Source organism: Sulfitobacter sp. M85 (assembly GCF_029285915.1).
Classification (GTDB): domain Bacteria; phylum Pseudomonadota; class Alphaproteobacteria; order Rhodobacterales; family Rhodobacteraceae; genus Sulfitobacter; species Sulfitobacter faviae.
Map to the genome: position 1 here is coordinate 169,456 of NZ_JABECQ010000005.1, position 55,320 is coordinate 224,775.

General features: G+C 62.9%; 55 protein-coding genes and 4 tRNA genes (2 of these 59 cut by a window edge). 30 read left to right on the forward strand and 29 right to left on the reverse strand.

The genetic code is table 11. From position 1 onward, the window contains the following. Positions 1–56: the 3' portion of an acetolactate synthase small subunit gene (gene ilvN / locus HKX24_RS11575; RefSeq protein ID WP_067268661.1), read on the forward strand. It extends 505 nt beyond the left edge of the window; the window shows 56 of its 561 coding nt (coding positions 506–561); its start codon lies beyond the left edge, outside the window; its stop codon occupies positions 54–56. Positions 57–68: 12 nt separating this feature from the next. On the opposite strand, the gene HKX24_RS11580 is transcribed toward ilvN, so the two are convergent. Beyond that, positions 69–428: a hypothetical protein gene (locus HKX24_RS11580; protein ID WP_271693499.1), complete on the reverse strand. Its 360-nt coding sequence runs from the start codon at positions 426–428 to the stop codon at positions 69–71. A gap of 217 nt (positions 429–645) precedes the next feature. Here HKX24_RS11580 and HKX24_RS11585 point away from each other — a divergent pair, with 217 nt between their 5' ends. After that, the gene (locus HKX24_RS11585) at positions 646–1,443 is read left to right on the forward strand and encodes a helix-turn-helix transcriptional regulator (RefSeq protein WP_271693498.1); all 798 of its coding nucleotides are present in this window, start codon (positions 646–648) and stop codon (positions 1,441–1,443) included. 6 nt (positions 1,444–1,449) lie between these two features. Here HKX24_RS11585 and HKX24_RS11590 read toward each other — a convergent pair whose 3' ends face one another. The 5 genes from HKX24_RS11590 to HKX24_RS11610 all read right to left on the reverse strand — a co-directional run bounded on the left by HKX24_RS11590 (position 1,450) and on the right by HKX24_RS11610 (position 9,266). Continuing rightward, positions 1,450–2,859, reverse strand: a complete 1,410-nt coding sequence (locus tag HKX24_RS11590) for an amidase (RefSeq protein ID WP_271693497.1) — start codon at positions 2,857–2,859, stop codon at positions 1,450–1,452. Positions 2,860–2,908: 49 nt separating this feature from the next. Next, on the reverse strand, positions 2,909–4,033 hold the full coding sequence (gene prfB, locus HKX24_RS11595; protein ID WP_271693496.1) for a peptide chain release factor 2: 1,125 nt from the start codon (positions 4,031–4,033) through the stop codon (positions 2,909–2,911). Positions 4,034–4,159: 126 nt separating this feature from the next. Beyond that, on the reverse strand, positions 4,160–6,715 hold the full coding sequence (locus HKX24_RS11600; protein ID WP_271693495.1) for a penicillin-binding protein 1A: 2,556 nt from the start codon (positions 6,713–6,715) through the stop codon (positions 4,160–4,162). A 128-nt stretch (positions 6,716–6,843) separates the two neighbouring features. Further along, positions 6,844–8,064, reverse strand: coding sequence for an N-acetylmuramoyl-L-alanine amidase (locus HKX24_RS11605; RefSeq protein ID WP_271693494.1), 1,221 nt, complete (start codon positions 8,062–8,064; stop codon positions 6,844–6,846). A 59-nt stretch (positions 8,065–8,123) separates the two neighbouring features. Further along, positions 8,124–9,266, reverse strand: coding sequence for an aminotransferase class I/II-fold pyridoxal phosphate-dependent enzyme (locus tag HKX24_RS11610; RefSeq protein WP_271693493.1), 1,143 nt, complete (start codon positions 9,264–9,266; stop codon positions 8,124–8,126). A 96-nt stretch (positions 9,267–9,362) separates the two neighbouring features. Between HKX24_RS11610 and HKX24_RS11615 the strand changes: the two genes are divergently transcribed. Next, a complete protein-coding gene (locus HKX24_RS11615) occupies positions 9,363–10,112 on the forward strand; it encodes a DsbA family protein (RefSeq protein WP_271693492.1) in 750 nt (249 codons plus the stop codon). A 2-nt stretch (positions 10,113–10,114) separates the two neighbouring features. Further along, complete coding sequence (locus tag HKX24_RS11620) at positions 10,115–10,606, forward strand: disulfide bond formation protein DsbA (RefSeq protein WP_271693491.1); 492 nt, start codon at positions 10,115–10,117, stop codon at positions 10,604–10,606. Positions 10,607–10,735: 129 nt separating this feature from the next. On the opposite strand, the gene ispG is transcribed toward HKX24_RS11620, so the two are convergent. The 3 genes from ispG to hemA all read right to left on the reverse strand — a co-directional run bounded on the left by ispG (position 10,736) and on the right by hemA (position 14,594). Continuing rightward, positions 10,736–11,860, reverse strand: coding sequence for a flavodoxin-dependent (E)-4-hydroxy-3-methylbut-2-enyl-diphosphate synthase (gene ispG, locus HKX24_RS11625; protein WP_271693490.1), 1,125 nt, complete (start codon positions 11,858–11,860; stop codon positions 10,736–10,738). 88 nt (positions 11,861–11,948) lie between these two features. Further along, entirely contained in the window at positions 11,949–13,250 is a 1,302-nt protein-coding gene (locus HKX24_RS11630; RefSeq protein WP_271693489.1) for a RodZ domain-containing protein, read from the reverse strand. 120 nt (positions 13,251–13,370) lie between these two features. Next, positions 13,371–14,594 carry a 5-aminolevulinate synthase gene (gene hemA / locus HKX24_RS11635; RefSeq protein WP_276154019.1) on the reverse strand — a complete coding sequence of 408 codons (1,224 nt, stop codon included), beginning with the start codon at positions 14,592–14,594 and terminating at the stop codon, positions 13,371–13,373. Positions 14,595–14,816: 222 nt separating this feature from the next. Between hemA and HKX24_RS11640 the strand changes: the two genes are divergently transcribed. Next, positions 14,817–15,893, forward strand: coding sequence for a histidine kinase dimerization/phosphoacceptor domain -containing protein (locus tag HKX24_RS11640; RefSeq protein ID WP_271693488.1), 1,077 nt, complete (start codon positions 14,817–14,819; stop codon positions 15,891–15,893). Between the two features lie 81 nt (positions 15,894–15,974). Further along, positions 15,975–17,345, forward strand: a complete 1,371-nt coding sequence (locus HKX24_RS11645; protein WP_276154020.1) for a M20/M25/M40 family metallo-hydrolase — start codon at positions 15,975–15,977, stop codon at positions 17,343–17,345. Positions 17,346–17,470: 125 nt separating this feature from the next. On the opposite strand, the gene HKX24_RS11650 is transcribed toward HKX24_RS11645, so the two are convergent. The 9 genes from HKX24_RS11650 to tgt form a co-directional block, all read right to left on the reverse strand. Then, positions 17,471–17,547, reverse strand: a tRNA-Asp gene (locus HKX24_RS11650). 151 nt (positions 17,548–17,698) lie between these two features. Then, positions 17,699–17,775: transfer RNA gene (locus HKX24_RS11655), tRNA-Asp, on the reverse strand. 402 nt (positions 17,776–18,177) lie between these two features. Then, positions 18,178–18,253: transfer RNA gene (locus HKX24_RS11660), tRNA-Val, on the reverse strand. Between the two features lie 41 nt (positions 18,254–18,294). After that, entirely contained in the window at positions 18,295–18,864 is a 570-nt protein-coding gene (locus HKX24_RS11665; protein WP_271693486.1) for a histidine phosphatase family protein, read from the reverse strand. Continuing rightward, positions 18,861–19,442, reverse strand: coding sequence for a histidine phosphatase family protein (locus tag HKX24_RS11670; RefSeq protein WP_271693485.1), 582 nt, complete (start codon positions 19,440–19,442; stop codon positions 18,861–18,863). The genes HKX24_RS11665 and HKX24_RS11670 overlap by 4 nt, the downstream gene beginning before the upstream one ends. Positions 19,443–19,575: 133 nt before the next feature. After that, a tRNA-Val gene (locus HKX24_RS11675) sits at positions 19,576–19,650 on the reverse strand. A 152-nt stretch (positions 19,651–19,802) separates the two neighbouring features. Next, entirely contained in the window at positions 19,803–22,214 is a 2,412-nt protein-coding gene (gene lon, locus HKX24_RS11680) for an endopeptidase La (protein WP_271693484.1), read from the reverse strand. 232 nt (positions 22,215–22,446) lie between these two features. Continuing rightward, positions 22,447–23,541, reverse strand: a complete 1,095-nt coding sequence (locus HKX24_RS11685; protein ID WP_271693483.1) for an alkene reductase — start codon at positions 23,539–23,541, stop codon at positions 22,447–22,449. Between the two features lie 105 nt (positions 23,542–23,646). Next, complete coding sequence (tgt, locus tag HKX24_RS11690) at positions 23,647–24,774, reverse strand: tRNA guanosine(34) transglycosylase Tgt (RefSeq protein ID WP_067265027.1); 1,128 nt, start codon at positions 24,772–24,774, stop codon at positions 23,647–23,649. Positions 24,775–25,145: 371 nt separating this feature from the next. On the opposite strand from tgt, the gene HKX24_RS11695 reads away from it, so the two are divergent. From HKX24_RS11695 to tpiA, 8 genes are all read left to right on the forward strand, one after another. Further along, positions 25,146–26,771 carry a mechanosensitive ion channel domain-containing protein gene (locus HKX24_RS11695; RefSeq protein WP_276154021.1) on the forward strand — a complete coding sequence of 542 codons (1,626 nt, stop codon included), beginning with the start codon at positions 25,146–25,148 and terminating at the stop codon, positions 26,769–26,771. 68 nt (positions 26,772–26,839) lie between these two features. Further along, the gene (gene rimK, locus HKX24_RS11700; RefSeq protein ID WP_271693481.1) at positions 26,840–28,222 is read left to right on the forward strand and encodes a 30S ribosomal protein S6--L-glutamate ligase; all 1,383 of its coding nucleotides are present in this window, start codon (positions 26,840–26,842) and stop codon (positions 28,220–28,222) included. Positions 28,223–28,315: 93 nt separating this feature from the next. Further along, positions 28,316–28,678 (forward strand): SUF system Fe-S cluster assembly protein, encoded by a 363-nt coding sequence (locus tag HKX24_RS11705; protein WP_209218051.1) that lies wholly within the window; start codon positions 28,316–28,318, stop codon positions 28,676–28,678. A gap of 187 nt (positions 28,679–28,865) precedes the next feature. Next, on the forward strand, positions 28,866–30,077 hold the full coding sequence (locus HKX24_RS11710) for a glycerophosphodiester phosphodiesterase family protein (protein ID WP_271693480.1): 1,212 nt from the start codon (positions 28,866–28,868) through the stop codon (positions 30,075–30,077). A gap of 117 nt (positions 30,078–30,194) precedes the next feature. Then, a complete protein-coding gene (locus HKX24_RS11715; protein ID WP_271693479.1) occupies positions 30,195–30,812 on the forward strand; it encodes a hypothetical protein in 618 nt (205 codons plus the stop codon). 113 nt (positions 30,813–30,925) lie between these two features. Continuing rightward, positions 30,926–31,639 carry a DUF3307 domain-containing protein gene (locus tag HKX24_RS11720; RefSeq protein WP_271693478.1) on the forward strand — a complete coding sequence of 238 codons (714 nt, stop codon included), beginning with the start codon at positions 30,926–30,928 and terminating at the stop codon, positions 31,637–31,639. Positions 31,640–31,692: 53 nt separating this feature from the next. Continuing rightward, complete coding sequence (locus HKX24_RS11725; RefSeq protein WP_067265014.1) at positions 31,693–32,055, forward strand: iron-sulfur cluster assembly accessory protein; 363 nt, start codon at positions 31,693–31,695, stop codon at positions 32,053–32,055. Positions 32,056–32,138: 83 nt separating this feature from the next. Then, positions 32,139–32,888, forward strand: a complete 750-nt coding sequence (tpiA, locus tag HKX24_RS11730; RefSeq protein ID WP_271693477.1) for a triose-phosphate isomerase — start codon at positions 32,139–32,141, stop codon at positions 32,886–32,888. 40 nt (positions 32,889–32,928) lie between these two features. Here tpiA and HKX24_RS11735 read toward each other — a convergent pair whose 3' ends face one another. After that, on the reverse strand, positions 32,929–33,390 hold the full coding sequence (locus HKX24_RS11735; RefSeq protein ID WP_067265010.1) for an Lrp/AsnC family transcriptional regulator: 462 nt from the start codon (positions 33,388–33,390) through the stop codon (positions 32,929–32,931). A gap of 144 nt (positions 33,391–33,534) precedes the next feature. On the opposite strand from HKX24_RS11735, the gene cysG reads away from it, so the two are divergent. The 11 genes from cysG (at position 33,535) to HKX24_RS11790 (ending at position 43,012) form a co-directional block, all read left to right on the forward strand. Beyond that, the gene (gene cysG, locus HKX24_RS11740) at positions 33,535–34,929 is read left to right on the forward strand and encodes a siroheme synthase CysG (protein WP_271693476.1); all 1,395 of its coding nucleotides are present in this window, start codon (positions 33,535–33,537) and stop codon (positions 34,927–34,929) included. Between the two features lies 1 nt (position 34,930). After that, complete coding sequence (locus HKX24_RS11745) at positions 34,931–35,227, forward strand: DUF2849 domain-containing protein (protein ID WP_136720162.1); 297 nt, start codon at positions 34,931–34,933, stop codon at positions 35,225–35,227. After that, a complete protein-coding gene (locus HKX24_RS11750; protein WP_276154022.1) occupies positions 35,227–36,903 on the forward strand; it encodes a nitrite/sulfite reductase in 1,677 nt (558 codons plus the stop codon). Before HKX24_RS11745 ends, HKX24_RS11750 begins: the two co-directional genes overlap by 1 nt. Further along, on the forward strand, positions 36,893–37,684 hold the full coding sequence (locus tag HKX24_RS11755) for a phosphoadenylyl-sulfate reductase (RefSeq protein WP_271693474.1): 792 nt from the start codon (positions 36,893–36,895) through the stop codon (positions 37,682–37,684). The genes HKX24_RS11750 and HKX24_RS11755 overlap by 11 nt, the downstream gene beginning before the upstream one ends. Then, entirely contained in the window at positions 37,681–38,112 is a 432-nt protein-coding gene (locus tag HKX24_RS11760) for a DUF934 domain-containing protein (RefSeq protein WP_271693473.1), read from the forward strand. The genes HKX24_RS11755 and HKX24_RS11760 overlap by 4 nt, the downstream gene beginning before the upstream one ends. 68 nt (positions 38,113–38,180) lie before the next feature. Then, complete coding sequence (locus tag HKX24_RS11765; protein WP_276154023.1) at positions 38,181–39,029, forward strand: ferredoxin--NADP reductase; 849 nt, start codon at positions 38,181–38,183, stop codon at positions 39,027–39,029. Between the two features lie 190 nt (positions 39,030–39,219). Beyond that, the gene (locus tag HKX24_RS11770; protein ID WP_271693471.1) at positions 39,220–39,480 is read left to right on the forward strand and encodes a pilus assembly protein PilZ; all 261 of its coding nucleotides are present in this window, start codon (positions 39,220–39,222) and stop codon (positions 39,478–39,480) included. A 64-nt stretch (positions 39,481–39,544) separates the two neighbouring features. Continuing rightward, entirely contained in the window at positions 39,545–40,198 is a 654-nt protein-coding gene (locus HKX24_RS11775; RefSeq protein WP_271693470.1) for an SDR family NAD(P)-dependent oxidoreductase, read from the forward strand. 72 nt (positions 40,199–40,270) lie between these two features. Next, on the forward strand, positions 40,271–41,056 hold the full coding sequence (gene surE, locus HKX24_RS11780; protein ID WP_271693469.1) for a 5'/3'-nucleotidase SurE: 786 nt from the start codon (positions 40,271–40,273) through the stop codon (positions 41,054–41,056). Next, the gene (locus tag HKX24_RS11785) at positions 41,053–41,709 is read left to right on the forward strand and encodes a protein-L-isoaspartate(D-aspartate) O-methyltransferase (protein WP_067267929.1); all 657 of its coding nucleotides are present in this window, start codon (positions 41,053–41,055) and stop codon (positions 41,707–41,709) included. The genes surE and HKX24_RS11785 overlap by 4 nt, the downstream gene beginning before the upstream one ends. Positions 41,710–41,770: 61 nt before the next feature. Beyond that, complete coding sequence (locus HKX24_RS11790) at positions 41,771–43,012, forward strand: M23 family metallopeptidase (RefSeq protein WP_271693468.1); 1,242 nt, start codon at positions 41,771–41,773, stop codon at positions 43,010–43,012. 57 nt (positions 43,013–43,069) lie between these two features. On the opposite strand, the gene HKX24_RS11795 is transcribed toward HKX24_RS11790, so the two are convergent. Genes HKX24_RS11795 through HKX24_RS11810 form a run of 4 tightly spaced genes read right to left on the reverse strand, consistent with a single transcriptional unit; the run spans position 43,070 to position 45,615 of the window. Continuing rightward, positions 43,070–43,918, reverse strand: a complete 849-nt coding sequence (locus tag HKX24_RS11795) for an ATP-binding protein (RefSeq protein ID WP_271693467.1) — start codon at positions 43,916–43,918, stop codon at positions 43,070–43,072. Next, positions 43,915–44,772, reverse strand: coding sequence for a twin-arginine translocase subunit TatC (tatC, locus tag HKX24_RS11800; RefSeq protein WP_067267932.1), 858 nt, complete (start codon positions 44,770–44,772; stop codon positions 43,915–43,917). The genes HKX24_RS11795 and tatC overlap by 4 nt, the downstream gene beginning before the upstream one ends. A 5-nt stretch (positions 44,773–44,777) precedes the next feature. After that, positions 44,778–45,344, reverse strand: a complete 567-nt coding sequence (tatB, locus tag HKX24_RS11805) for a Sec-independent protein translocase protein TatB (protein ID WP_271693466.1) — start codon at positions 45,342–45,344, stop codon at positions 44,778–44,780. Positions 45,345–45,348: 4 nt separating this feature from the next. Beyond that, entirely contained in the window at positions 45,349–45,615 is a 267-nt protein-coding gene (locus HKX24_RS11810; protein WP_067268177.1) for a twin-arginine translocase TatA/TatE family subunit, read from the reverse strand. Between the two features lie 183 nt (positions 45,616–45,798). Here HKX24_RS11810 and HKX24_RS11815 point away from each other — a divergent pair, with 183 nt between their 5' ends. Then, complete coding sequence (locus HKX24_RS11815) at positions 45,799–46,461, forward strand: HTH domain-containing protein (protein WP_271693465.1); 663 nt, start codon at positions 45,799–45,801, stop codon at positions 46,459–46,461. A gap of 18 nt (positions 46,462–46,479) precedes the next feature. Here the strand turns inward: HKX24_RS11815 and HKX24_RS11820 are convergent, their stop codons facing one another. The 5 genes from HKX24_RS11820 to HKX24_RS11840 all read right to left on the reverse strand — a co-directional run bounded on the left by HKX24_RS11820 (position 46,480) and on the right by HKX24_RS11840 (position 50,588). Continuing rightward, the gene (locus tag HKX24_RS11820) at positions 46,480–46,836 is read right to left on the reverse strand and encodes a Lin0512 family protein (protein WP_271693464.1); all 357 of its coding nucleotides are present in this window, start codon (positions 46,834–46,836) and stop codon (positions 46,480–46,482) included. Continuing rightward, positions 46,829–47,179 (reverse strand): Lin0512 family protein, encoded by a 351-nt coding sequence (locus HKX24_RS11825; protein ID WP_271693463.1) that lies wholly within the window; start codon positions 47,177–47,179, stop codon positions 46,829–46,831. The genes HKX24_RS11820 and HKX24_RS11825 overlap by 8 nt, the downstream gene beginning before the upstream one ends. Then, complete coding sequence (locus tag HKX24_RS11830; RefSeq protein ID WP_271693462.1) at positions 47,176–48,264, reverse strand: ABC transporter ATP-binding protein; 1,089 nt, start codon at positions 48,262–48,264, stop codon at positions 47,176–47,178. Before HKX24_RS11830 ends, HKX24_RS11825 begins: the two co-directional genes overlap by 4 nt. A gap of 42 nt (positions 48,265–48,306) precedes the next feature. Beyond that, on the reverse strand, positions 48,307–49,665 hold the full coding sequence (locus tag HKX24_RS11835) for a sodium:proline symporter (protein WP_271693461.1): 1,359 nt from the start codon (positions 49,663–49,665) through the stop codon (positions 48,307–48,309). Between the two features lie 143 nt (positions 49,666–49,808). Beyond that, positions 49,809–50,588: an SDR family oxidoreductase gene (locus HKX24_RS11840; RefSeq protein WP_271693460.1), complete on the reverse strand. Its 780-nt coding sequence runs from the start codon at positions 50,586–50,588 to the stop codon at positions 49,809–49,811. A 136-nt stretch (positions 50,589–50,724) separates the two neighbouring features. Here HKX24_RS11840 and HKX24_RS11845 point away from each other — a divergent pair, with 136 nt between their 5' ends. Next, positions 50,725–51,738 (forward strand): Hint domain-containing protein, encoded by a 1,014-nt coding sequence (locus tag HKX24_RS11845; protein WP_271693459.1) that lies wholly within the window; start codon positions 50,725–50,727, stop codon positions 51,736–51,738. Here the strand turns inward: HKX24_RS11845 and HKX24_RS11850 are convergent. Beyond that, positions 51,735–52,118, reverse strand: coding sequence for a nuclear transport factor 2 family protein (locus tag HKX24_RS11850; RefSeq protein ID WP_271693458.1), 384 nt, complete (start codon positions 52,116–52,118; stop codon positions 51,735–51,737). The genes HKX24_RS11845 and HKX24_RS11850 overlap by 4 nt on opposite strands. A gap of 103 nt (positions 52,119–52,221) precedes the next feature. Here HKX24_RS11850 and HKX24_RS11855 point away from each other — a divergent pair, with 103 nt between their 5' ends. The 3 genes from HKX24_RS11855 to HKX24_RS11865 form a co-directional block, all read left to right on the forward strand. Next, positions 52,222–53,841: a peptide chain release factor 3 gene (locus HKX24_RS11855; RefSeq protein ID WP_067268179.1), complete on the forward strand. Its 1,620-nt coding sequence runs from the start codon at positions 52,222–52,224 to the stop codon at positions 53,839–53,841. Positions 53,842–53,919: 78 nt separating this feature from the next. After that, positions 53,920–54,855 carry a glycosyltransferase family 2 protein gene (locus HKX24_RS11860; protein ID WP_271693457.1) on the forward strand — a complete coding sequence of 312 codons (936 nt, stop codon included), beginning with the start codon at positions 53,920–53,922 and terminating at the stop codon, positions 54,853–54,855. A 149-nt stretch (positions 54,856–55,004) separates the two neighbouring features. Continuing rightward, positions 55,005–55,320, forward strand: partial view of a DEAD/DEAH box helicase gene (locus HKX24_RS11865; protein ID WP_271693456.1) — the beginning only. Its footprint extends 1,193 nt past the window's final position; the window shows 316 of its 1,509 coding nt (coding positions 1–316); its start codon is at positions 55,005–55,007; its stop codon lies off the right edge, out of view.

The following is a 55,320-nucleotide window of genomic DNA, read 5'->3' on the forward strand; positions in this document are numbered from 1 at the left end:
TGGGGTTGGCCGATGTCGCCCGCACGGGCGTGGCCGCGCTCGCCCGTGGTGTCTGACAAGCGGGGCGTTTAGGCTTTCAGTTGGGCCGCGCGGAATTGGCGCGGTCCGGGCTTGGCGGTAAAGGGGATGATCTGGGCGCCTCGCTGGCGCTTTCCCTCTGCCTCCGGCTCTGCCGCCACGGGGTTATCTTGCCGCAGCGCCTCGGGCAGATGCGAAGCCGCTTTCTCCTGCACCAGCCGGGGGTTGTCCGCGATACGCAGCTTGCGATGTACTGAGACGTCGAACTGCACCATATCGCCCGTGTCAAACCCCGCCCCCTGCCCGACACGGATCGCCGGCTCTTCGTAATAGGCAAGATCGCCTTGATCTTCGCACCAGAAAACCGCTTTTCCGGCGCTATTATCGCTCCACAGAACTACACCGATCATAGTTAACCCCGCTTTCGATGTTTGTTCTCCATTCTGCGACAATCGAAAGGGGTGCAACATAGATTAAAATGCAACGTCCGCTTGCATTTTGTGTCGGTTCCAGTAGGGTCAGCTACAAATCAGCGTCAGCTTTGACGCGCCTTCGCGTCAGTCTGTTAACCATCTGGCCATAACGGCTTTTATTCTAAGGCCGCGACGCAAATCAGAACGAGGCTGCATGTCCGCTCCCAACCGCTCCCCCTCTGAACTTCGTAGCATGTTCGGCGCCAATCTGCGCCAGTTGGCAGCGGATTACCCCTCGATCTCTGACCTTGCCCGGCAGCTTGGCATCAATCGCACGCAATTCAACCGCTACCTCTCGGGCGAAAGCTTCCCCCGGCCCGATGTACTGGCCCGGATCTGCCGCTTTTTCGAGATCGACGCGCGGGTGCTGCTGGAGCCGGTAACCGAGATTTCCCTGAACCAAGATCCGATCAACAACAGCTTCTTGCGCGACTTTCTGGGCACCGGGGTTCAGAACGTGCCCGAGGCGGATTTCCCAAGCGGTTTTTACCGTTTCGCGCGGCGGTCTTTTCTGGATCAGGACAGATTCGTGACCGGCGTGGTTTTTATCACGCGCCATGGCAGCAGCACCTTCCTGCGCGGCTATGAGAGTGCGCCATCGCTGCGCGCACAAGAGCTGCCGACCAACCCGATGGCGCGGGAATATCGCGGCATCGTCTCACGGCAGGAGAATGGGGTTTCCATCGTCGTTTCGCGGCGTCGCACGCTGACCGGGTCGTTCAACTACCTCAACCGCGTCGCCTCTTTCGAGAATAACTTTTGGGTGGGCTACGTCACCCGCACCGCCCCCGAAAGCGCCGCGGGCACGCGGGTGACCCGGCTGACCTATGAGTATATCGGCAGAGACCCCAAAACCGTTCTGCCCGCCGCGCGGCAGGCGGGGTTCACCGACATCGACGCGCTGATGCCCTACCACCGCCGCCTGCTTCAGCCCGACGCGCCCTTTAACTGAGCCCCGCTAGAGCTGGGGCGGCTGCGCCTGCGGATAGCCCGTCGCCTCATGCCAACCTTGGGCCAATTGGAGAAGACGCGCGTCGCTGCCGCGCCTGCCGATCAGTTGCAGCCCCAAGGGCAGACCGCGCGCATCAAAACCCGCGGGGATGTTGACCACCGGCAGGCCGATCAGGCTGGCCGGGACCACCACCTGCATCCAACGGTGATAGGTGTCCAACGGCTGGCCGTCGATCTCAGTCGGGTGCACCTGTTCGACTGCAAAGGGCCAGACCTGCGCCGAGGGCAGCACCAACACATCGACTTCCTCAAAGAGAGCATCCGCCGCGCGGAACCAATCAGATCGGATGCTACTGGCACGCTGGATGTCAGAGGCCGAGAACCCCTGCCCCCGCGCGACCTCCCATTGCGCGGCCGGTTTCAGCCCCTCGCGCCGAGCGGGGTCATCATAGAGCGCCCCGAGGGAGGCCGCCACGGCAAAGGACCGCAGGGTGATCCAGCTTTCCCACATGGTCTCCGCATCAAAGGGTGCCGCCAAGGGCGTGACCGTATGGCCAAGGTCGGCCAAGCGCTTCAGTGCAGCTTCGCTATGGTCGATGATCCCCGGCGCACAGGGGAAGGCACCGCACCAGTCGCCCAGCCAGCCGATCCGCTGGGGGGTCAGCGCCGCGTCGATCTGCGGTGCTGCATCGGGGGTGGTGCGGGTCAGCGGTTCGCGCGGGTCGTGGCCTGTCATCACGTCCAGCAGGGCGGCAAGGTCGCGCGGGCTGCGCGCCATCGGCCCCAAGGTCGAAAGCTGGTGCAGAAACAGATCGCCGTCATTGCCCGAAGGCACCGTGCCCCAGCTGGGCCGCATGCCGTAAACATTGTTCCACCCCGCCGGATTGCGCAGGGAGCCCATCATGTCGGAGCCATCGGCCACGGCCACCATCCGCGCCGCCAGCGCCGCCGCCGCCCCGCCAGAGGAGCCGCCAGCCGAGCGGCCAAGGTCATAGGGGTTGCAGGTCGCCCCATGCACCGGGTTGAAGGTATGGCTGCCAAGGCCGAATTCCGGGGTGTTGGTCTTGCCGATCACAATGGCCCCGGCGGCACGCAGACGGGCCACCGCCGGGTGATCCCGTTTGGCCGGTGCCGCCCCGAACAGCGGCGAGCCCTGCGAGGTGGGCAGTCCTTCCGCATCCGCCAAATCCTTGATCGCCATGGGAATGCCGTGCAGCCAGCCCTTGCGCGGGCCCGCGTCGGCGGCCTCAGCCTCGGCCAGCAAAGCGTCGCGATCGCGGAGGGAGACGACGGCATTCACCTTGCCGTTCACCGCCTCGATCCGGTCCAAGGTCGCCTGCATCAACTCGACCGCGGAAATCTTTCGCGCGGCCAGCGCCTCGGACAGTTCTGAGGCGTCCCAATTTAGCAATTCCATCATGTCCCCCTATTGGTCACTGTCATTCCAAGAAGGGGACGGCATGGGCTCAGTCGCCCTGCGCCTCGGCCCGGCTTTTGCCCGAGACCGCCAGCGCCAACGTCGCCCCCATCAACCCATCAAGATCGCCGTCGAGCACGCCTTTGGTGTCCGAGGTCTCGTAATTGGTGCGCAGGTCTTTGACCATCTGGTAGGGCTGCAGAACGTAGGAGCGGATCTGGTTGCCCCAGCCCGCGTCACCTGCGTTCTCATGCGCCTCGTTCACCAGTGCCGAGCGCTTGTCCAACTCCATTTGATAGAGCCGCGATTTCAGCGCTTTCATAGCGATGTCGCGGTTCTGGTGCTGAGACTTCTCCGAAGAGGTCACGACGATGCCCGTGGGGTGGTGGGTGATCCGCACCGCCGAGTCGGTGGTGTTTACGTGCTGACCGCCCGCGCCGGAGGACCGGTAGGTATCGATGCGGATATCGGAGGGGTTCACCTCGATCTCGATATTGTCGTCGACCACCGGGTAAACCTTCACGGAGGTGAAGGAGGTGTGCCGCTTGGCTGCCGAGTCGAAGGGCGAGATGCGCACCAGACGGTGCACGCCGCTTTCGGATTTCAGCCAGCCATAGGCGTTATGGCCTTCAATCTTATAGGTCGCGGATTTGATGCCCGCCTCGTCACCGGGGCTTTCGGCCTGAAGATCGACCTTATAGCCCTTCTTCTCGGCCCAGCGGACATACATCCGCGCCAGCATGCTGGCCCAATCGCAGCTTTCCGTGCCGCCCGCGCCTGCATTGATCTCAAGAAAAGTGTCATTGCTGTCGGCCTCACCGTTCAGCAGCGCTTCGAGTTCCTTCTGCGCGGCCTTTTCGGCCAGCGCCTTCAGCGCCGCCTCGGCGTCCGAGATGACCTCTTCGTCCTCTTCCATCTCGCCCAGTTCGATCAGTTCGAGATTGTCGGCCAACTCTTGTTTGATGCCCTCATAGGTGTCGATGGCATCGACCAGCGACTGACGCTCACGCATCAGCTTTTGCGCCGAATCGGGGTTGTCCCAAAGGTTCGGGTCTTCGACGCGGGCGTTGAATTCTTCCAGCCGGTAGGGCGCGGTCTCCACATCCAATCGCTGGGCCAGCAATTCCAGCGATTTGCTGATCTGGTCCGCGGTATTCTGTGCCTCTGCGCGCATGTGTGCCTGCCTTTGATAAGTAATGCGGCCCCGAAAACCGGAGCCGCACGAGAGATAGACCAGCCCGCCAGCGGCGGCAAGTGGGGGGCGGCAAAGCGCAGCTTTGCCCTGCCCCCTTTGGCCTGATTAGTAAAGACCGCCCGAGCTCAGCGTGCCAAAGCTCGCCTTGGGGCCGACGGTGGCTTTCTTGCCGGTCGATGTGGTGACCTCACGCGAGGAGGAGCCACCCAATTCTTCGACCAGCGGCAGGTCCGCCCCCATGGCAAAACCGCCATCGAAAGAGATGCCAAAGAGCGGCTCTTCGCCATCGCGGAAACATTCCGACACGACATTGGCGCCCGTGGCGCTGTCGCTTAGCCTCGCGCCGGTGAAACGGTCGATCTTGATAAAGCGGCACTGCTCGGGGACTGTGAAGTCACCGCCGCCGTATTTCTTGATCGCTTGGCTCATGAAGCGTTGGAACACGGGCGCGCAGAGCCGCCCGCCCCCCGCGCCCCGGCCCATCGGGCGCGGGGTGTCAAAACCGATGTAGCAGCCCGCCACGACGTTGGACGAAAAGCCTACGAACCACGCGTCTTTTTCATCGTTGGTGGTGCCTGTCTTGCCCGCGATGGGCACCGGCAGGTTCACCGCATTGCGCGCCGTGCCGCGCTCGACCACGCCGCGCATCATGGAGGTCAACTGATAGGCGGTCACCGGGTCCATCACCCGCTCGCGGTTGGAAATGATCCGCGGCGCCTCACCGGGGGCGAGGTTGATCTGCTCACAATCGTAGCATTTGCGCTCATCATGTTTGTAGACCGTGCGACCATAGCGGTCTTGCACCCGGTCGACCAAAGTGGGCTGCACCCGCTCACCGCCATTGGCGAACATCGCATAGGCCGAAACCATTTGGTACAGCGTGGTTTCCTGACTGCCGAGCGCGTTCGACAGCAAGGGCGCGAGGTCGTCGTAAACGCCGAAACGCTCCGCATAGCTGCCGACCACATCCATGCCGACTTCCTGAGCCAGACGGATGGTCATCAGGTTGCGCGACTGTTCGATCCCGGTGCGTAGGGGCGTCGGACCATAGAATTTATGCGAAGCGTTCTGCGGGCGCCAAACGCCCTGCGGCGTGTTGATCTCAATCGGAGCGTCGACCACGATGGTCGCGGGGCTATAGCCGCTGTCGAGCGCGGAGGCATAAACGAAGGGCTTGAAGCTCGACCCCGGCTGGCGCTTGGCCTGTGTGGCACGGTTGAACACGCTCGCCTGATAGGAAAAGCCGCCCTGCATCGCGATCACGCGGCCCGTGTGCACGTCCATCGCGACGAAACCGCCCTGCACCTCTGGCACCTGCCGCAAAGTCCAGCGGATGAAAGATCCGTCGCTGTCCGAGGTCATGCGCCGGACCAAGACGACCTCACCCACCTCAAGCAGGTCGCCCGCCACCTGAGCCTTGCGCCCGAGAGAACCGTCATCCAGCCGTTTGCGCGCCCATTGCACGTCTTTGGCCGGGATCCAGTGGCCGTCTTCGTCATCCTCGACGCCTTCGATCCCGATGCGGGCGTCATTGCTGCCGACCTCAAGCACCACCGCCGGATACCACTGGTTCTCCAGATCGATGTCACGCGGCACCCGCAGATCCGCTAGCGCTGCACGCCATTTCTCTTCGCTGTCCAGTTGATCGGCGGGGATCTCGAAGCGTGTCCCGCGCCAGATGCCCTGCCCGCGATCATATTGCTCTAGCTGACGGCGCAGGGCGTTGGCGGCGATGGGTTGCATCTCATTGTCGATGGTCGCGCGCACGGTCAGACCGCCGGTAAAGAACTCCCCCTCGCCGAAATCCTCGCTCAACTGGCGGCGAATTTCGTCGGTGAAGTAATCCCGCGGCGGCAGTTCGGCCTTGAAGCTCTCGAAATCACCGTTCTGGACCGAGCGCAGCGGCTGCGCCACTTCGGTTTCATAGACCGCTTCCGAGATATAGCCGTTCTCTTTCATCTCCCGCAGCACGAAGTTCCGCCGCGCCAGCAGCCGGTCCTTGCGGCGTACCGGGTGGTAATCTGAGGGCGCCTTGGGCAGCGAGGCGAGAAAGGCCGCCTCATGCGGGGCCAGTTCGCTCAGCGTTTTGTTGAAATAGGTCTGGCTGGCCGCGGCTACGCCATAGGAGTTCTGACCGAGGAAAATCTCGTTCAGATAGAGCTCAAGGATCTTCTCCTTGCTCAGGGTTTCTTCCAGACGCGAGGCAAGGATGATCTCCTTGATCTTGCGCTCGGCCCGCCGGTCACCCGACAAGAGGAAGTTCTTCATCACCTGCTGGGTGATCGTCGAAGCACCGCGCACGTCGCGCCCGCGCGATTTGACCGCATCCACCGCCGCCGCACCGATGCCGCGCAGGTCATAGCCCTCATGGGTGTAGAAGTTCTTGTCCTCTGCCGAGATGAAGGCCTGTTTCACCAGATCCGGAATGGTATTGGCCGGGGCGAAAAGACGACGCTCCTTGGCGAATTCGTCGATCAAACGGCCTTGGCCCGAGTAAATACGGCTGATCGTCGGCGGCGTGTATTGCGCCAGCGACTCGTGGCTGGGCAAATCTCGGCCATACATCCAGAACACCGCCCCGATGGTCAAAGCCACCATGCCGACGCTCAGGGTCAGGGTGGTAAAGATCCCCCCGAAAAAGGACAGAACAAATCGAAACACGCGCGCGGACCACCATTGGCTAGGGACAGTTCCGAGCCTATACAGGATGCGCTGGCGCGGGTCAAAACACATGGCCGCCAGCGGGGGCGAATCTTCGCCCATCGCGAAAGCAGCCAGATCTTTTCATTTTACTTTCGGATCAATGGTTTGAGCGCAGCATCCTGATCACGCCACGTCACGATCGCATCCGCCATCGCGCTCACCATCGACGCGCGCCACACCGGATCGCGCAGATTGGTCAGATCGCGCTTGGAACTCAGGAACCCCACTTCGACCAAAACCGAAGGAATATCGGCAGACTTCAAGACCGAGAAACCCGCCCGCCGCAGAGGCCGGCTGTTCAACGGCCCGCCCGCCGCGCGCATGCCATCGACCAAAATCTCGGCCAGCGCATCTGAGCGCGGCTCGGTCTCTTGCCGGGCAAGATCCAGCAGGATGCCCGCCACCTGATCATCCGAGCCGGTCAAATCCGCCCCCGCGATGATGTCCGACCGGTCATGCCGCGCCGCCAGATGTTCGGTCGCCACATCGCTGGCATCATCGGAAAGGGTATAGACCGTCGCCCCGCTCGCCCCGCCCTGCGACAGGCTGTCGGCATGGAGCGAGATGAAAAGGTCCGCTTCGGCCTGATGGGCGATGGCGACCCGGTGCTCCAAGGCGACGAAAATATCCTCGTTGCGGGTCAGCAAGACATCCACGCCCTTGCGCCGCAGCGCATCGCGCAGGTCGCGGGCGAAGTTGAGCATCAGGTCTTTCTCGTCCAACCCCTCGCGCTGCGCACCGGGGTCGATGCCGCCGTGACCAGGGTCCAGAACGACGGTGAAACTGTCCTTGTCAGCCACCGCAGGCTTTGGCGGCGCGGTGAGCGCGGTGGTCCAATCAGGGTCCACCGGCGCGCCCGCGGCCTTGGCAAAGATCGCAGGCTCGACCGTCTCCAAGGTAATCTCAAGCCGCGCCTTGCCGCTGCTTGCGTCCACCGGCATGCCAATCTCAGCGGGAACCATCGGCTCGGCCAAATCGGCCACCAGACGCGACCAACCGGGCTGAAACGCACCAAACCGCAGTGCCGAGATACGGCCCGGTTCTTCCAATAGATCTCCCCGGGCGACATTCGACCAATCCGCCTCGCGGAAATCGACGATCAGGCGGGCGGGATCATCCAGCAGAAAAACCCGGAAAGGCACGCCCTGGCTCAGCGTCACGGTCAAATCGGTCTTGCCGAACCAGCGATCACTCACTGTGCTCTCAACCGGATCGACCCGCGCCAGCGCCGTCAACTCCTGCGCCGCGACGGTGACCGGCCCCGCGCAGGCCAACAAGACTGCCAGTCCCCTAAAGATTGCCCGCATGATCGATCACCCTGCCCGTTTTCGCCCTTCTATCACCTGCCGCGCGGCCAAACCAGCATTCAGCGCGCCGCCATGAAGGCTTTGAGCCGGGCGATGCCCTCCTCCATATCCGCCGTGCTGCGCGCATAGGAAAAGCGCAGCGTCTTATGCCCCCGCGCCGGGTCGAAATCGAGTCCGGGGGTCACGGCGACCCCAGCCTTCTCCAGAATTTCCGCCGCAAAGGCGCGGCTGTCATCGGTAAAGCGCGAAACATCGGCATAGACGTAAAACGCCCCATCGGGCGGGGCGATGTCGGTAAACCCCGCCTCTTGCAAACCGGTGATCATGAGGTCGCGGTTGCGCCGATAAACCGCGAGATTGGCCTGCAATTCGTCGTCACAGTCCATCGCTGCTAGCGCCGCAATCTGGCTGGCATGGGGTGCGCAGATGAACATGTTCTGTGCGATCCGCTCGACCACGCGCACCTGATCCTCGGGCACCACCATCCAACCCACGCGCCAGCCAGTCATCGAGAAATACTTCGAGAAGGAGTTGATCACATAGCAGTCATCGGTAACCTCCAGCGCGGTCACGGCCTTCTTATCATATTCGATGCCATGGTAAATCTCATCCGAGATGAAGGACATGTCATTGGCCGCACAAGCCTCCGTCAGCGCCGTCAAGGCGGGTCGGTCGAGCATCGTGCCCGAAGGATTGGCAGGGGAGGCCACGAGCAAACCGCGCAGGTCTTGCCCCGCGAAATCCGCCGCGACCGGCTGATATCTGTTCTCGGGCGCGGCGGGCAGATCGACGGGCTGCATCCCCAAGGCGCGCAGGATCTGACGGTAGCTGGGATAGCCCGGCGCGCCGATGCCCACCCGATCCCCTGAATCGAAGAGCGCAGTGAAGGCGAGCAAAAACCCGCCGGAGGACCCGGGGGTGATCACCATCCGCGCCGGATCGAGATCGACGTTATACCATTCGCCATACATCTGCGCGATCCGCGCCCGCAAAGCAGGGAGGCCAAGCGCCACAGTATAGCCCAGGGCCCCCTCACCCATCGCCTTGGCCAGCGCGGCCGCCGCCCCTTTCGGCGCGCCCGTGCCGGGCTGGCCAACCTCCATATGAATGATGTGACGGCCCGCCTCTTCGGCGGCGCTGGCGGCCTGCATCACGTCCATCACGATAAAGGGATCAACGGCGGACCTGGTTGAATTGCGCATGGGCTTGCTCCTACTGTCGGCATGTGCTTTCACCGCGCCTGATGCCGGGCGTCAACCCTTGGCCCCTATTTCGCAGCTTTACCGAAAGGACCGCCCATGTTCGCCCGCCTCCTCGCCCCTGCCCTTGCCGGCGCAGTCACCCTTGCCGCCCCCGCCGGGGCGATGGACCTGACCGAGCTTACGGACGCCGAACGCGCGCAGTTCCGGGCCGAGGTCCGCGCCTATCTGATGGAAAACCCCGAAGTGATCCTGCAAGCGGTGGAGCAGATGCAAAACCGTCAGGCCCAAGCGCAGATGCAGGCGGATTTCGATCTGGTCTCGGCCAATGCCGATGAGATTTTCGACGATGGCTACTCTTGGGTCGGCGGCAACCCGGAGGGGGACATCACGCTGGTCGAATTCCTCGACTACCGCTGCGGCTACTGCAAACGCGCCCATGGCGAAGTGGCCAAACTGCTGGAAACAGACGGCAACATCAAACTGATCGTCAAAGAGTTCCCGATCCTTGGGGAGCAATCGCTGCTGGCGTCGCGCTTTGCCGTGGCAACCAAACAGGTCGCGGGCGATGACGCTTACAAACAACTGAACGATGCGCTTATGGCCTTCAACGGAGCGGTCACCCTCCCCGCCCTCCGCCGCTTGGGCGAAAGCTTCGATCTGGATGTCGCAGCAATCGAAGCCGAGATGGACAGCGACGCGGTCACGCAAGAGATCGCCCAAACCCGCGCGCTGGCCCAAAAGTTGCAGATCACCGGCACACCCACCTTCGTCATGCAAGACGAAATGCTGCGCGGCTACCTGCCCTATGATCAAATGATGGCACTGGTGGAAGAAAAGCGCGGCTAAAGATGCGCGCCCCGGCAGTCTTGGCCGCGCTCGCGCTGGCCCAGCCCGCCGGGGCCGATGAACCGACCGCGCGTGATGCGTTTGAAACCGAACTCCGCGCCGCGATCCTTGCCAATGGCGATGTCATCGCCAAAGCGCTGGCGGGCCAAACGCAAATGCAGCAGCATATCCAAAACGACCTGTCCCTGCTCGAACAGCTCGCTCCCGACCTTCTGGCAGGCCACCCCATCGCGCTTTTCCTCGCAGACGACTGCGAGACCTGCGCCACCGCCGTCCACGAATTGACCGCGGTCACAAAGCGTTACGGCATCACCTTCATCCAACACGATCTCAGCCACCCCCAGCCCGCCCGCTGGGCCGCCACCCTAGGGCTCACCGACGCCCCCTTCTACGTGCTGCCCGAAATGATCCTCAACGGCCACATGCCGCCCATAGTCCTCGAAAAACACCTCACCCCAAACAAGCTGAAGACCACTCCCCAACCCACTGATTAATAACCCATTCCAACAACAGACAAAGCGCGCCAACCTCCCGGCTCACGCGCTCCCCCTCATCTTCATCCTTTTAAAAATACCTCTGCGCAGCCCCTCAACCAACACAGCGCCAGCGGCCCAGCCCCCAACCTACTCAGCAGCCTTCACCGCCTCAGCCTCAATCTGCGCCGCACGTTCCTCGACCTGCTCGACGATATGGTCAATCATACCTTCATTGCCGAGCTTATGGCTCTGTTTGCCCGCCAGATAGACCATGCCAGACCCGGCTCCGCCACCGGTAAAGCCCACGTCGGTCATCAGCGCCTCGCCGGGGCCGTTCACCACGCAGCCGATGATCGACAGGCTCATCGGCGTCTTGATATGCTCCAGCCGTTTCTCCAAGGTCTCAACGGTTTTGATCACATCAAACCCCTGCCGCGCGCAGGAGGGGCAGGAGATGATGTTCACCCCTCGGTGCCGCAGCCCGAGGGATTTGAGAATTTCATAGCCAACCTTCACCTCTTCCACCGGATCGGCGGAGAGGGAGACGCGGATGGTATCACCGATACCGCTCCACAAAAGGTTGCCCAGACCGATGGCCGATTTGATCGTGCCCGACATAAGCCCGCCCGCCTCGGTGATGCCGAGGTGGATGGGCGCGTCGGTGGCATCGGCAAGCTGTTGGTAGGCCGCCGCGGCCATGAAAACGTCCGAGGCTTTGCAGGAAATCTTGAACTCGTGGAAATCGTTGTCTTGCAGGATCTTGATGTGATCCAGACCGCTTTCGACCATCGCATCGGGGCATGGTTCGCCGTATTTCTCCAACAAATGCCGCTCCAGCGAGCCCGCGTTCACGCCGATGCGGATTGAGCAATTGTGGTCCCGCGCGGCTTTGATGACCTCACGCACCCGCTTTTCATCGCCGATGTTGCCCGGGTTGATGCGCAGACAGGCGGCACCGGCCTCGGCGGCTTCAATCCCGCGCTTGTAGTGAAAGTGGATGTCCGCAACGATGGGGACCGACACTTCGGGCACAATCTCGCGCAGGGCTTTGGAAGACGCCTCATCCGGGACCGAGACCCGCACGATATCGGCACCTGCGTCGGCGGCGGCTTGGACCTGTGCGATGGTGGCGGCGACATCGGTGGTCAGCGTGTTCGTCATGGTCTGCACGGTGATCGGCGCATCACCGCCCACCGGCACATTGCCCACCATGATCTGCCGGGACTTGCGACGCGGAATATCGCGCCAAGGGCGAATGGAATGAAGCGACATGAAGACACCTTTCGCGGGATCAGGGGCTTTGGCCCCCTACCTATTCAGCCGGGGCCTCATGTGCAATGGGCAGCGGCGGCCCGCGCGTTTAGCTGCCCTGACAGGGCATCGCCGCCAGAGCGGAGGGGTCGAGCGAGCCTTCGAGGTCGGCAAACATCCGGCTGAGTGATTGCTCCGCCGTCGGATCGACCGGCTCATAAAGCTCGGCCAGCGCCTGCGCGTGGAGCGGCACGTTGGAGGTCACCGCCCCGCGCGGCCCCACGGGGCCGAAACAGCCATCCGCCATGGCGAAATAAAGCGCACCGGATTCGCCCGTCCGAAGGGAGGGCGGCTCTTCAGTGACGGGCACATCCCATGTGTCGCCCTTGTTCATCACACCTTCGAAAATCACCGTGCCGTCAGCCGCGCGCACCCGCACCCAAGAGGGGTAAGCTGCGACCATGCGCACTTTCTCGCCCAAAGGCTCAACAACCTGCGGTTTGGGCAGGTCGGTATCGGCATTGGCGAGCATCACCGCCTCGTCGATGGCGCTGGTGATGCTGTCATCGCCCTCCGTCGCCTCGGCCACCACGGTGCCTTGCGGGGCGGTATCGGGGCGGTCCGGCGTCGGGAAATTGCTGACAGAGCGCGGGTCGATAGAAGCAATCGGCGCGTCACGCGCCACCAGCACCGGCACGTCAAGCGCTTGTGGGCGATATAGCCGGTCCAGCGCCTCGGCCCGGGGGCTTTCCACGCTTTGCGGCGCGGCGGAATCGTCTTCCGCGTCGGGTGCGCTGGCCAGAGCCCCATCCAGCGGGTCGAGATCGGAAAGCACGATCGGGGTCTGATCCACCGGGGCCACCTGCACGCGCTGCACCTCTTTCAGCACGGTCCAACCGCCAAAACCAATGGCCGAAATCAGCGCGATCAGCACCAGCGAAGAGCCAACCGCCCCCGGCTCAATCCGACTGAGCAACCCGTCGCCCGTGGGCACGAAGGGCGTGTTGGGCCGGGCGAAAAGATCATCTTCTTTCGGGGACTTACGGCGTTCCTCAAAGCTCGGCTTTTTGACCACAGAGGCTTCGGCGGACATGCCATGGGCCACGGCAAAACCGGATTCCTTGCAGAAGGCGGCAAAGGCCTGATCAGGGTCCATATTGAGGTAGCGCGCGTAGGAACGCACATAGCCCGCGATGAAGCCGGGCGTGTCAAATGCGCCGGGATCACAGTTTTCGATTGCGGCGATATAGGAGGCTTTGATGCGCAATTCGCGCTGCACGTCGAGCAGGGATTTACCAAGCGTGGCCCGTTCGCCGCGCATGACATCCCCCAACCGCAATTCGAATGCATCGAACCCTTTGGGTTCGACTGTTTCGTCCTCAGCGGTTCTGGAGGCCCATCGCCCGATCATCAATATGCCCTGTCCCTGTTAGCCTGTAGCTTTGATCCAAACACGCCCCAACGATTCGGATGTAGCCTTTTCTTGACAAAAGGCTACCACAAGACAACGGAAAACACGAATAGCGCTGCGTTAGCCCGCAGCTTCGGCACGATTCAGCGCACAATGCGACCAGAGCACGTCCATCCCCCGGACAAGCGCATCCATCTCTTTGGGTCCATGTACCGGCGAGGGCGTGAAGCGCAACCGCTCCGTGCCGCGCGGCACGGTGGGGAAGTTGATGGGCTGAACATAGATGCCGTGATCTTCGAGCAGCATGTCCGACAGAAGCTTGGTGTGCACCGGGTTGCCCACCATAACGGGCACGATGTGGCTGCCATGATCGATGATCGGCAGGCCCAACCCCTTCAGCCGCAGCTTCAAAGCCTTGGCCTGCTGCTGGTGTTTCTCACGCAACTCCGGCGCGCGCTTGAGATAGGCGACCGAAGCGGCGGCACCGGCAGCCACGGCAGGCGGCAGCGAGGTGGTAAAGATGAACCCCGGTGCATAGGAACGGATCGCGTCGCACATCTTGGCCGAGGCGGCGATATAGCCGCCCATTACGCCGTAGGCTTTGGCCAGCGTGCCGTTGATGATGTCGAGCCGGTGCATCAGCCGGTCGCGTTCGGCCACCCCTGCCCCGCGCGGGCCATACATGCCAACCGCGTGCACCTCGTCGATATAGGTCAGCGCGCCGAATTCATCTGCGAGATCGCAGATCTCTTCGATGGGGCCGAAATCGCCATCCATCGAATAGATCGTTTCAAAGGCGATCAGCTTGGGCGCGGCAGGGTCATCCGCCTCCATCAACTCGCGCAGATGGGCGACATCATTGTGGCGGAAGATACGCTTGGCCCCGCCATTGCGGCGCACGCCTTCGATCATGGAGGCATGGTTCAGTGCGTCGGAATAGATGATCAGCCCCGGAAAGAGCTTGGGCAGGGTCGAAAGCGTGGCGTCATTGGCAATATATGCCGAGGTGAACAGCAGCGCCGCTTCCTTGCCATGCAGATCGGCCAGTTCGGCCTCTAGCTGCTTGTGATAGACCGTTGTGCCCGAGATGTTGCGTGTCCCGCCAGAGCCTGCGCCGGTGGCGCGCAGCGCTTCTTCCATGGCTTCGATCACCACGGGGTTCTGCCCCATGCCCAAATAGTCGTTGCCGCACCAAACGGTGATATCCTGCTGCGACCCGTCGGGTTTGGTCCAGACGGCATGGGGGAACTGACCATTGCGACGCTCGATGTCGATGAAGGTCCGGTAGCGTCCTTCGTCATGCAGGCGCGCAATCGCCGCGTCGAGCTTCTCGTTATAGTCCATGCGCGTCTCCATCTTTTGGCGCGAACAGGAGGGGGCCCCTCCATATTCAGCTTTTAGAATGATTACAGATCCAAAGCCGAAGCTTCAATCTCTTATCCCGGCCCCTTTGCGGGGCGAACTGTCGCAGGCGCTGCGCGTTCTACGCTCGATTTAAGATTGTTCGCTTGTATTGCCAGCCGCTTTCATGCTTCCAAAGGACCAATCCAGAAAGGGCAGTTTGTTTTGCGCGCCACTCCACATCCCCAGCAGGACCAGCGCCTGCGGACGCTTTATAATTACGAGATTCTCGACACCCCGCGCGAGGAGGAGTTCGACGAGATCGTCGAACTGGCGGCTGAGATCTGTGACGCGCCGATTTCAGTGATCAACCTGATCGACAAGGACAGACAGTGGTTCAAGGCCGAAGTGGGTCTGGGTGCGCGCGAGACGCCGCTCGAAACCTCGCTCTGCTCTCACGCGATTCTGGAAGAGCCCTTCGTTGAGATTCCCGACACGCTGAAAGACCCGCGCATGGCCGACAACCCGCTGTGCACCGCAGGCGACGGGCTGCGGTTTTATGCAGGTGCGCTGCTGATTGCGTCCAACGGGCTGCCGCTTGGCACGCTGTGCATCCTCGACACCAAACCCCGCAGGCTGACCGCGCTGCAACGCAAGGCGATCTCTGTCTTGTCCCGTCAGGTGATGAAACAGCTCGACCTGCGCCTTTCCCTGCGCAGCCAAGCGACGCTGATGAGCGAGGCCGACCACCGGGTCAAGAACTCGCTTCAGACATTGTCGGCCATGGTGCGGCTGCACAGCCGCCAGTTGGACGATATGAACACGGTCAATGTGTTGAACGACATCCAGCGCCGCGTCAACGCGATGGCAACGCTCCATGGTGAACTGCAATCCGGGCACGGGCGCGATGAGGTCGATGCGGGCAAATACCTCGACAGGGTCCTGGAGCTTTTGCAGGAAACCGCACCGGGGCATGTCAAAATCAGCTACCGGTCGGACCCTGTGACCCTACGATCCAGCGCGGCTTCATCCTTGGGGCTGATCATTAGCGAGTTTGCCGCCAATTCGATCAAACACGCCTTCCCGAATGGCGCGCCCGGCCATATCGAAATCGACCTCAGCCTGCGGGACGGGCATTTCCACCTTGAATGCAAAGACGATGGCATCGGGGCCGCGAACGAAGGCAAAGGGCGAGCCGACAGCATTGGGCAGACCTTGATGGCGGCGGCGGCGTCGCAGCTCAATGCGCAGGTCGACAGCCAGCTTACCGCCGAGGGCAGCCGCCTCTCGCTCACCTTTTGAACGCGGGCCCTACGGCCACTGGACACGCCCTGCCCGCCTGATACCTTCGCGCCAAATTCACAAGCGCAAGGAATTATGCCCATGTCCCTCGACGATGTTCTCGCCCGGATCGACAACGATCTGCCCGCCGCCACCGACCGTCTGTTGGACCTGCTGCGCATCCCGTCAATCTCGACCGATCCGGCCTATAAGGCCGATTGCGACCGCGCCGCCGATTGGCTGGTGGCCGATCTCAAATCCATAGGTGTGGAGGCCGAGAAACGCGCAACGCCGGGCCATCCGATGGTTGTGGGTCATGTGGGCGAAGGCAAGCCGCACCTCCTGTTCTACGGCCATTATGACGTGCAGCCGGTCGATCCGCTGAACCTGTGGGACCGTGACCCGTTTGATCCCGCGGTTGAGGAGACTGACAAGGGCCGCGTGATCCGGGGCCGCGGGGCCGCCGATGACAAGGGCCAGTTGATGACCATCATCGAAGCCCTGCGCGCGTGGAAAGAGGTGAAAGGCGATTGGCCCTGCCGCATCACCTTCTTCCTCGAAGGCGAAGAGGAATCCGGCTCCCCCTCCCTCGTCCCATTTATGGAGGAGAACGCGGGGGAGTTGAAAGCCGATGTGGCGATGATCTGCGACACTGGATTGTTCGAAAGCAAGACCCCCGCCATCGTCACCATGCTGCGTGGGCTTTTGGGCGAAGAGCTGACCGTCACCGCCCCGTCGAAAGACCTGCATTCGGGCATGTATGGCGGCATTTCGATGAACCCGATCCGCGCGTTGAGCAAGGTGATCGCCGCACTGCATGACGACGAAGGCCGCATCACCATCCCCGGCTTCTATGACGGCGTGCCGGACCTGCCCGAGGATCTGGAAGCGCAGTGGCAGGGCCTCGCCTTTGATCATAGCGCCTTCCTCGGCGACGTGGGGCTCAGCAAACCGGCGGGTGAGCAGGACCGCACCCCGCTTGAGATGATCTGGTCGCGCCCGACCTGTGAGGTTAACGGCATCTGGGGCGGCTATACCGGCGATGGCTTCAAAACGGTGCTGCCCTCCGAGGCCCATGCCAAGATCAGCTTCCGCCTCGTCGGCACGCAAGACCCGCTCGCCATCCGTGAGAACTTCCGCAAGATGGTGGCTGAGATGCTGCCCGAAGACTGCACGGTCGAATTCTCAGGCCACGGCGCCAGCCAAGCCTCGGGGGTGGACATCGGTCATGCGATGTTCGAACCCGCCCGCCAAGCGCTCAGCGACGAATGGCAGGTGCCTGCGGCCTATATCGGCTGTGGTGGCTCGATTCCGATTGCCGGGCATTTTCAGAAGATTCTCGGGACCGAGCCGATGCTGATCGGTTTCGGCAAGGATGACGATCAAATCCACTCCCCGAACGAGAAATACGACATGGAGAGCTTTCACAAAGGCATCCGCTCCTGGGCGCGCATCATTGATGCGCTGACCTGAGCAGATTGGCGATCGGGCCTGCCCGGTCGCCATATATTCCACTGTCAGGGCCTCAAAAGGCAACGCTGAAAACCCTGCGCGAACTAGGGCTTAGCGCCTGCACGTTACGAAATGAAGTGGGAAAGTGGCGCGGTTGACGGGGCTCGAACCCGCGACCCCCGGCGTGACAGGCCGGTACTCTAACCAACTGAGCTACAACCGCGCGATGTGGGCGGAATAGGCCACGGGGCGCGGGGCGTCAAGCGCATTCGCGTGAGAAAATGCGCTTTCCCGAAAGAAGTTTTTGAGTGGCATTTTAAGGGGATTGGAAACGAAAAAAAGGACCTCAAAGAGGTCCCCTTTTCAGGCAGCGGTGGCGCGGTTGACGGGGCTCGAACCCGCGACCCCCGGCGTGACAGGCCGGTACTCTAACCAACTGAGCTACAACCGCCCGCTGCACTCTCCAGGTCGCCCCGGAGCGTTTGGGTGTTCTATGGTGAGGGCGCTCCGCCGTCAAGCGCGGTTTGCGCGAAAATGTGAAATTTTCGTAAGTTGTTTTTGGGGCGTTTGATGGGCTGGGTTTGAGGCCGAAAATCGGGTGATTTTCGCGGAGGGATCGGGCCGCTTTTGCTTGGCCGCCCCGATGGTCGGGGCTGACGAAGGCTATGGCTTGGAATACTGCTATGCCGCGGAGGCATTGAGCTGATGGCCCAACATCAATCGCTGAACGAGAGGGAAATGCTGCGTCGTGAGAGGCTCGAACTCCCGACCCAGACTGACCGCGCAGCGGGCGGGCGTCGGTCGGGCTCACCACTGGGGCAGCCGGTTGATCCAAATAAATAGGTTGGAGGGATGGTGGGTCGTGAGAGGCTCGAACTCCCGACATCTTCGGTGTAAACGAAGCGCTCTACCAACTGAGCTAACGACCCGACTTGGACCTGATAGCCCAAGGTGGGGGCGGGCTTCAAGCCTATAATGTCAGCCTTTCTTGCTGACCGTTCTCGAGACGGAAAACCACCCCCTGCCCGCCTTGCATCTCCCGCAGCGCGGCAGGCGTGCGGCCCAGTAAAATAAGACGCAACATGCGCGATGTGATGCCGTGGGTGATCAGCACATGGGGGCCGGTCAGGCTGTCCAGAAAGCGCTGGCAGCGCTTATGCAGCGCCGCGAATCCCTCCCCCTCGGGGGCGTGTTCATAAAGATCGTAGGAATCACGCGCGGCGGGGGTTTGGCGCAGCAACGTCTCGCGCGGCATTCCGGCCCAAGCGCCGATGCCGATCTCCCCCAAACGAGGATCAGGCGCAGCCTTTAGCCCCGTCCCTGCCAGCGCGATTTCGGCTGTGACCACCGCCCGCCCCTGCGGGCTGCTGAGCGCCGAGAACCCCGCTAGATTGCAGCGTTTCAGAATAGCATTCTGCGCCGCGGCCTGTTCGCGCCCCCGCTCGGTCAGCGGGGAATCGAAATGCCCTTGGAGCCGATTGGCGAGGTTCCACTCCGTCTCCCCATGGCGCAGGATATAGAGCGTCGTGTAACGGCTCATGCGGGAGCTTCCAAGATGCGCTCGGTCCTGTTCTCCAACAGATAGACGCAGCCCTGCCGGTTGCTGAGCCGACCGGCCTCTGCCGCATCGACGCCGCATACCTCTGCGCGAAGCACCTGCCCCCAGAGCCCGTGGGCGACCAGCACCGTCGGCGCGGTCAAACTGTCGAGCACCGCCCGTATCCGCCCACGAAAGGCCGCCAGCCCCTCCCCGCCCGGCGCGGCGGCGTAGATCTCCAACGGGGCCGGGGCGCGGGCAGCGAGGTTGGGGTGCGCGGCGAATATCCCATCCCGGGTTGCCCCCTGCCAATCGCCTGCATGGATTTCTTTCAGCCGGGCATCCGTTTGGAAAGCGGCCCCATTCAACGCAATCCGCGCCGTCTGCTGCGCGCGGCCAAGCGGAGAGACGAGGATATCCGGCTTTTGCGCAAGGATCGCTGGCATGATCTGCGCTTGTCGCTCGGCCTCAGCGATGCCCTGATCGGTCAGCGGTGAATCGAGATGCCCTTGCAAACGAAACGCGCGATTCCACTCGGTCTGCCCGTGGCGCAGGAACCAGATTTTAGGATGTGCCGACATGCTCTCTCCGCCCGTGGTGCCCGTGGTATGGGCCGATGGGGATAAGGATCACTCCGACGCAGAGAAGGCAAGCCATGGTGCATGGGTGCAGGCTCGGAGCGGCAAGCTAATTCAACGCGAACTAGGGGGAAGATGGTGGGTGATAAGAGATTTGAACTCCTGACATCTTCGATGTGAACGAAGCGCTCTACCACTGAGCTAATCACCCTTGCGGGGCGAAGTAGCCAATTGCGGCGCGGCTTGCAAGAGGGTTTGGCGCAAAAACTGTCGCGAGATGCGGCGGGCCCTGCCCCACGGTGGATACGAAAAACGCGCGCCCCGGAAGGCGCGCGTTGATGACATTCTGACGGCCCGTTCGCCTTAATGCGTGGTCGTGGCGTCCACGCCTGCGGCGCGGGCCTTCATCGCAGCGGCTTCGGCGGCCTCTTGGGCGGCTTCATCCCAATCAATCGCTTTCGGCTTGCTCACCAGCGCATGCTCCAGAACTTCCGAGACATGGCTCACGGGGATGATGGTCAGCCCCTCTTTGACGTTGTCGGGGATGTCCGGCAGGTCTTTCTCGTTCTCCTTGGGGATCAGCACCGTGGTGATGCCGCCGCGCAGGGCCGCGAGAAGTTTCTCCTTCAATCCGCCGATCGGCATGGCGTTGCCGCGCAAACTGACCTCGCCGGTCATGGCTATGTCGCGCCGCACCGGGATCTGCGTCAGCACCGAGACGATCGAGGTCACCATCGCCAGACCGGCCGAGGGGCCGTCCTTTGGCGTAGCGCCGTCCGGCACGTGAACGTGGATGTCCAGCGTGTCGAACTTCGGCGGCTTGATCCCGATCTGCGGAGAGATCGACCGGACATAGGAGCTGGCCGCGTCAATGCTTTCCTTCATCACGTCGCCAAGCTTGCCGGTGGTCTTCATCCGGCCCTTGCCCGGCAGGCGCAGCGCCTCGATGCTCAGAAGCTCACCGCCAACGGAGGTATAGGCCAGCCCGGTCACGACGCCGATCTGGTCCTTCTCCTCGGCCAGACCGAAGCGGTGCTTGCGCACGCCGAGGTAGTCTTCGAGGTTGTCGCCAGTGACGGTGACGCTCTCAGCCTCCTTCTTAACGATCTTGGTCAGCGACTTACGCGCCACTTTGGCGATCTCGCGCTCAAGGTTCCGCACGCCGGCCTCGCGGGTGTAGTAGCGGATCATGCCGGTGAGGGCCGAATCCTCGATCTCGAACTCTTTCTTCTTCAGACCGTGGTTCTTGATCTGCTTCTGCACCAGATGCTGCTTGGCGATCTCGCGCTTTTCATCCTCGGTGTAGCCCGAAAGAGGGATGATCTCCATCCGGTCCAGAAGCGGCCCGGGCATGTTGTAGCTGTTCGATGTGGTCAGGAACATCACGTTCGACAGGTCGTATTCCACCTCGAGATAGTGGTCCACGAAGGTGCCGTTCTGCTCCGGGTCGAGCACTTCGAGCATGGCCGAGGCCGGATCCCCACGGAAGTCCTGCCCCATCTTGTCGATTTCATCGAGCAGGATGAGCGGGTTCGTGGTCTTGGCCTTTTTCAGCGCCTGGATGATCTTGCCGGGCATGGAGCCGATGTAGGTCCGACGGTGGCCGCGGATCTCGGATTCGTCGCGCACGCCGCCGAGCGAGATGCGAATGAACTCGCGCCCCGTGGCCTTGGCGACCGATTTGCCCAAGGATGTCTTACCGACGCCCGGAGGGCCGACGAGGCACATGATCGGGCCTTTCATCTTGGTCGAACGCTGTTGCACGGCCAGATACTCGACAATGCGCTCCTTGACCTTCTCAAGGCCATAGTGATCGTCATCGAGAACCTTTTGCGCGCGGCCCAAGTCCTTCTTCACGCGGGATTTCACGCCCCACGGGATGGACAGCATCCAGTCGAGGTAGTTACGCACCACGGTGGCTTCGGCCGACATTGGCGACATGTTCTTGAGCTTCTTCAGCTCGGCCTCGGCCTTTTCGCGGGCTTCCTTGCTCAGCTTGGTCTCGGCGATCTTGGCTTCAAGCTCGGCGACTTCGTTCTTGCCGTCCTCGCCGTCCCCCAGTTCCTGCTGGATCGCCTTCATCTGTTCGTTCAGATAATATTCGCGCTGCGTCCGCTCCATCTGGGACTTCACGCGGGTCTTGATCTTCTTCTCGACCTGCAGCACCGACATTTCGCCCTGCATCAGGCCATAGACCTTCTCAAGCCGCTCGGAGATGCTCAGCGTTTCCAGCAAGTCCTGCTTCTGCTCGACCTCGATGCCAAGGTGACCGGCCACGAGATCGGCTAGACGCGCGGGCTCGGCGCTTTCGCCAACGGCTGCGAGCGCTTCCTCGGGGACGTTCTTCTTGACCTTGGCGTAGCGCTCGAACTCATCGGCCACGGTACGCAGCAGCGCCTGCGTGGTGGCCGCGTCACCCGGCATCTCGGTCAGATACTCGGCGCGGGCCTCAAAGAAGTTGTCGTTCTCAAGGTATTCGGTGATGCGCACCCGCGCTTGGCCTTCGACCAGCACTTTCACGGTGCCATCGGGCAGTTTTAGCAGTTGCAGCACATTGGCCAGCACACCGGCCTTGTAGATGCCGGATGTGTCGGGATCATCCTCGGCGGGGTCGATCTGGCTCGACAGCAGGATTTGTTTATCGTCCGCCATCACCTCTTCAAGGGCGCGGACGGATTTCTCGCGGCCAACGAAAAGCGGCACGATCATGTGCGGAAACACGACGATGTCGCGCAGCGGAAGCACCGGGTAGGATGCGTTCAGTGGCTCTAACATGCTCAATTCCTTATCTTAGCAAGACATCCGGGCCCCTGTCATAGGCGGCCTCTGACATCCCCTCTTCTGGACAGGACATGTGTGCATCCCATCCGCCTGTTTCAATCCCTTGCGGGCTATTCGACCGCCATCATCGCGCTTCGGCGGGATGGAGGCAAGCGCGCGATGGGGTGATTTCGCCCCAATTGCGTGCGTCGTAAGATAGGGGCGCCGCGCGGGCGCCCCTGATCGGTCAGGCTTCGGCCTGTTCCAGCGTCGGATAATCGGTAAAGCCTTCGCGCCCGCCGCCATAGTAGGTATCGGTATCGCCCTCGTTCAGCGGCCCGTTCATCTGCCAGCGGCGCGGCAGATCGGGGTTGGCGATGAAGGGGCGGCCCACGGCGACCAGATCGGCCTTATCCTCGGCCACGGCCTTGATCGCCATTTCGCGGTCATAGCCGTTGTTGGCCATGTAAGGCCCGTCAAAGAGCGCCCGCAGCGCGGCGATGCTTTCGCCTTCGTCCAACTCGCGCGAGCCGCCTGTCGCGCCTTCGACAAGATGCAGATAGGAGAGGTTGTAGCGGTTCAGCCCCTTCACGACATATTCAAAGGTCTCTTGGGGATTGGCGTCTTCGATCCCGTTGGCGGGCGAAAAGGGCGAGAGGCGCAGCCCCACCCGTTCGCCGCCCCAGACTTCCGTCACCGCATCCAGCACCTCGAACAGCAGCCGTGCGCGATTTTCCACGCTGCCGCCATAGGCGTCCTCGCGTTTGTTGCTGCCGGTTTTGAGGAATTGGTCCAGCAGATAGCCATTGGCCCCGTGAACCTCGACCCCGTCGAAGCCTGCTTTCTTGGCCATCTCGGCGGCATGGGCATAGTCGGCGACCAGACGCGGCATCTCATCTAATTCAAGCGCGCGCGGCTCGGAGGTATCCTCGAACCCGTTGGCGGTGAAGGTTTTCACGCCAGCGCCGATAGCAGAAGGCGCGACAGGCTTGCCACCATCGGGTTGTAGGGAGGTGTGGCTGATCCGGCCCACATGCCACAGTTGGACGACGATCCGCCCACCTTCGGCATGCACCGCGTCGGTCACCTTGCGCCATGCAGCGACTTGGCCCTCGCTATGAATGCCGGGGGTCTGGAAATAGCCCTTGCCCTCAGGGCTGATCTGCGTGGCCTCGGTGATGATGATGCCCGCGCCGGCCCGCTGGCGATAATAGTCGACATGCATGTCCGAGACTTCGCCGGTCTCATTATCCGCGCGGTTGCGCGTCAGGGGGGCCATCACCAAACGGTTCTCGGCCGCGATCTCACCGGCGGTGAAAGGGGTAAAAAGCTTCTCGGTCATATTCGGGCCTTTCCTTGCAATAGAATGTGCAAGGCACCTAAGACCCCGCCACCTTGCAGCAAGGATCATCCGCACAAATTCCCGTGAGGCCGAGGCGCCCGCCCCTCAGAGCGGGTCGATGTCGCCCTGTTCGCGGCCTGCGTGGAAATCGGCCTGCCACTGGGTGAACCGCCCCGCCGCAATGGCCGTGCGCATGCCGGCCATGATGTCTTGGTAGTATTGCAGGTTGTGCCATGTCAGCAGCATGGACGAGATGATCTCTTGGCTGCGGAAGACGTGATGCAGATAGGCGCGCGAATAGTTGCGGCAGGCCGGGCAGCTGCAATTCTCATCCAGCGGGCGCGGATCATCCTGATGCCGCGCGTTCTTGATGTTGAGCACGCCCATCCGGGTAAAGACCTGCCCCGTACGGCCAGAGCGTGAGGGCAGCACACAGTCCATCATGTCGATGCCGCGCGCCACGGCACCGACGATATCGTCGGGCTTGCCCACGCCCATCAGGTAGCGCGGCTTGTCCTCGGGCAGCATGTCGGTCGAGAAATCCAAGGTAGAGAACATCGCCTGCTGCCCCTCCCCCACGGCCAGGCCACCGACGGCATAGCCGTCAAAGCCGATCTCGCGCAGCGCCTCGGCGCTTTCTTGGCGGAAGTCTTCTTCCAACCCGCCTTGCTGGATGCCGAACAACATGTGACCGGGGCGGTCGCCAAAGGCCTCTCGGCTGCGCTTGGCCCAGCGCATCGACAGACGCATGCTTTCGGCGATGCGGTCCCGGTCGGCGGGCAGCGCCGGGCATTCATCGAAACACATGACAATGTCGGAACCCAGAAGCTCCTGAATCTCCATCGAGCGCTCCGGCGTGATCTCATGTTTGGAGCCGTCGATGTGGCTTTTGAAAGTCACGCCGCGTTCGGTCAGCTTGCGCAGGCCGGCAAGGCTCATCACCTGAAAACCGCCACTGTCGGTCAGGATCGGCTTGTCCCAATTCATGAACTTATGCAGCCCGCCCAAGGCGGCCACACGCTCTGCCGTAGGGCGCAGCATCAGGTGGTAGGTATTGCCCAGCAGAATGTCCGCGCCGGTGGAGGCCACGCTCTCGGGCATCATCGCCTTAACCGTCGCTGCTGTGCCCACCGGCATGAAGGCAGGCGTGCGGATCTCGCCGCGCGGGGTTTGGATCACGCCGCTGCGTGCCTTGCCGTCCTGCGCGTGTTTGGTGAATCCGGTGCTGGTCATACGATGCCCTCTCTGCCTGCGACTGGCGCGATAAACCAGTGGCGGGAAACATGCAATAAAGCTGAAATAGCCGAGATTGCACGAGAATGGTATCGTTCAAAGGATAACGGGCTTGGTGCTTGGCCGGGCTGGATCGCCGCCGCTTGATCACCCCCAACGCATTCCTGCGCACGCTTTGAAGCCAGCAATCCAACTATGCGCGGCTCGCTACGCGCAACCTCAACGCAGCCCGAACGCCCGCAAATAGCGTTTCAAAGCGCCGCGTAGCCTTGAATTGCCCGAACCCCCGCTACATTGCGCTATCCATGCAGCGGCTTGCCTTACTCCCACGCGCTTTCGCGACTGTGTTTCCTCGTTTTCTGGGGGCCTTCGTGCTGGCGATTGCGCTGCTGACGGGGGCCGCCACCGGGCAGGCGCAGGAGAAATGGTTCCAAACAACCGAGCTGAACCCCGGCCTGCCGCCACCGCCTGAGACGCTGGACCGCGGCACACCGATGGCCGCGTTAGAAAGCTTCATCTACCTCACCGACAATGGGCACTATTCGGACGCGGCCCATATCCTTGACCTGTCGGACCTGCCGCAAGGGGATCAGGCGGTTATTGGGGCCGAGCGCGCTTTTCAACTTTCCGTCCTGATGGAGCGCAAGGTCGTCGTGCCATGGCGCAGGCTGGCGGACCGGCCCGACGGCTGGCTCTCAGGCTCGGCCGAGGACAATGACACCGGGCGCGTGCGCCGTTCGCTCTTGATCGACCGTCTGGAACTGGGCGGCCATGACGTGCCACTGCGGCTCAACCGGATCAAACCCGGTGAGGATGCTGAGCCTGTCTGGGTCTTCTCGCGCCAAAGCATCGACAACATTCCGCATCTCCACGCGCAGTATGGCCCCACGGACCTTGAGACGATGCTGCCCGACTGGCTGCGCATCCGCGCCTTTTGGGGCATGTACCTCTGGGAAGTGCTGTTCCTGCCCCTTCTCATGGCGGTCGCACTCACAGCCGGTTGGTTCGCCTTCAGCATCATGCGCCGCCTTGGGCAGGCCGCCAAACGCCGCTGGATGCGCTTTGTGCTCCGCTCCTTCCGCTGGCCCGCCGCCATCGTGCTTTGCGCCGCGATCATCGGCACGGCCACCAGTCGGGTCTTGGTCGTCTCGGGCTTTATCGACGCGGTGCTGAGCCCGATTTTGCTGATCGCCTATGTTACCGCCGCCGCCCTCGCCATTGTCTTTACCTTTGACGAGATCTTTGACCGGATCAGCCCCAACAACGCCTATGAGCTTGCCGATCCGATGAACGCCCATATGCGCTCCATCGCCACGACAATCGCGGCGGCGCGTAAAGGGGTGATCGTGATCGCCGTGCTGGTCGCCTCGGGGGTGATCCTCGTCTCCAGCAATGCGGACAACACCCTTGGCCTGTCGCTGCTGGCCTCTGCCGGTGCGGTGACCATCGTCTTGGGTTTCGCCGCGCGTGAGGTTCTGGGCAATATCCTCGCCTCTATCCAGATTGCGCTGAACCGCTCTGCACGGATCGGGGATCAGCTGATCTTCGAAGGGCATTTCTGCACCGTTGAGCAAATTCACTTTACTTACGTGCAACTGCTCAACTGGAACGGCACCCGGCTGATCGTGCCGGTCAGCTATTTCGTCTCCGACGCCTTTGAAAACTGGTCGATCGAGGATCACGCCATGGTGCGCCCCATCATTCTGACCCTGTCGCAAAACGCCGATGTGGCAGCCCTGCGCCGCGTGTTCTTTGACCTCTTGGCCCGCGAAGACCCCGATGATGTCAAACCGATGGACAAGGCCAAGGTGCATGTGCTCGACCAAGATGCCTTTGGCATCAAGGTGCGCTTCGAGTTGCCCACCGACAATGCCGCCACCTTTTGGGATATCGAATGCCGCGTGCGCGAGGAACTTCTTGCCGCCGCCGCGCGGATGGAGAAAGAAGACGACGTCCGCATGTTGCCCCCCGCCCCCGCGGATATGGGCACCCCCTGACATCGCGCCGCTTGATGCAGCCCCTGCCGCAGGTTAGGCAGGCAGACCAATGACCTAAGGAGCAGGCAATGGAAAAACTCACATTCGGTTGGGAAGAATGGGTTGCCCTGCCCGATCTTGGCCTGCCCGCGATCAAAGCAAAAGTCGACACCGGCGCGCGCACCTCGGCGCTGCATGCCCATGACATCGAAGTTTTCGGCCCCGCCTCCAAGCCCAAGGTGCGGTTCAACGTGCATCCCATTTCCGGGCGCGAGGATATCTCGATCACCTGTTCCGCCCCGATCATTGACCGGCGCGAGGTGACCTCTTCCAACGGCGAATCCGAGCAACGTTTCGTCATCGCCACCACGCTTGAGGTCGGCGGCCAAAGCTGGCCCATCGACGTGACCCTGACCAACCGGGGCACCATGACCAGCCGCATGCTGCTGGGCCGTCAGGCGCTGACCGAACATATCAACATCTCGGCCACCGAACGACGGCTGCAACCTGACCTGAATTACGACGTTTACCACACCGCCAGCCTACGCCACAAAGCGCCGCAGCGCGCCCTGCGCATTGCCGTGCTAAGCCGGGAAGACAACTATTCCACCCGCCGGCTGGTCGAGGTGGGCGAAGCGCGCGGCCATGTGGTTGAGGTGATCGACACCACGCGCTGCTATATGGCGATCAACCAACTGGCCCCCGAGGTGCATTACGACGGCAAGCGCCTGCCGCGCTACGACGCGGTGATCCCGCGCATCGGCGCGTCGATCACCCCCTATGGCACCGCCGTGATCCGCCAGTTCGAAACGATCGGCACCTATTGCGTCAACGGCTCGGCCGGGATCACCGCGAGCCGCGACAAGCTGCATGCGCATCAGGTCTTGGCCGCCAAGCGCATTGGCATGCCGACCACGGCCTTTGCCGCATCGCCGAAAGACACCTCCAACCTGATGGCATTGGTGGGCACCGCGCCGCTGATCGTGAAGCTGCTGGAGTCGACCCAAGGCAAGGGCGTCGTGCTGGCAGAAACCAAGAAGGCCGCCGAGAGTGTGATCGACGCCTTCCGTGGCCTGCGCGCCAACTTCCTCGTGCAGGATTTCGTCAAGGAAGCCGCCGGTGAAGACATCCGCTGTCTCGTGGTGGCGGGCAAGGTCGTGGCCTCTATGAAACGCACGGGCGCCGAGGGGGACTTCCGCTCAAACCTGCACCGGGGCGGCTCGGCCAAGGTCGTGCGCATCTCGAAAGAGGAACGCGATACCGCCGTGCGCGCCGCCCGGGCCTTTGGCCTTGGCATCGCCGGGGTCGATCTGCTGCGGTCGGAAAGCGGGCCAAAGGTGCTTGAGGTCAACTCCTCCCCCGGTTTCGAGGGGATCGAGAATGCCACCAAGAAAGACATCGTCGGCAAGGTCTATGACGAGATCGAAGCCCGTGTGAAGCCACAGCCCGCGCGGCGCCGCAAAGGGGGATAACGCGGGCGGCAGCGGCCCCTCACGGTGCGGGGCCACTTTACGCCTCTGCCCGCGATCCCTATATAAAAAGTCGAGAATGATGCGAGGCAAGAGATGACCGAACAGACCCAACCACTCGAAGGGACACCGCTGATTGCGCCCTCTTCCACCGACCACCCGCTTTACGAGCAGGTCGTTGAGGCTTGTCGCACGGTCTATGACCCTGAGATCCCGGTGAATATCTATGAACTGGGGCTGATCTACACCATCGACATCAACGACGAGAATGAAGTCGACATCAAGATGTCGTTGACCGCGCCCGGCTGCCCCGTGGCCGGTGAGATGCCCGGCTGGGTTGCCGATGCGGTTGAGCCGATCGCCGGGGTCAAGCAGGTCAATGTGGCACTGGTTTGGGAGCCGCCTTGGGGCATGGATATGATGTCTGACGAAGCCCGTCTCGAACTGGGCTTCATGTAACCGACAGTTTCGCAGCGCGAACAAAAGACGCCGTCGATGTAACTCATCGGCGGCGTTTTCTTTTGGCCGCTTCCCGCCGAGCGGGTTCACCGCGGATTGTTCATTTGACTGACATGATCCGGTCGTGAAACCGTTACATCGGGCACCCATAGAAGCCCCAGAACTTCATTCACGAACGGATAACATTATGCGAACACTTGTTTCTCTCGCCGCTCTGGCCCTCGCGCCCGGCATGGCACTGGCCGAGACCCACGCCGCCGCGACACCGGTGGAATACGGCCCCCGCCCGGCCTATCTGGTGGACAAGCTGCCCGAGGGCGCATTGAAGGACAAGCTGGCCTCCTGCATGGGGCAAGACGCCACCAAAACCGATTTCTCCATCGGCCACCGTGGCGCGCCGCTGATGTTTCCTGAGCATACTGTGCAATCCAACGTCGCCGCCGCGCGTATGGGCGCGGGCATTCTGGAATGCGACGTGACCTTTACCGCCGATCATGAACTGGTCTGCCGCCACGCCCAGAACGACCTGCACACCACGACGAACATCCTCGTCTCCGATCTGGCCGAGAAATGCACCACCGGCTTCACTGCCGCGTCGGGTGACACGCCCGCCAGCGCCGAATGCCGCACCTCCGACATCACCTTGGCCGAATTCCGCACCCTGACGCCCAAGATGGACAGCGCCGACAAGACCGCCACCACCGCCGAAGACTATCAGGGCGGCGTCGCGAATTGGCGCACCGAGCTTTACAGCGACAAGGCCGATCTGATGACCCATGCGGAATCGATCGAACTGTTCAAATCTCTGGGCGCCAAGTTCACGCCAGAGCTGAAATCCCCCTCCGTCGAGATGCCGCATGAGGGTTTCTCTCAGGAAGACTACGCGCAGAAGCTGGTGGATGAATATGTCGCCGCAGGCATCCCCGCCTCCGACGTTTGGCCGCAGTCCTTCAACCTCGAAGACGTGCTTTACTGGATTGAGAACACACCGGAATTCGGCAAACAGGCCGTCTATCTGGTGCAATGGTCCGATGGTTTCGATGAGCAAAACCCCGAGACTTGGGCCGAAGATTTCGCTGATCTGAAAGCCAAGGGCGTGAACTACCTCGCCCCCTCGCTCAACATGATGCTGACCAATAAGGACGGCGCCATTGCCGCATCCGAATACGCCATGGCCGCGAAAGAAGCAGGGCTGATCCTGATCGCATGGACGCTGGAGCGTTCCGGCCCGCTCGCCTCGGGTGGCGGTTGGTACTTCCAGTCGGTCAATGACATCGTGAAAGACGACAGCGACTATCTGGTGGCGCTGGATGTGCTGGCCAAAGACGTGGGCGTGGCCGGTGTCTTCTCTGACTGGCCCGCGACCGTGACCTATTATGCGAACTGCATGGGCCTCTGATCGGTCCTAGCCGTTAGAACGCCATCAGGGCCACCCCCTTTCGGGCGGCCCTTTTCCGTGGCCGGGCTTGCATGGATTTCACCTTCCTGCGACATTGCGGGAAACAAGGGGCAAGCCATGGAAACTTGGGCAATTTTTACCGGCGATATCGTGAAATCCTCTGCGATGAGCCGGGCGGAGTTGGATGCCATTTTCGCGCGCCTTGATGATGCCGCCGAGGCGCTGACTGCTTGGCAAGGCCAGCCCGCCCGGATGACCCGTTTTCGCGGAGATGGCTGGCAGATGGCCGTGGCGCCCACTTTCACCTTCCGCGCAGCCCTCGTCCTACGCGCCACCGTGCGCCGCTGCGGCAAGACCGCCGACACCCGCTTTGGCATCGGTATCGGCCCCGCGCATTTCGCAGGTAACGACCTATCCCGCGCGGACGGAGCGGCCTTGGTCAGCTCCGGCCACGCGCTCGACAACATGCCCCGCGCGCGCCGCATGCATGCACCCGACGCCCCCCTCGCCCTGCGCACGGCCCTACCGCTCGCCGACCGGATCGCGGGCGGCTGGACCAAGCGCCAAGCCGAGGTCGCCTACTACATGCTGGCCCCCGACCCGCCCGTCCAAGCAGAGCTTGCGCGGCAGTTTGATCTGACACAGCAAAGTGTGCAGGGCCATGTGGAGGCGGCGGGGATAGATGAGTTGCGGGAGGTCTGCGAGGTACTCGAGGCGCCCAAAACAGCCCTTTAAGCCTGTTTTACCGAATTACAGCCAAATTAGACTGTTAAACACCATAAGAAAACACTTGTCCCGGCTCGCCATGGCTTTTCAAATGGACGCCATCACCAACTACCGGAATTTCTATGACCGAACAGGCCATCGCCACCGCTCTCGCCTGCCTGATCGCTCACTTGCTGGCCGATTTCGTTTTTCAAACCAATGCGATGGTCGCCGCCAAGCGCAAGCCGCAAGTGCTACTGCTCCACGGCGCTATCGTCTTTGCCCTGACCGCATTGGCCCTCGGCGGCAATTTGATCCCCGCCGCCCTCCTCGCGCTTGCCCATACCGCAATTGATGCGCTCAAGACCTACGCCGTGCCGGCGCACCAGCGCGACCGGCTTTGGTCCTACCTTACCGATCAACTCGCCCATCTCATCACCATCGTAGCCCTTGTCCACTATGCCCCCGACGCCTTTGCCCGCGGCATCTGGGCCGACCACAGCAGCATGCTCATCCCGCCCGCCCTGTTTATCGCGGGGCTGATCACCGCGACGCTCGCAGGCGGTCCCGCCGTGGGTGGTTTGATGCTGCCGCACAAGGCGCAGGCCCAACCGGATGGGTTGGAGAATGCGGGCCGGATGATCGGCCTGCTGGAACGCGCGTTGATCTTTCTAATGGTCATGATCGGCGAGCCTGCGGGCATCGGTTTTCTCATCGCGGCAAAGTCGATTCTGCGCTTTGACACCGTGAAAAAGAACCAGAAGATAAGCGAATACGTGATTATCGGCACGCTAGCCTCATTCGGCTGGGCGCTCATCGCGGCCTTTGCCACCAAGGCGGCAATGAATTCCTTCTGACGGCTTGAGATCGCCGCGCCGCACCCCTATCTTGGCGGCATAGGAGATTTGTGATGTTTGGCATTCCCGGCAAGCAAGCCGTTACCATGACCCCCAAAGCCGCTGGCCAGATTGCGAAGTTGATGCAATCGGCGGGCCACGCAGGGCTGCGCATCGGCGTCAAGAAAGGCGGCTGTGCGGGCATGGAATATACCATGGAATACGTCGAAGCGACCGACCCCAACGATGAGGTGGTCGAGCAGGACGGCGCGCGGGTGATGATCGCCCCCATGGCGCAGATGTTCCTTTTCGGCACCGAGATCGACTATGAAACGACGCTGCTCGAGTCCGGTTTCAAATTCCGCAATCCCAATGTGACCGAAGCCTGCGGCTGCGGCGAATCGATTAAATTCGACGAAAGCCTCGGCGCGAAGTAAGCGCGCCGATCGGCCCCGGCCTTGACGAAAGGCTGCGGGCCTGCGAACTGATCTGGCAACAGTAACAGATCAGGACGGAACCGATGCGCCCCAAAATCGCCGCCGGCAACTGGAAAATGAACGGCACCGCCGCCGCGTTGACAGAGCTTCACAGCCTTGCCACCGGCCTGCCCGAAAACCCGCCGCAGGTCGTGATCTGCCCGCCCAGCACCCTCCTCTTTCGCGCCACCGACGCCACCCATGGCAGCCCGATCCAGATCGGCGCACAGGATTGCCATGCCGAAGAAGCGGGCGCCTACACGGGCGATATCTCTGCCGCGATGGTTGCCGACAGCGGGGCCAGCCATGTGATCCTCGGCCATTCCGAGCGCCGCGATGCCCACCGCGAGACTGACGCCGATGTACAAGCCAAGGCACGGGCCGCATGGGGTGCCGGTCTCACCGCCATCATCTGCATCGGCGAAAGCGAAGCCGAACGGGACGCGGGCCAAACGCTCGACATTATCGGCGCGCAGCTCGACGGCTCCCTCCCGGATGCCGTGGAGGCCGGGAACACCGTCATCGCTTATGAGCCGATTTGGGCCATCGGCACCGGCAAGGTCCCTAGCATTGCGCAGATCAAAGAGGTGCATGACTTCATCCGCACCCGCCTGATCGACCGTTTCGGCGCGGAGATCGGCAATGCGCTCCCCCTGCTCTACGGCGGTTCGGTAAAGGCTGCCAATGCGGTCGAAATCTTCGCGGTCGAAAACGTCGATGGCGCACTGGTCGGCGGGGCCAGCCTCAAGGCCGAGGATTTCGCGCCCATCGTGACGGCCCTCGCCCAGTCTTAACACAATGCGAGGCGGCGGAGCCCTCCGCCGCACCACCTTGCTACAACGGCAGCATCGTCGTCGATTTGATCTCTTCCATCGACAAAAGCGCCGTGACGTTATGCACCTTCACCTCTGAAATCAGCGCCTGATAAAAGACATCATAAGCCCGCGCGTTCTTGACCCGCACCTTTAGGATATAGTCGATATCCCCCGCCAGACGGTGCGCCTCCTGCACCTCGGGCCGGTCTTTCAACGCCTGCAAAAACGCTGCCTGCCAAGCCGCCTCATGCTCTGACGTGCGGATCAGGACAAAGAAACAGGCCTCGAACCCAAGCGCTTCGGAATCCAGCACCACGGTCTGTTGGCCGATGACCCCGGCTTCGCGCAGCTTGCGTATCCGATTCCACACCGGCGTTTTCGAAGACCCCACTTCACGGGCAATATCGTCCAGCGATTGGCTCGCATCCCGTTGCAGCTGCGCCAAAATCTTCCGGTCGGTCTCATCAATTCGGACAGTCATTCTCTTCTCTCTCGTCCCGGCAGGACGTTCACACTCAACCTGCGGCCAAAGCGAACGCATGTTCTTATCTGCGCCAGCATATAGCCAATTATCGGGAATATTTCCTATATAAGAGGTCACGTCAAACAGAATACAGGGCGCATCATGGATCACTTTCCCATCTTCCTCGCCACCCGCGGGCAAAAGATCCTCCTCTCCGGCGGCGGCGAAGCCGCTCTGGCCAAGTTGCGCCTGCTGATGAAAACCAAGGCGGCGCTGCATGTCTTCGCCCCCGACCCGGCGGCAGAGATTGTCGAGTGGCAGGGGGCGGGCAAGCTCACCCTGCACCGCCGCGCCCTTACTGCCGCCGATCTGCCCGGCGCGCGGCTGTTCTACGCGGCGGATGAAGATGACGCGCTGGATGCTGAAAACGCCGCGCTGGCCCATGCGGCGGGCGTGCTGGTCAATATCGTCGACAACCTGCATGACAGCGAATTCATCACCCCCGCCATCGTCGACCGCGACCCGGTGACCGTGGCCATCGGCACCGAAGGTGCCGCCCCGGTGCTGGCCCGCGCCATCAAGGCCGATTTGGAAGAGCGTCTGCCCGTCACCCTCGGCCCGCTGGCGCGCATCGGCAAAGGCTTTCGCAAGCTGGCCGATGCCCTGCCCATGGGCCGCGCGCGCCGTGATTTCTGGCGGGAGTATTATTTCGCCACCGGCCCCCGCGCCATGGCTGAGGGCGAGGATACCGTGCGCCCGGCGCTGAAAACCCTGCTGCACACCCACCTCACCCGCAAAGCCCGCGCAGGCCATGTGGCCTTTGTTGGCGGTGGCCCGGGCGACCCGGAACTGCTGACGCTCAAGGCCCGCCGCGCGCTGGATGAGGCCGATGTGGTCATCTACGACCGGCTGATCAGCCCCGAGATCCTCGAACTTGCCCGCCGCGAGGCGCTGATGATCGACGTCGGCAAAGAGGGTTTCGGCCCCTCCACTGCCCAAGAGCATATCAATGCCCTGCTGGTCGAACATGCCCAGAGCGGTGCGCAGGTCGTGCGGCTGAAATCCGGCGATGCCACAGTCTTCGGTCGTCTGGACGAAGAGATCGACGCAGTCGACGCCCATGGTATCGGCTGGCACATCGTGCCCGGCATCACCGCCGCCTCCGCCGCCGTGGCGGGCATCGGGCAGAGCTTGACCAAACGGGGGCGCAATGCCTCGGTCCGGTTCCTCACCGGGCATGACATGAAAGGTTTCGCCGATCACGACTGGGCTGCCCTCGCGCGCCCGAATGAAGTCGCCGCTATCTATATGGGCAAGAAATCCGCCCGTTTTGTCCAAGGCCGCCTGCTGATGCACGGCGCCGACCGCGCAACACCCGTCACCGTGATCGAAAACGCCTCGCGCGCCGATCAGCGGGTGCTGTCGACCACGCTGAACGATCTGCCGCGCGATCTCGCCGATGCCGAAATGACCGGCCCCGCGCTCACCTTCTACGGCCTCGCCCCGCGCGCCGCCGTCCAAGTTGCCACCGAAACCCCGCTAGAGGAGCTGGCCTGACATGCCCAAACCCTTCACCCCCAAGGTCATCACCGCCAATGCGCTGCTCGAAGGCGATGTCGTCTATCAAACCGCCACCGGCTGGACCCGCAAACTGAGTGAAGCCGAAGTCCTCACCGATGAGGCCGACGCCGACCTGCGCCTGATCGACGCACTAAGCCAGCAGGATTTGGTCGTCGGCGTCTACCTCGCGGATGTGGCCCCCGAAGCAGGCGGCCCCCGCCCCACCCATTTCCGCGAAGAGTTCCGCGCCACCGGCCCCTCGAACTACGCCCACGGCAAACAGGAGACCGTCTGATGTACAGCTACACCGACTTCGACGACAAATTCCTCGCCGAGCGCAACGCCCAGTTCCGCGCCCAAGTCGAGCGCCGCATCGACGGCTCGCTCACCGAGGATGAGTTCAAACCTCTGCGCCTGATGAACGGCCTCTACCTGCAACTGCACGCCTATATGCTGCGCGTGGCAATCCCCTATGGCACGCTCAACAGCGCCCAGATGGACCAACTCGCCTATATCGCCGAGAAATGGGACAAGGGCTACGGCCACTTCACCACCCGTCAGAACATCCAGTACAACTGGCCCGAATTGCGCGATGTGCCCGATATGCTCGACGCGCTGGCCGAGGTGAAACTGCATGCGATCCAGACCTCCGGCAACACGATCCGCAACGTGACGGCGGACCATTTCGCCGGCGCCGCCGCCGATGAGGTCGCCGATCCCCGCCCCGTGGCCGAGTTGATCCGCCAGTGGTCCACCGACCACCCGGAATTCCAGTTCCTGCCGCGCAAGTTCAAGGTCGCCGTCACCGGCGCCGCCGCCGACCGTGCGGTGATCAAGGCCCATGACATCGGCCTGCGCATTGTCGAGCATGACGGCGAACAGGGTTTCGAAGTCATCGTCGGCGGCGGTCTTGGCCGCACCCCGATGATCGGCAAGGTGCTCTATGAATTTGTCAGCGCCGACGATCTGCTGCCCACGCTCGAAGCCATCGTCAGCGTCTACAACGTGCTGGGCCGCCGCGACAACAAGTACAAGGCGCGCATCAAGATCACCGTCCACGAGAACGGCATCGAAGACGTCCGCGCCCGGGTCGACGCGCAATATGCGCTGATCCGCGACCAGTTCACCGGCGTCGACCAGCAAATGCTGTCGCGTATCGAAGCCGATTTCGCAGCACCCGCGTTCAAAACAGCCTCCCTCGGGGCCTTTGAGACCGCCTATACCAACGATCCGGCCTTCCGCGCCTGGGCCGATACCAACCTCGCCGCGCACCGCGTGCCGGGCTATGCCATCGTCTCGATCAGCCTCAAGGCCCATGGCGCCACGCCGGGCGACGCGACGGCAGACCAGATGCGCGTGATGGCCGACCTCGCCCGCCGCTTCGGCCATGACGAGCTGCGCATCAGCCATGAGCAGAACGTGATCCTGCCCCATGTGCACCGCAGCGACCTGCCCGAACTGCACGCCGCGCTGAAAGAGGCAAAACTCGCCACCGCCAACATCGGCTTGATCTCGGACATCATCGCCTGCCCCGGCATGGATTACTGCGCGCTGGCCACCGCGCGTTCCATCCCCATCGCGCAGGAAATCGCCACCCGTTTCGACGAGCTGAAGCTCGAACATGACGTGGGCCCGCTCAAGATCAAAATCTCCGGCTGCATCAACGCCTGCGGCCACCACCACGTGGGCCACATCGGCATCCTCGGCCTCGACCGCGCGGGCGTAGAGAACTACCAGATCACGCTCGGCGGCGACGGCACAGAGGACGCGAGCCTCGGCACCCGCACCGGCCCCGGCTTCTCGGCCGAGGAGATCATCCCGGCCATCGAACGCCTTGTGCTGGGCTACCTCGACCTGCGCAACGATCCCGCCGAGACCTTCTTGCAAGCCTACCGCCGCCTCGGCCTCGCGCCTTTCAAAGCGGTGCTCTACCCCGAGACGGCCAATAAGGACCGGGCCAATGCCGCTTGACACCCCTGAACTTCATCCTTTCTCAAATACCGCTGCGCCGCCCCCCGAGGGGCTACGCGCGGTCGAGGAAAAGGTGGCACGGCTCAACGCCGAGTTGCGCCACCACGGGGCGACGGATGTGATCCGCCGCGCCGATGCGGAGATCGAGAACCTCACCCTCGTCTCCAGCTTTGGCGCGGAATCGGTGGCGCTGTTGCACCTCGCCTCCATGGTCTCGCGGGACATCCCGGTGCTCTTCATCGATACCGAGATGCTCTTTGCCGAAACGCTCGTCTACCAACAGGAACTGAGCGAGCGCCTCGGTCTGCGCAATGTCACCACCCTGCGCAGCGCAGAAATCGCAGCACAGGATCCCGATGGCACGCTGCATCAGTATGACACCGATGCCTGCTGCGCCCTGCGCAAGACCCGGCCTCTCCAGAGCGCACTTGCGGGCTATGACGGCTGGATCACCGGACGTAAACGTTTTCAATCGGGCAGCCGCGCGGCCTTGGAGTTTTTTGAGACCGAGATCCCCGAAGACGGTGCCGCACCGCGCATCAAGGTGAACCCGCTGGCCTATTGGGCCACGTCCGACGTGAGCGATTACATCACCGAAAACCGCCTGCCCCGGCATCCGCTGGTGGCCAAGGGCTACCCATCGATCGGCTGCGCGCCCTGCACCTCGCCCGTGGCCCCGGGCGAAGACCCGCGCGCCGGGCGCTGGCGCGATCAGAACAAAGAAGAATGCGGCATCCACTTTGTGAACGGCAAAGTGGTCCGAACAGGAGACAAATCATGAGCGTACTCGTCACCGACACAGGCTTCACCACCGACGACTGGACCCAAGGCTATAGCGAGGATGGCGCCGCGAACGATTGCCGCGCCGTCGATCTGGCCTCTGACGCCGATGCCCATGCCCTCACCCTGACCCCGGCGCTTGAGATGATCCGCGTCGATTTCCCCTCTTTCGCGGATGGGCGCGGCTTTACCATCGCCCGCGTTCTGCGCCTGCGCGGCTACACGGGCCGCCTACGCGCCCGCGGGCATGTGCTGGCCGACCAATACGCCATGGCGCGCCGCGCCGGGTTCGATGAGGTCGAGATCGACGAGGATCTGGCCGCCCGCCAGCCTGAAGACCAATGGCGCGCCCGCGCCGATTGGCAGGCCCATGACTATCAGTCTCGCCTGCGCGGTGCCGCATCCGGACCGGCGACCGCGGCCAAATAGGCCGCTTCATTGCCCTCCCCCCTTCCTTGCCATAAGTAGAGGCCGCAACCCGATTTGCGGAAACCATGATGACCGAGCAGAGCACAGTGAACCAAACCGCCGCCAAGCCCGTCCCGACATTGCCCGATGCCCAGACCGTGACCTCGGTCACCCACTGGACCGATCAGCTTTTCTCGTTCCGGGTAACCCGGCCCGCTTCCCTGCGCTTTCGCTCGGGTGAGTTCGTGATGATCGGCCTGATGGGCGACCCGCATCCCGAAACCGGCAAGCAAAAACCACTACTGCGCGCCTATTCCATCGCCTCGCCCGCGTGGGACGATGAGTTGGAGTTCTACTCGATCAAGGTGCAAGACGGCCCGCTGACCTCCAAGCTGCAACACATCCAGCCCGGCGATCAGATCATTCTGCGGCCCAAACCCGTGGGCACGCTGGTCCATGACGCGCTGCTGCCCGGCGACCGGCTGTGGATGTTCGCCACCGGCACCGGCTTTGCCCCCTTCGCAAGCCTGCTGCGCGAGCCTGAGACCTATGAGAAATTCGACGAGGTCATCGTCACCCACACCTGCCGCGACGTTGCAGAGCTTGAGTATGGCCGGCAGTTGATCGAAGGGCTGAGGGCCGACGAGCTGATGCAGGAACTCATCGGCCCGGAAAACCTTGCCAAGATTCGCTATTACCCGACCACCACCCGCGAAGAGAGCCCCAAGATGGGCCGCCTCACCAACCTTTTGCAGGATGGCACGGTGTTCAAAGATTTGGGCGTGCCCCAAATCAATGCCGCCCATGACCGCGCCATGGTCTGCGGCAGCCTTGGCTTCAACAAGGATATTATGGAGATTCTCGAAGGCTTTGGCCTCACCGAGGGTGCCAATTCCGACCCCCAGCATTTCGTCGTCGAAAAGGCTTTCGTCGGCTGAGCCGAATTAAGCCTTACGAAAGGTCGCAGCGTTACAACCAAGGTGTCGGCGCAGCTTTGCCGACGCTTTGGCAGAACCCTGCGCATCCCGAAAACGCCCCCTTCCGCTGCACTGCGGCAGGGCTTAGCTGACGCCTTGCGAGCGCGGGGGACTGCCGCGCGAAACGCAACCACAGGCGAAAGGCATATCAATGGCGAGCAATGGGACCCCGACCCCAAAGAAAGTCTCCGATCTGGCAACTCAAAAAGCCGACCTGTCCAGCACGGCGCTGATCGGCATCTTCGGCAGCGACAGCACGCCCGGCGCGCTGATCCGCGAAGGTGGCGGTAAAATCTCGCGCGTCGAAGTGGGCGATCAGGTCGCAGGCGGCATCGTCTCCGCCATCGGGCAAGGGACGTTGGTGCTGTCCAGCCGCCGCGGCAATCAGGTGCTGCGCCTGCCGCAGGGCTGAAACCTTGAGGGAGGCGCGGCGCGCGCCTCTTGACCTGCCGCGCGGGGCAGTGCACATCCCGCGCATGAGCAAGACAGCATTGATCACCGGCGCATCGCGCGGCCTTGGGGCCGCATTGGCAGAAGCCTTGGCCCCCACCCATCACATCATCGCGGTCGGTCGCACGACCGGCGCGCTCGAAGAGTTGGACGACCGTATCCAAGCCAAGGGCGGCAGCGCTACTTTGGCGCCGATGGACATCACCAACGCCGATGCCATGGCCGTGCTGTGCCGGGGCATCCATGACCGCTGGGGCGGGCTTGACCTTTGGCTGCACTGCGCCGTCCATGCCTCCCCGCTGACGCCCACCGATCACATCGACGCCAAGGATATCGAGAAATCCATCGCCGGAAACGTCACCGCCACCGCGCGGCTGATCACCTTTGTCTCGCCGCTTTTGGGAGCGGATGGCACGGCGGTCTTCTTTGACGATCCGCGTGCGGGCACGAAATTCTTCGGCAGCTACGGGGCCACCAAGGCTGCGCAGATCGCGCTGGCGACCTCTTGGCAGGTCGAGACCGCGCAGATCGGCCCCCGTGTCCATATCCTCACGCCCGAGCCGATGCCCACCGCCACCCGCGCCCGCTTCTTCCCCGGTGAAGACCGCGCGGCGCTGAGCGACACCGCCACGCAGGCCGCTGCGGTATTGGCGCAACTGTCGGAAAACTCCGCCTCCTGAACCGCGCGGCACCGGCGCGCTGCGCTTGCCGCCGGTCCGCCCCTCGCCTATCAAGGCAAAAAGGGGCCATTCATGCGTATTTTGATTACAAACGATGACGGCATCAACGCGCCCGGTCTGGCCGTGCTGCGCGCCATCGCCGAGGAACTGGCCGGGCCTGCGGGCGAGGTCTGGACCGTGGCACCGGCGTTCGAGCAATCCGGTGTGGGCCATTGCATCAGCTACACCAAGCCGATGATGATCACGCAATTGGACGAACGCGTCTTCGCCACCGAAGGCTCCCCCGCCGATTGCGTCCTTGCCGCGATCCACGACACGATGACCGCCGCCCCCCCCGATCTGGTGCTCTCCGGCGTGAACCGGGGCAATAACGCGGCTGAAAACGCGCTCTATTCCGGCACGCTTGGCGGCGCGATCGAGGCGGCGTTGCAGGGTTTGCCCGCCATCGCCCTGTCGCAATACTACGGCCCCGCTAACCGCGATCTGGCGGATCCTTTTGAGGCCGCTGCCCAGCACGGCGTCGAGACCTGCCGTCGCATTTTGGATCACAGCCCCAAGGAAGACGCGGCTTACGGGCTTTTCTACAACGTGAACTTCCCGCCCGTAGCGGGCGCTGATGTGCGTGGCATCCGGCTGGCCCCTCAGGGCCGCCGCCCCGGCACCGGGTTTTCGACCGAAGCACATCTGTCGCCCTCAGGCCGCCGCTTTTTGTGGATCAAGGGCGGCGATCAACGCGTGCAAACGGCACCGGGCAGCGATGCCTGCGTCAACCTTGACGGCTATGTCTCGGTCACCCCGATGCGCTGCGACCTGACGGATCACGCGGCCCTCGAAACGCTGGCGGGCATCAACGGATGAATGAGCCACCCATCTCTGAAGCGGAACGCAAGATGCAGTTCCTCTACGCGCTGCGCTCCAAAGGCGTGACTGATGCGCGCGTGCTGACAGCGATGGAAGCGATCGACCGTGGCCCCTTCATTCGCGGCCTCTTTGCCAGCCGCGCCTATGAGGATATGCCCCTGCCCATCGCCTGCGGCCAGACCATCAGCCAACCCTCTGTCGTGGGGCTCATGAGCCAAGCCTTGCAGGTCTCGTCGCGCGATAAGGTGCTCGAAATCGGGACCGGCTCGGGCTATCAGGCGGCGATCCTCAGCAAGCTCGCCCGGCGGGTCTATACCATCGACCGGCACCGCCGTCTGGTCCAAGAGGCGCGCGGTGTGTTCGAGGCGATGGATCTGACCAATATCACCGCGATCACCGCCGATGGCAGCTTTGGCCTTGCCGAACAGGCCCCCTTTGACCGGATCATCGTGACCGCCGCCGCCGAAGACCCGCCCGGCCCCCTGCTGGCGCAGTTGAAGGAAGGCGGCATCATGGTACTGCCCGTCGGCCAATCCGACACGGTCCAACACCTCATCCGCGTGCGAAAGACCGCTGATGGGCTGGAATACGACGAATTGCGTGCCGTGCGCTTTGTCCCCCTGCTGGAAGGCTTGGGCAAGGACGGCTAATAGGTTACAGAGACACGGACAACGCCCCATACCGTCTGGGGGCGAAGATGAGGACTTGCAGATGCGCCAAACACGCTTGCGCCGCCCCATGCGGCTGACCCTAATGGCCGGGACCAGTGCGATACTGCTGGCAGGTTGCGAAAATCAGCCCTTGGATTACGACATGCGCAGCACCTTTGGCGATGGGTTCTCCACCGCCGAAGCCGCGCGCGGGCCTTTGGCAGACCGGCCCAAGCCCGACGCCCGGGGCGTGATCTCTTATCCCAATTACCAAGTCGTCGTCGCCCGCCGGGGCGATACGCTGAAAGACGTGGCCGCGCGTGTGGGCGCCGACAGCGGCGAATTGGCCCGCTACAACGGGATTGATCAGGGCGTCCCGCTCCGCCAGGGTGAGATCATCGCCCTGCCCCGCCGCGTGTCTGAGCCCGCGCCGGGCACCAATGGCGCCGTGGACATTACCACCCTTGCCGGCAGCGCCATCGACCGCGCCCCGGCGACCCCCAGCGTGCAGACCCAAAGCCTGCCTCCTGCAGGCACCACCAGCACGCCTGCGCCGCAGCCCGCAGCACCGCAGGCGAAAGAGCCTGTGCGCCACCGGGTCGAGCGTGGCGAGACCGCCTATACCGTGGCGCGTCTTTACAACGTGCCGGTCAAGGCACTGGCCGAGTGGAACGGCCTCGGCCCCGATTTCGCGATCCGCGAGGGCCAATTCCTGCTGATCCCGGTCGAGAAACAGGCGCCCCCGCGTCAGGCGACCAACACCGCGTCGAGCGCCGCCGCCTCGCGCCCCGTGCAGCCGGTCACCAGCGCGCCCGGCGCAGGCACCCCCACGCCGACGCCGCCCTCTGCCGCCAAACCGCTGCCGCAGGATGAGACCGCACAGCCCCTGCCGCCCAAGGTCGAACCGAAAGAGCCTGTGGCCGATGTGGGCAAGCCCACCGCCCCGGCAAAGGCGACCAAGATGACCCCGCCGGTCCAAGGCTCCATCATCCGCGCCTATTCCAAGGGCAAGAACGAGGGGATCAACATCAAGGGCAGCCCCGGCGGGCCGGTGAAAGCCGCCGAGGCGGGCACCGTCGCCGCGATCACCAAAAGTGCGGAGGGCATCCCGATCGTCGTGGTGCGCCATGCCAATAACCTGCTCACGGTCTATGCGAATGTCGATGGCGTGAATGTGGCTAAGGGCGATAGCGTCAGCCGTGGCCAGCAGATTGCCAAACTGCGCGGCGGATCGGAATCGCATGTGCATTTCGAGGTGCGCAAAGGCTTTGAGAGCGTCGATCCGACGCCCTACATTCAGTAACCAAACGACAAAGGGCCCGCAGAATATGCGGGCCCTTTCGCCAATACCGTCCGGCGCTCAGCCGCCCGAAACGGGAACGCCTTTTCGGCCCGCCAAATCCACGAAATACTGCCAGGCCACCCGGCCCGAGCGGGCGCCGCGTGTGGCCTGCCATTCGACAGCCTCGGCGCGCAATGTGTCGTCGTCGATCTCCACGCCGAAGGCATCGCAATAGCCGCGGATCATCGCCAGATATTGGTCCTGATCGCAGGGGTGGAACCCCAGCCAGAGCCCGAACCGGTCAGAGAGAGAGACCTTTTCCTCGACCGCCTCGGAAGGATTGATCGCGCTGCCGCGCTCGTTCTCGATTATGTCGCGCGGCATCAGGTGGCGGCGGTTCGATGTGGCATAGAGTACGACATTCTCGGGCCGCCCTTCGATGCCCCCATCCAACACGGCCTTCAGCGATTTGTAATGCGCGTCGTCATGGCCAAAGCTAAGGTCGTCGCAAAACAGGATAAACCGCTGCGAGGCCCCGCGGAGCAGGGTCAGAAGCCGCCCGACCGAAGGCAGGTCTTCGCGCTGCAGTTCAACGATGCGCAATGCTTCATGTGATGCTTGAACATCAGCGTGTATCGCTTTGACAAGGCTGGATTTCCCCATGCCCCGCGCTCCCCAGAGCAGCGCGTTGTTCGCAGGCAGCCCCGCCGCGAATTGACGGGTATTGGCCAAGAGCGTATCCCGCGCCCGATCCACCCCCACCAGAAGCGGCAGGTCGATCCGCGCGACCTGCGGCACGGGCATCAGACGGTCGGGGTCGGTGTGCCAGACGAAGGCAGTGGCCGCATCGAAGTCCGGCGCGGCGAGCGGCGCGGGAGACATACGCTCCAGCGCCGCCGCGATACGGTCCATCGGATCATTGATCACAGCAGGTCTTCCTCGTCTTCGTCGTCAAAGTAGCCCTCTTCGCGCAGCTTTTCGTTGCGCTTTGTCTCGACCCGGCGCACGAGGAAGATCGAGATTTCGTAAAGGCCATAAACCACCACGAAAAGGATCACCTGCGTAATCACATCCGGCGGGGTGACCAGCGCGGCCAGCACGAGGATCGCCACCACCGCATATTTGCGCACATTGGCCAGACCTTCGGAACTGACCAGCCCGGCCTTGCCCATCAGCGTCAGCAGAACCGGCAACTGGAAACACAGGCCGAAAGCCACGATGAACTTGATCGTGAGCGAGAGATACTCCTGCGCCGAGCCTTGGAAGGCGATGGCCGCAATGCCGTTCTCACCATCCGGCCCACCGACCAGCGTGCCCGCCTGTTGGAAGCCAAGGAAAAAGTCGAAGGCCAGCGGCGTGACGACGTAAAAGGCGAAAGCCGCGCCAAGGAAGAACATCACCGGCGAAGAGATCAGGAAGGGCAGGAAAGCCCCCTTCTCGTTCTTGTAGAGCCCCGGGGCGACGAAGCGCCAAAGCTGGTAGCTGATGAAGGGAAAGCCCAGCACCAGCCCGCCCAGAAGCGAGATCGAGATCGCGACGAAGAAACCTTCCTGCAGCTTGATCAGGATCAGCCCGCAATCCTCCTGCCCTCGCTCCGCCATGGCCGAGCAGAGCGGTTCGGTGAGGAAGTTGAAAATCGGGTTCCACACCGTGAAGCAGATCACCATGCCGATGATGAAGGCGATGACCGAATGGATCAGCCGCGTGCGCAGCTCGGCCAGATGCTCGATCAGCGGGGCGGAACTGTCGTCGATCTCGTCATAATCGTCGGTGGCGCTCATTCAACTCACTCTTTCTTGGCGGCAGCTTTGGGTGCCGTTGAGGTCTTGGCGGCGACATCGTCCGATGCCGCTTGGGCCTGACCTGCGTCTTTTTCGATCACAGGCCGCGCCGGGGCTTCCTTGGCCGGGGCGGTGTCCGAAAGCTTCGCCTCTGCCGCTTCGGCCTCGGCCATAGCCTCCGCCGCTTCGCGTTGCTTGCGTTCGGCGGCGGCCCGCGCGGTGCTGGCTTGGATCTTCTTCACATCCTCGGCCTTTTGCGCCGCCAGTTTGCCGGTCTCGCTCTCAGGGTCGAAATTGGTCAGTGACCGGGTCGCGTCCTTGACCTCATCCATGGCGCTGCCCAGCGGGTTGCTGGCCGTTTTGAGCGATTTGTTCAGCGACGATGACATCTCGCGCATGCCGCTTTCATCGGCGGCATCGTTCATCGCTTGGCTGAATTCACGCGCCATGCCTTTGGCCTTGCCCACGAATTGCCCGACGCGCCGAAACAGCACGGGCAAGTCCTTGGGGCCGACCACGATCAGGGCCACCACGCCGATGACTAAAAGTTCCGTCCAACCCAGATCGAACATCGGGTTACACCCGGTCCTTGTCGGCCTTCAGGTCGGTCTTGGGATGGGTGCCCTGATCGGCATGTTCCGGCAGGTCAGCATGGTGCACGTCTTCGACATGCTTGATCTCGTCGCGCTTGTTCTCTTCTTCGCCTTCGCTGATGCCCTTTTTGAAGCTGGTGATGCCCTTGCCGACTTCGCCCATGAGCGAGGAAATCTTGCCACGGCCAAAAAGCACCAGCACGACAACCGCGATCAGCAGCAGGCCCGGCAGTCCGATATTGTTCAACATGTCTGTTCTCCCATCATGTTTGGCGCAGTCTCGTCGCGCCAGTCTGCACCGTGATAGCGGGCGGCGCCGGGACCATGAAGGGGCAATGCGGCGGATGGGCGGTGCTGCGGGCGAAGGACTGCCGATTTTCAGGCGTGCAATTCCAGCTGTGACATGTTTTTGTCAGGAGCGTCAGGAGGCAACATGGTATCAGCGAAAACCGAAGATCGGCTTGTCCGGCTGATTGACAGGCTGCGGGATGGGCGGCTGCACCGGGCCGAGGATCTGGCCCGGCAGTTCGGCGTCTCCCCCCGCACGATCTACCGCGATATGGGCAAGCTCAGCGCGGCGGGCCTGTCCATCGCTGGGACGCGGGGCGAAGGCTATCGGATCATCCCTGCGATCACCCTGCCCCCGCTGACCCTGACGGCGGCGGAGTTGGAGGCGCTGAACCTCGGCCTCGCTGTCGCAGCAGAGGTGGGCGACCCCGCCCTGCAAGCCGCAGCAGAAACATTGGCCGCCAAATTCGACGCGGTGCTGCCGACCGAGACCATTGCCGAGGGTGCCGCATGGGCGCAGGCGCTGAGGTCGCAGGGCAAAGCCACGCGGGTTTTCACCCATCTGCCGGTGCTGCGCGCGGCGGTGCAGGCCCGTCAAAAGCTGCGGATTGCGGTGATCGGCGAAGCTCCGCAGGTGGTACGCCCGCTTGAGGTGCGCAATTGGGGGCGGTTCTGGCTGCTGACGGCCTGGAGCGAGGGGGCGGCGGATTTCGTGACCCTGCCGCTTGATCAGATCGAGAGCGCTGAGCCGCTACCGGAGTTGTTCGTGGACGAGCCGGGCAGAACGCTCGCGGATCATCGCCCCTAACCCCAGATCAACGCCGCCTCAGCCCTTCAATCGCCAGCCGGTTTGCGGGGGCAAAAACGCCTCGACACTGGCCTGCGCGATCACGATGGTATCCTGTCCCGTGGCTACATTCAGCCCGCCCTCCACCGCGCGGACCTTGGCGCGACCGCGCGGCAGTTTCGCCACCAGCGCGTCGACATCCACCTTCTCAGGCTCCTGCACGGCCACGGTGACCTGCACGCGCATCTGGTCGGGCGTCACGTCCAACGCGCCGAAAAGCGGCAGGGAGGAATGGCGCAAGGCATCCTCGATCGCGCGGGCGGCGGCCTTGGTATAGTCCATCCCATGCAGATCGTTGCCCATGCCCATTTCGATGATGATCCGCTGCTCAGCCATCGGCGCGCTCCATCTCGAAGCCAACGGAAAGCGCCACATTGGCCATAACCGTCGGGTTCCCTTCCCCTTCGGGGCGCGGCACGTCGAGGCCGCCGTGATGCAGTTTCACCGTCACCTCGCCATAGGGAAAGACCGCGCGCAGCGCTTCGGCATCGACCAGATCGGGCCGTTGCACGCCCACGTCGAGGATGATGCGCATGGCCGACTTATCGAAACCGAAAAGCTCGGCCAGATTGATCGAATTGTGCCACAGCGCATCCTGCACCGCGCGTTTCGCGGCCTGCGTATAATCACCGCGGCGCAGGGAGGAGCCCATGCCGAATTCCACCAACAGCGGCTTCATGAGGTCACCGGAAAGACAAAGCAACGGTCGCGGCGCACGGTCAGCCACATGACGGCGCCGGGTTGCGGCAGAAAGACATTGGGCACCGTGGCCTTGAGCCGCGATCCGTCCTCTTCCAACACAAACTCCACGAGGCTTTCGTTGCCCATGAAGCGCGCGCGTTCCACCACCGCCCGGGCCGGTGTGCCATCGGTCGCCGTCGGGCGCGGCCCCTTGCCCGCCCGGTCAAAATCGATGCGCAGGTGTTGCGGGCGAAAGACGATATTTACGGGCGTGCCGTCGGGCACCCCGGGGGCAAGGAATTGGCCAAAGACCGTATCGGCCAATGCCCCGGTCACCGTGGCCTCAAGCACATTGGCATCGCTGAAAAACGCGACGGAGGCACGGTCCACGGGCCGCGTATAGACGTTGTAGGGCGCGCCTTGCTGCACGATCTTGCCGTCGCGCATCAGCGCAATCTCATCGGCCATGCGCATCGCCTCGTCCGGCTCATGGGTGACCAGCAAAACGGCGGTGTCCTCTTCCTTGAGAATGCTCAGCGTCTCGTCGCGGATGCCATCGCGTAGGCGGTTGTCGAGACCGGAAAACGGCTCATCCATCAGCATGATACGTGGCTGCGGGGCCAGCGCGCGGGCCAGCGCCACGCGCTGCTGCTCCCCGCCCGAAAGCTGGTGCGGATAGCCGTCGATATAGCGCAGCAGGTCCACCCGTTCGAGCAGTTCTTCGATCCGCGCGCGTTTCTCCTCACGCGTGCCTTTCTTGAGGCCAAAGCCCACGTTGTCGGCAACGCTCAGATGCGGGAACAGGGCGAAGTCTTGGAACATCAGGCCGATCTCGCGCCGCTCGGGCGGGACGCGGAACATGGTGTCGCAGATCAGTTTGCCATCGACATGGATCGTGCCGCTGTCCTGCATCTCAACGCCCGCGATCATGCGCAACGTGGTGGATTTGCCGCAGCCCGAGGGGCCAAGCAGGCAGGTCACCTGCCCCGGCAAGATCTGCAAAGATACGTCATCGACCACCTGCCGCCCGCCATAGGCGCGGCGCAGGTTGCGGATTTCCAGACGGGGGGTGGGGTCACTCATGGAGGCTGCGGTATCCGATCAAATCGCTCGGAAACCCAGCTATCAGCCCCGCCGTGCCCCCGCAAGCACCGCTGCAAACCCGGCCAGCAGCACGATGATGCAGATCACCAGCAATTGCTCGTATTTATGCCCCTCGGGCAGAAGTGCCGCGACCCATCCCCAGCCCCGCGCGAAATAGGCCGCAGCCCCCAGCATCGCGGCGGCAAAGGCGGCAAGGTAGCTCCAGACCGGGATCGCGCGCCCCGCCACCAGCCCCACCAGCAGCACGGGGGTGAGGAACATCGACGCGGTGCCGCTCACCGCCACGGCATCAAAGAGCGTGGCGTTGCCCCAAAGCGTCAGCAGCGCACCAAGCGCCATGAACCCCGCCATCACCAGCCGCCCGCCTCTCAGGCTGCGCGGCGCGATGCGCCATTCCTCAACCATCAGCCGCGCGGCGGAGGCGAGCGCCGAGTCGAGCGTCGACAGCGCCGAGACCAGCAGCGACAGCATCAGCGCCACGAAAATCCAGCCCGGGAACATTTGCCCCCATGTGCCGATAAGCTCCCCCTCATAGGCCGCGCCGGTCAGGCTGGCTTGGATGCCGAAAAAGCCAAAGCCGATGATGCAAAGGGTCGAAATCCAGAAGGCATGGAGGAAAGACGCCCGCGTCGTCGCCTCATCCGCGAGAAAGCCGCGGTCCATCATCACCGGGTCATGCGCCGGGTAGGAAAAGACCTGCAACAGCGCCACGACCAAGAGCACCCAGCCGTTGTAGGAGCCAGAGGCTCCTGGCGCGCTCAGCACCGCGCCAAGCTCGAACCCCGGGCTGAGCAGCAGCGCGCCGAGCGCAAGGCCGAAGACGACGAGAAAGACCAGCATCTGCACCACATCCGTGCGCAGCGCGGCGGAAAGCCCGCCCCACGCCGAATAGCCAAAGCCAAGGGCGGCGACGATCAGCACAGCAAGCGTGCCCGACCCGGGCCAGACGGCCTCGAAAATCAGCGCGACGACCAAGAGATTGGCAAAAACCTCGGAGAGCAGCCGTAGCCCGATCACGAGGTTATAGGCCGCCGTGCCCGCGCTCCCGAAATGCCCCGCCAGCCAGTCCTGCACCGACCGCGCGCCGCCGCGCCGCAGATGGCCGACGATGAAACCGCCCGTCAGGAAAGACCCGTAATAGGCCGCATAGGCCAGTGTGCCCGCGATGCCGTAAAAATAACCCAAGATCGCCGCGTTCATCAGGCTGCGGGCGAAAATCCATGTGGTGACTTGGCTCAGCACCAGCACCCAAAGCCCCGGCGCGCGGCCTGCCGCATTGGCTCCGCCAAAGAAGCCTTCGACCGTCGCGCGGCGCGGTGCCACCAAGAGGCTGGCAAGGATCACGGCTGCGAAAAGAAGGACAAGAACAGTGGTTTGCATGGGCGGTGGACCTTTTGCGAGAAGCTGATCCACAAGGGTTAGCCGCCGCCTGCAATCCGAGCCAGCACTGAAACCGCTGCTGTCAGGAATGTGATCCACCGCGACGCTGTATGGCCGGGACGCGCGCCCCGGCCATGGAGGGTTTACATGGTCAGATTGGTGCCGCCGCCATCCAGCAGCAGGTTCTGCCCCACGATGAAGCCCGCGTGCTGCGAACAAAGGAAGGCACAGGTCGCGCCGAACTCCTCACGGGTGCCATAGCGCCCTGCAGGGATGCCCGCCTGCCGCTCGGCGCGGGCCTCGTCCAGCGTGATGCCCTTTTGCTTGACCACATTGGCGTCGAGCGAATCCGCCCGGTCGGTCGCATGGATGCCCGGCAGAAGGTTGTTGATCGTAACCCCCTTGCCCGCCACCTGCCGCGAGGTGCCCGCGACATAGCCGGTAAGCCCGGTGCGGGCGGAGTTGCTCAGCCCCAAAACCGGGATCGGCGCGCGCACCGACTGGCTGGTGATGTTCACGACCCGGCCCCAGCCGCGCTCCATCATGGCGGGCACCAGCGCTTTGATCAGCGCGATGGGGGCCAGCATATTGGCGTCGAGCGCCTTGATGAAATCCTCGCGGTCCCAATCCTGCCACATGCCGGGAGGGGGGCCGCCCGCGTTGTTGACCAGAATGTCACAGCCCTCTGCCGCCTTGATGACCAGCGCCTGCCCCTCTTCCGTGGCCACATCCGCCGCGACGGTGGTGACCTCGACGCCGTGTTCCTGACGGATGCGCTCCGCCGAGGCCTCAAGCGCCTCTGCGCCGCGGGCGTTCATCACAAGGTTCACCCCTGCCGCCGCCAGCGCCTCGGCGCAGCCAAGGCCAAGCCCCTTGGACGAGGCACAGACCAGCGCCTTCTTCCCTTTGATTCCCAAATCCATTCTGATTCCTCCTATGCATTTGCATATGCCTACCACGCCGCGCCGCCAATGCCAGCAAATCACCCGAGCCTTGACCCATCCGGGCCACAATTCTAGCCTATCTCACTGGCGAAAGCCCCAGAACCAAAGGCCCGTCATGTCCCCCAGCCGCACCGCCCCCGCACAGAACCTCGCCGTCTACCGCGGCGGGCAATTCCGCGCGAGCGATGGGGCCAATATGGGCGATGCGCTATCCTTTGCCGCCGAATTGGTCCTCGATGATGTCTATGAGTTGGACCGCGCGGCAGAGCCGCAGCGCCTGTCTCTGCTAACCCTGCCCGGCGATCAATTCCGCCTTACTGAGGATACCGGCGTGGGCCGCCCCGGGGGCGATCTGCATCTCGACAGCCTGCTGACGCTGATGTCGCCCGACGGGCAGACCCAAGAGGCGCTGCTGCTGGTGGAGGTCGATCAACACGGTCACGCGGCAGAGGTTTACCTTTTGCCGTTTGGCCCGCTGACACCGCAGACGGGCTACCGGATCGTGGGCATCGACACCCAGACCGCGCGGCAAAAATTCGGTCAGCTCGCCTGCGTCTCTTTCACGCGCGGCACCCATATCTCGCTCAGCACGGGTGAATTGCGGCCTATCGAAGACCTGCGCGTGGGGGATCGTATCCTGACCCGCGATGATGGCGTGCAAACCCTGCGCTGGATCGGGCAAAGCACCCTGCGCGCGGTGGGCGAATTTGCCCCGATCCGCATCCGCGCAGGCACGCTCAACAACGAACACGACCTGATCGTCAGCCCCGATCACCGGCTGTTCATCTATCAACGCAGCGATGAGATGGGCGCGGGTCGGTCCGAATTGCTGGTCAAGGCGCGGCATCTGGTCAACGGCGATAGCGTGACGGTGAAGGACGGTGGATTCGTCGACTACTTCCAACTGCTCTTTGACGGGCATCAGATCATCTATGCCGAAGGCATCGCCGCCGAATCCATGTTGGTCGACAGCCGCACCCGATCGGTCCTGCCGCCGGAAATGTCCGAAGCCTTGGGCGAGGTGATCCCCGGCCATTCCGATCTGCCCCATGCCGGGCTCGATCTGGCAGAGGCACTGCTTGACCGCCCCGACGCGGTGGCGCTGCTGCGCAAAGCCTCAACCCGTTAAGGCGCCTCGACGGCGTAGTGGAACTCCTCCCGGACGATCTTGCCGTCTTTGACGTGGTAAACGCCGATCTCTTCCATCTGGAACCGCTCACCGCTTTTCTTGTCGGTGGCATCGACCTTGAACATCGCGCTGAACTGGCTGTCGCCAAAGTAGAACGGGCCGATCACCTCGGTGCTATGTTCCTCCATCGCATTTTCCCACCAGTCGTGCTTGCCGTGGATGGCCTTGACCCCATGGGTCTCTCGCCCCTGCCCGCCCATATCAGCGGCCTCGACCGAGACGGCATCGTCGGCATAGAGCCGATCAAGGTTCGCACGCACCGCAGCATTTCCCGCACGGCAGCCCGCGACCAATTCGCGGGCAATCTCTTTCAGTTCCATCGCATCCCCTCCGTGTACCCCTTATGTTCTCACCCTACGCCACCCAGCGATTCGCAGCAATGGCCAGATTGCGCCCGGTCGCGGCGCGGCCTATATGGGTCGGATGTTGGACACGCCGCAAAACCGCCCCGCCCTGCCGCCCGAGATCGCGCGCCGTCGCACCTTTGCGATCATCAGCCACCCTGACGCGGGCAAAACCACGCTGACTGAAAAGTTCCTGCTGTTCGGCGGGGCCATTCAGATGGCCGGCCAAGTACGCGCCAAGGGCGAGGCGCGGCGCACGCGCTCGGACTTCATGGCGATGGAAAAGGACCGGGGCATTTCCGTCTCGGCCTCGGCCATGTCCTTTGACTTCCATAGCGGTGACACCAACTACCGGTTCAACCTCGTTGACACGCCCGGCCACTCGGACTTTTCGGAAGACACCTACCGCACCCTGACGGCAGTGGACGCCGCCGTGATGGTGATCGACGGCGCGAAAGGCGTGGAAAGCCAGACGCAGAAGCTCTTCGAGGTCTGCCGGATGCGCGATCTGCCGATCCTCACCTTCTGTAACAAGATGGACCGGGAAAGCCGCGATACCTTTGAAATCATTGACGAGATTCAGGAGAACCTCGCCATTGACGTAACGCCCGCAAGCTGGCCCATTGGCGTGGGGCGTGATTTCGTTGGCTGCTACGACATGCTGCGGGACCGGCTGGAACTGATGGACCGCGCCGACCGGAACCGCGTCGCCGATAGCATCAAGATCGAAGGGTTGGACGACCCAAAGCTGGCCGAACACGTCCCCGCCGCGCTGCTGGAGAAACTGCGCGAAGACCTTGAAATGGCGCGCGAACTGCTGCCACCGCTGGACCTCAAGGCGATGCACGAAGGCACGTTGACCCCGATCTGGTTCGGCTCGGCCATCAACTCCTTCGGGGTGCGTGAATTGATGGAAGGCATCGCCAAATACGGGCCAGAGCCGCAGATCCAAGCCGCCACCCCACGCCAGATCCTGCCCGAAGAGAAAAAGGTCGCGGGCTTTGTCTTTAAGGTGCAGGCCAATATGGACCCCAAGCACCGCGACCGTGTGGCCTTTGTCCGCCTCGCCTCCGGGCATTTTGAGCGCGGCATGAAAATGACCCATGTGCGCACGAAAAAGCCGATGACGGTGTCCAACCCGGTGATGTTCCTCGCCTCCGACCGCGAGTTGGCAGAGGAGGCTTGGGCCGGTGACATCATCGGCATCCCCAACCACGGGCAGCTGCGCATCGGTGACACGCTGACCCAAGGCGAAGCGCTCCGCGTGAGCGGCATCCCCTCCTTCGCGCCCGAATTGCTGCAATCCGTGCGCGCGGGCGATCCGCTGAAGGCGAAACACCTTGAAAAAGCGCTGATGCAATTCGCCGAAGAAGGTGCCGCAAAAGTGTTCAAACCCTCGATCGGTTCGGGGTTTGTCGTGGGCGTTGTCGGCCAGTTGCAATTCGAAGTGCTCGCCAGCCGGATCGAGTTGGAATATGGCCTGCCGGTCCGGTTTGAGCCGTCTCAGTTCACCTCGGCCCGCTGGGTGAACGGCACGAAGCAAGCCGTTGATAAGTTTATCGATAGTAACAAACAGCACATCGCGCATGACCATGATGGCGACATCGTTTACCTGACCCGCCTGCAATGGGACATCGACCGCGTCGAGCGCGATTACCCGGATGTGAAGCTGACCGCGACCAAGGAAATGATGGTGTAAAACGGCCCGCCCCCGGGGGGCAGAAAACCTTGATTTCGGGGCCGATCATGGCATTCTAACCCCAACTGGGGAGACGCGATGACGACGACGACGAAATGGGGGCTGGTGGCCACGATCCTGGCCCCCGCAGAGGAGATACGACGCTTTGCCGCCTACCATCTGGAGGCGGGCGCGCACCGCCTCTACCTATACCTCGATGCCGAGAACCCAGAGGCTTTCGAAAGCCTGAAGGCCCATCCGAAAATCCGTGTCACCACCTGCGATGAGGCCTATTGGCAAAGGCTTTGTGGCAAACGTCCGCAAAAGCACCAAGTCCGTCAAAGCCAGAACGCGACCCGCGCCTATAACCGGGCGGATGATGTGGATTGGCTGATCCATATGGATGTGGACGAGTTCATCGTCTCTGACCGCCCGGTGGATGAGGTGCTTGCCACCCTGCCCCCGGCACAAACAATCACCCGCATCCGCCCGATGGAGGCTTTGGCCGGGGATGGCACGGCCTTCAAAGCCTTCATTCCCAACGGCCCCGAGCGCGCCCAGATCGTCTCGGCGCTCTACCCGACCTATGGTGACTACGTCAAAGGCGGCTTTCTGAGCCATCTGGCCGGGAAAGTTTTCGTTCGCACCGGGATGGCGGAGGTGCGGCTCCAGATCCACAACGCTTTTCAGAACGATACGATGATCGACGGGCCAGAGCAGCAGCCCGGCATTGATCTTGCGCATCTTCACGCGAAAAGCTGGCCGGAGTGGCTCGCCGCCTATCGCTACCGGCTGGAAAAAGGCTCCTACCGCGCCGATCTGGCCCCCAACCGCCCCCGCGATCGCGGCGGATTGTCGATGCATGAACTCTTTTCCATGATCGAATCCGAAGGGGGTGAGCCGGGATTGCGCGCCTTTTTTGATGAGGTCTGCGCCGATACGCCTGAGCTGCGCGAAACGTTGAAAGACCACGGTCTGCTGCGTCTCGCCGATCTCGACCTTGATGCAAAGGTGTCGCGCCATTTCCCAAGTTAAGCGCCTGAGAGGGCAAGTGTTTGACGGCTGGGCCGCAACTTGCTATGCGCTTTCGCAACATGCCGCGGCAAATGCCGCCCCTTGGGCCATTCGGGCCGGCTTGTATTGCTGCCGCGGGCCAAGTCAGTGTCCGCTCAACTCGGACGCACATGACAAAATTTACCGATCTGAACCTGAATGCCAAGGTCCTCAAAGCTATTGATGAGGCTGGCTACGAATCGCCCACACCTATTCAGGCGGGCGCCATTCCCCCCGCTCTTGAAGGTCGTGACGTTTTGGGCATCGCCCAGACCGGCACCGGCAAGACAGCCAGCTTCACGCTGCCGATGCTGTCACTTCTCGCCCGTGGCCGGGCGCGCGCCCGGATGCCGCGGAGCCTCGTGCTCTGCCCCACGCGGGAGCTGGCCGCGCAGGTGGCCGAGAACTTCGACACCTATTCCAAGCATCTGAAACTGACCAAAGCGC

What these genes read in the sequence shown, in the direction of transcription:
- HKX24_RS11825 (WP_271693463.1), bottom strand. Translation starts at nt 47,179, where the DNA reads ATGAAGCCGCTGTTGGTGGAATTCGGCATGGGCTCCTCCCTGCGCCGC.
- HKX24_RS11735 (WP_067265010.1), bottom strand. Translation starts at nt 33,390, where the DNA reads ATGACTGTCCGAATTGATGAGACCGACCGGAAGATTTTGGCGCAGCTG.
- HKX24_RS11585 (WP_271693498.1), top strand. Translation starts at nt 646, where the DNA reads ATGTCCGCTCCCAACCGCTCCCCCTCTGAACTTCGTAGCATGTTCGGC.
- HKX24_RS11790 (WP_271693468.1), top strand. Translation starts at nt 41,771, where the DNA reads ATGCGCCAAACACGCTTGCGCCGCCCCATGCGGCTGACCCTAATGGCC.
- HKX24_RS11760 (WP_271693473.1), top strand. Translation starts at nt 37,681, where the DNA reads ATGAGCGTACTCGTCACCGACACAGGCTTCACCACCGACGACTGGACC.
- HKX24_RS11580 (WP_271693499.1), bottom strand. Translation starts at nt 428, where the DNA reads ATGATCGGTGTAGTTCTGTGGAGCGATAATAGCGCCGGAAAAGCGGTT.
- surE (WP_271693469.1), top strand. Translation starts at nt 40,271, where the DNA reads ATGCGTATTTTGATTACAAACGATGACGGCATCAACGCGCCCGGTCTG.
- HKX24_RS11815 (WP_271693465.1), top strand. Translation starts at nt 45,799, where the DNA reads ATGGTATCAGCGAAAACCGAAGATCGGCTTGTCCGGCTGATTGACAGG.
- tatB (WP_271693466.1), bottom strand. Translation starts at nt 45,344, where the DNA reads ATGTTCGATCTGGGTTGGACGGAACTTTTAGTCATCGGCGTGGTGGCC.
- HKX24_RS11855 (WP_067268179.1), top strand. Translation starts at nt 52,222, where the DNA reads ATGTTGGACACGCCGCAAAACCGCCCCGCCCTGCCGCCCGAGATCGCG.
- HKX24_RS11605 (WP_271693494.1), bottom strand. Translation starts at nt 8,064, where the DNA reads ATGCGGGCAATCTTTAGGGGACTGGCAGTCTTGTTGGCCTGCGCGGGG.
- HKX24_RS11715 (WP_271693479.1), top strand. Translation starts at nt 30,195, where the DNA reads ATGGAAACTTGGGCAATTTTTACCGGCGATATCGTGAAATCCTCTGCG.
- HKX24_RS11665 (WP_271693486.1), bottom strand. Translation starts at nt 18,864, where the DNA reads ATGAGCCGTTACACGACGCTCTATATCCTGCGCCATGGGGAGACGGAG.
- ispG (WP_271693490.1), bottom strand. Translation starts at nt 11,860, where the DNA reads ATGTCGCTTCATTCCATTCGCCCTTGGCGCGATATTCCGCGTCGCAAG.
- HKX24_RS11830 (WP_271693462.1), bottom strand. Translation starts at nt 48,264, where the DNA reads ATGAGTGACCCCACCCCCCGTCTGGAAATCCGCAACCTGCGCCGCGCC.
- HKX24_RS11785 (WP_067267929.1), top strand. Translation starts at nt 41,053, where the DNA reads ATGAATGAGCCACCCATCTCTGAAGCGGAACGCAAGATGCAGTTCCTC.
- HKX24_RS11745 (WP_136720162.1), top strand. Translation starts at nt 34,931, where the DNA reads ATGCCCAAACCCTTCACCCCCAAGGTCATCACCGCCAATGCGCTGCTC.
- HKX24_RS11770 (WP_271693471.1), top strand. Translation starts at nt 39,220, where the DNA reads ATGGCGAGCAATGGGACCCCGACCCCAAAGAAAGTCTCCGATCTGGCA.
- HKX24_RS11620 (WP_271693491.1), top strand. Translation starts at nt 10,115, where the DNA reads ATGCGCGCCCCGGCAGTCTTGGCCGCGCTCGCGCTGGCCCAGCCCGCC.
- HKX24_RS11615 (WP_271693492.1), top strand. Translation starts at nt 9,363, where the DNA reads ATGTTCGCCCGCCTCCTCGCCCCTGCCCTTGCCGGCGCAGTCACCCTT.
- HKX24_RS11845 (WP_271693459.1), top strand. Translation starts at nt 50,725, where the DNA reads ATGTCCCCCAGCCGCACCGCCCCCGCACAGAACCTCGCCGTCTACCGC.
- HKX24_RS11860 (WP_271693457.1), top strand. Translation starts at nt 53,920, where the DNA reads ATGACGACGACGACGAAATGGGGGCTGGTGGCCACGATCCTGGCCCCC.
- HKX24_RS11810 (WP_067268177.1), bottom strand. Translation starts at nt 45,615, where the DNA reads ATGTTGAACAATATCGGACTGCCGGGCCTGCTGCTGATCGCGGTTGTC.
- HKX24_RS11820 (WP_271693464.1), bottom strand. Translation starts at nt 46,836, where the DNA reads ATGGCTGAGCAGCGGATCATCATCGAAATGGGCATGGGCAACGATCTG.
- tpiA (WP_271693477.1), top strand. Translation starts at nt 32,139, where the DNA reads ATGCGCCCCAAAATCGCCGCCGGCAACTGGAAAATGAACGGCACCGCC.
- rimK (WP_271693481.1), top strand. Translation starts at nt 26,840, where the DNA reads ATGGAAAAACTCACATTCGGTTGGGAAGAATGGGTTGCCCTGCCCGAT.
- HKX24_RS11850 (WP_271693458.1), bottom strand. Translation starts at nt 52,118, where the DNA reads ATGGAACTGAAAGAGATTGCCCGCGAATTGGTCGCGGGCTGCCGTGCG.
- cysG (WP_271693476.1), top strand. Translation starts at nt 33,535, where the DNA reads ATGGATCACTTTCCCATCTTCCTCGCCACCCGCGGGCAAAAGATCCTC.
- hemA (WP_276154019.1), bottom strand. Translation starts at nt 14,594, where the DNA reads ATGGACTATAACGAGAAGCTCGACGCGGCGATTGCGCGCCTGCATGAC.
- HKX24_RS11630 (WP_271693489.1), bottom strand. Translation starts at nt 13,250, where the DNA reads ATGATCGGGCGATGGGCCTCCAGAACCGCTGAGGACGAAACAGTCGAA.
- HKX24_RS11725 (WP_067265014.1), top strand. Translation starts at nt 31,693, where the DNA reads ATGTTTGGCATTCCCGGCAAGCAAGCCGTTACCATGACCCCCAAAGCC.
- HKX24_RS11835 (WP_271693461.1), bottom strand. Translation starts at nt 49,665, where the DNA reads ATGCAAACCACTGTTCTTGTCCTTCTTTTCGCAGCCGTGATCCTTGCC.
- prfB (WP_271693496.1), bottom strand. Translation starts at nt 4,033, where the DNA reads ATGCGCGCAGAGGCACAGAATACCGCGGACCAGATCAGCAAATCGCTG.
- HKX24_RS11670 (WP_271693485.1), bottom strand. Translation starts at nt 19,442, where the DNA reads ATGTCGGCACATCCTAAAATCTGGTTCCTGCGCCACGGGCAGACCGAG.
- HKX24_RS11645 (WP_276154020.1), top strand. Translation starts at nt 15,975, where the DNA reads ATGTCCCTCGACGATGTTCTCGCCCGGATCGACAACGATCTGCCCGCC.
- HKX24_RS11710 (WP_271693480.1), top strand. Translation starts at nt 28,866, where the DNA reads ATGCGAACACTTGTTTCTCTCGCCGCTCTGGCCCTCGCGCCCGGCATG.
- HKX24_RS11750 (WP_276154022.1), top strand. Translation starts at nt 35,227, where the DNA reads ATGTACAGCTACACCGACTTCGACGACAAATTCCTCGCCGAGCGCAAC.
- lon (WP_271693484.1), bottom strand. Translation starts at nt 22,214, where the DNA reads ATGTTAGAGCCACTGAACGCATCCTACCCGGTGCTTCCGCTGCGCGAC.
- HKX24_RS11705 (WP_209218051.1), top strand. Translation starts at nt 28,316, where the DNA reads ATGACCGAACAGACCCAACCACTCGAAGGGACACCGCTGATTGCGCCC.
- HKX24_RS11775 (WP_271693470.1), top strand. Translation starts at nt 39,545, where the DNA reads ATGAGCAAGACAGCATTGATCACCGGCGCATCGCGCGGCCTTGGGGCC.
- HKX24_RS11765 (WP_276154023.1), top strand. Translation starts at nt 38,181, where the DNA reads ATGACCGAGCAGAGCACAGTGAACCAAACCGCCGCCAAGCCCGTCCCG.
- HKX24_RS11685 (WP_271693483.1), bottom strand. Translation starts at nt 23,541, where the DNA reads ATGACCGAGAAGCTTTTTACCCCTTTCACCGCCGGTGAGATCGCGGCC.
- HKX24_RS11840 (WP_271693460.1), bottom strand. Translation starts at nt 50,588, where the DNA reads ATGGATTTGGGAATCAAAGGGAAGAAGGCGCTGGTCTGTGCCTCGTCC.
- tgt (WP_067265027.1), bottom strand. Translation starts at nt 24,774, where the DNA reads ATGACCAGCACCGGATTCACCAAACACGCGCAGGACGGCAAGGCACGC.
- HKX24_RS11610 (WP_271693493.1), bottom strand. Translation starts at nt 9,266, where the DNA reads ATGCGCAATTCAACCAGGTCCGCCGTTGATCCCTTTATCGTGATGGAC.
- tatC (WP_067267932.1), bottom strand. Translation starts at nt 44,772, where the DNA reads ATGAGCGCCACCGACGATTATGACGAGATCGACGACAGTTCCGCCCCG.
- HKX24_RS11590 (WP_271693497.1), bottom strand. Translation starts at nt 2,859, where the DNA reads ATGGAATTGCTAAATTGGGACGCCTCAGAACTGTCCGAGGCGCTGGCC.
- HKX24_RS11755 (WP_271693474.1), top strand. Translation starts at nt 36,893, where the DNA reads ATGCCGCTTGACACCCCTGAACTTCATCCTTTCTCAAATACCGCTGCG.
- HKX24_RS11720 (WP_271693478.1), top strand. Translation starts at nt 30,926, where the DNA reads ATGACCGAACAGGCCATCGCCACCGCTCTCGCCTGCCTGATCGCTCAC.